General features: G+C 65.6%; 51 protein-coding genes and 3 pseudogenes (2 of these 54 running past the window's edge). 22 read left to right on the top strand and 32 right to left on the bottom strand.

Annotated features, from left to right (window positions below; translation table 11 throughout):
* Positions 1-570: the 5' portion of a diacylglycerol/lipid kinase family protein gene (locus QTH87_RS23880; RefSeq protein WP_286612634.1), read on the bottom strand. 390 nt of this gene lie to the left of the window's left edge; only the first 570 of its 960 coding nucleotides appear in the window; the start codon lies at positions 568-570; its stop codon lies beyond the left edge, outside the window.
* 631 nt (positions 571-1,201) lie between these two features.
* Here QTH87_RS23880 and QTH87_RS23875 point away from each other — a divergent pair.
* From QTH87_RS23875 to QTH87_RS23865, 3 genes are all read left to right on the top strand, one after another.
* Positions 1,202-2,680: a DUF1254 domain-containing protein gene (locus tag QTH87_RS23875; protein WP_286612631.1), complete on the top strand. Its 1,479-nt coding sequence runs from the start codon at positions 1,202-1,204 to the stop codon at positions 2,678-2,680.
* Between the two features lie 275 nt (positions 2,681-2,955).
* On the top strand, positions 2,956-3,282 hold the full coding sequence (locus QTH87_RS23870) for a hypothetical protein (RefSeq protein ID WP_286612629.1): 327 nt from the start codon (positions 2,956-2,958) through the stop codon (positions 3,280-3,282).
* A 157-nt stretch (positions 3,283-3,439) separates the two neighbouring features.
* Complete coding sequence (locus QTH87_RS23865) at positions 3,440-4,051, top strand: DUF4142 domain-containing protein (protein WP_286612628.1); 612 nt, start codon at positions 3,440-3,442, stop codon at positions 4,049-4,051.
* Positions 4,052-4,571: 520 nt separating this feature from the next.
* Here the strand turns inward: QTH87_RS23865 and QTH87_RS23860 are convergent.
* The gene (locus tag QTH87_RS23860; protein ID WP_286612627.1) at positions 4,572-4,751 is read right to left on the bottom strand and encodes a hypothetical protein; all 180 of its coding nucleotides are present in this window, start codon (positions 4,749-4,751) and stop codon (positions 4,572-4,574) included.
* A 294-nt stretch (positions 4,752-5,045) separates the two neighbouring features.
* Between QTH87_RS23860 and QTH87_RS23855 the strand changes: the two are divergent.
* Positions 5,046-5,357, top strand: a pseudogene (locus QTH87_RS23855) (hypothetical protein); the annotation flags it as partial.
* Positions 5,358-5,954: 597 nt separating this feature from the next.
* Complete coding sequence (locus tag QTH87_RS23850; RefSeq protein ID WP_286612624.1) at positions 5,955-6,392, top strand: pyridoxamine 5'-phosphate oxidase family protein; 438 nt, start codon at positions 5,955-5,957, stop codon at positions 6,390-6,392.
* Between the two features lie 445 nt (positions 6,393-6,837).
* On the opposite strand, the gene QTH87_RS23845 is transcribed toward QTH87_RS23850, so the two are convergent.
* Together QTH87_RS23845 and QTH87_RS23840 are read right to left on the bottom strand one after the other, a co-directional pair.
* The gene (locus QTH87_RS23845; protein WP_286612620.1) at positions 6,838-8,172 is read right to left on the bottom strand and encodes a M16 family metallopeptidase; all 1,335 of its coding nucleotides are present in this window, start codon (positions 8,170-8,172) and stop codon (positions 6,838-6,840) included.
* Positions 8,173-8,175: 3 nt separating this feature from the next.
* Positions 8,176-8,427: a helix-turn-helix domain-containing protein gene (locus tag QTH87_RS23840; protein ID WP_286612619.1), complete on the bottom strand. Its 252-nt coding sequence runs from the start codon at positions 8,425-8,427 to the stop codon at positions 8,176-8,178.
* 350 nt (positions 8,428-8,777) lie between these two features.
* Between QTH87_RS23840 and paoA the strand changes: the two genes are divergently transcribed.
* The 3 genes from paoA to paoC are packed head-to-tail and all read left to right on the top strand — an operon-like array spanning position 8,778 to position 12,585.
* Positions 8,778-9,425 (top strand): aldehyde dehydrogenase iron-sulfur subunit PaoA, encoded by a 648-nt coding sequence (gene paoA, locus QTH87_RS23835; protein ID WP_286612618.1) that lies wholly within the window; start codon positions 8,778-8,780, stop codon positions 9,423-9,425.
* Complete coding sequence (locus QTH87_RS23830; protein ID WP_286612617.1) at positions 9,422-10,372, top strand: FAD binding domain-containing protein; 951 nt, start codon at positions 9,422-9,424, stop codon at positions 10,370-10,372. The genes paoA and QTH87_RS23830 overlap by 4 nt, the downstream gene beginning before the upstream one ends.
* Positions 10,373-10,374: 2 nt before the next feature.
* Entirely contained in the window at positions 10,375-12,585 is a 2,211-nt protein-coding gene (gene paoC, locus QTH87_RS23825) for an aldehyde oxidoreductase molybdenum-binding subunit PaoC (RefSeq protein WP_286612616.1), read from the top strand.
* 108 nt (positions 12,586-12,693) lie between these two features.
* Here the strand turns inward: paoC and QTH87_RS23820 are convergent, their stop codons facing one another.
* The 7 genes from QTH87_RS23820 to QTH87_RS23790 form a co-directional block, all read right to left on the bottom strand.
* Positions 12,694-13,593, bottom strand: coding sequence for an NAD(P)H-hydrate dehydratase (locus QTH87_RS23820; protein ID WP_286612614.1), 900 nt, complete (start codon positions 13,591-13,593; stop codon positions 12,694-12,696).
* A 10-nt stretch (positions 13,594-13,603) separates the two neighbouring features.
* On the bottom strand, positions 13,604-14,371 hold the full coding sequence (locus QTH87_RS23815) for a histidine phosphatase family protein (protein WP_286612611.1): 768 nt from the start codon (positions 14,369-14,371) through the stop codon (positions 13,604-13,606).
* A 144-nt stretch (positions 14,372-14,515) separates the two neighbouring features.
* Positions 14,516-16,219: a ShlB/FhaC/HecB family hemolysin secretion/activation protein gene (locus QTH87_RS23810; protein ID WP_286612610.1), complete on the bottom strand. Its 1,704-nt coding sequence runs from the start codon at positions 16,217-16,219 to the stop codon at positions 14,516-14,518.
* Entirely contained in the window at positions 16,216-17,640 is a 1,425-nt protein-coding gene (locus QTH87_RS23805; RefSeq protein WP_286612608.1) for a collagen-like triple helix repeat-containing protein, read from the bottom strand. The genes QTH87_RS23810 and QTH87_RS23805 overlap by 4 nt, the downstream gene beginning before the upstream one ends.
* 363 nt (positions 17,641-18,003) lie before the next feature.
* Positions 18,004-18,591 (bottom strand): chemotaxis protein CheB, encoded by a 588-nt coding sequence (locus tag QTH87_RS23800; protein ID WP_286612607.1) that lies wholly within the window; start codon positions 18,589-18,591, stop codon positions 18,004-18,006.
* Positions 18,588-19,412 (bottom strand): Crp/Fnr family transcriptional regulator, encoded by an 825-nt coding sequence (locus QTH87_RS23795; protein ID WP_286612606.1) that lies wholly within the window; start codon positions 19,410-19,412, stop codon positions 18,588-18,590. The genes QTH87_RS23800 and QTH87_RS23795 overlap by 4 nt, the downstream gene beginning before the upstream one ends.
* Positions 19,413-19,869: 457 nt before the next feature.
* Positions 19,870-20,160, bottom strand: a complete 291-nt coding sequence (locus QTH87_RS23790; RefSeq protein ID WP_286612604.1) for a hypothetical protein — start codon at positions 20,158-20,160, stop codon at positions 19,870-19,872.
* Between the two features lie 172 nt (positions 20,161-20,332).
* On the opposite strand from QTH87_RS23790, the pseudogene QTH87_RS23785 reads away from it, so the two are divergent.
* A pseudogene (locus QTH87_RS23785) lies at positions 20,333-20,850 on the top strand (Tn3 family transposase); the annotation flags it as partial.
* Positions 20,851-21,080: 230 nt separating this feature from the next.
* Here QTH87_RS23785 and QTH87_RS23780 read toward each other — a convergent pair.
* The 4 genes from QTH87_RS23780 to QTH87_RS23760 all read right to left on the bottom strand — a co-directional run bounded on the left by QTH87_RS23780 (position 21,081) and on the right by QTH87_RS23760 (position 25,269).
* Positions 21,081-21,752 (bottom strand): flavodoxin family protein, encoded by a 672-nt coding sequence (locus QTH87_RS23780; protein ID WP_286612603.1) that lies wholly within the window; start codon positions 21,750-21,752, stop codon positions 21,081-21,083.
* A gap of 990 nt (positions 21,753-22,742) precedes the next feature.
* The gene (locus tag QTH87_RS23770; RefSeq protein WP_286612658.1) at positions 22,743-23,024 is read right to left on the bottom strand and encodes a hypothetical protein; all 282 of its coding nucleotides are present in this window, start codon (positions 23,022-23,024) and stop codon (positions 22,743-22,745) included.
* Between the two features lie 216 nt (positions 23,025-23,240).
* Positions 23,241-23,723 carry a hypothetical protein gene (locus QTH87_RS23765; protein ID WP_286612601.1) on the bottom strand — a complete coding sequence of 161 codons (483 nt, stop codon included), beginning with the start codon at positions 23,721-23,723 and terminating at the stop codon, positions 23,241-23,243.
* A 1,234-nt stretch (positions 23,724-24,957) separates the two neighbouring features.
* A complete protein-coding gene (locus QTH87_RS23760; protein ID WP_286612599.1) occupies positions 24,958-25,269 on the bottom strand; it encodes a hypothetical protein in 312 nt (103 codons plus the stop codon).
* Positions 25,270-25,834: 565 nt separating this feature from the next.
* On the opposite strand from QTH87_RS23760, the gene QTH87_RS23755 reads away from it, so the two are divergent.
* Positions 25,835-26,737: a DUF6502 family protein gene (locus QTH87_RS23755; protein WP_286612598.1), complete on the top strand. Its 903-nt coding sequence runs from the start codon at positions 25,835-25,837 to the stop codon at positions 26,735-26,737.
* Positions 26,734-28,083 carry a DUF5666 domain-containing protein gene (locus QTH87_RS23750; RefSeq protein ID WP_286612597.1) on the top strand — a complete coding sequence of 450 codons (1,350 nt, stop codon included), beginning with the start codon at positions 26,734-26,736 and terminating at the stop codon, positions 28,081-28,083. The genes QTH87_RS23755 and QTH87_RS23750 overlap by 4 nt, the downstream gene beginning before the upstream one ends.
* 190 nt (positions 28,084-28,273) lie before the next feature.
* Here the strand turns inward: QTH87_RS23750 and QTH87_RS23745 are convergent.
* Positions 28,274-28,633, bottom strand: a pseudogene (locus QTH87_RS23745) (hypothetical protein); the annotation flags it as partial.
* 531 nt (positions 28,634-29,164) lie between these two features.
* Here QTH87_RS23745 and QTH87_RS23740 point away from each other — a divergent pair.
* Positions 29,165-29,410: a hypothetical protein gene (locus tag QTH87_RS23740; RefSeq protein ID WP_286612596.1), complete on the top strand. Its 246-nt coding sequence runs from the start codon at positions 29,165-29,167 to the stop codon at positions 29,408-29,410.
* A 333-nt stretch (positions 29,411-29,743) separates the two neighbouring features.
* On the opposite strand, the gene QTH87_RS23735 is transcribed toward QTH87_RS23740, so the two are convergent.
* The 3 genes from QTH87_RS23735 to QTH87_RS23725 all read right to left on the bottom strand — a co-directional run bounded on the left by QTH87_RS23735 (position 29,744) and on the right by QTH87_RS23725 (position 32,096).
* Positions 29,744-30,091, bottom strand: a complete 348-nt coding sequence (locus tag QTH87_RS23735; protein ID WP_353506165.1) for an IclR family transcriptional regulator domain-containing protein — start codon at positions 30,089-30,091, stop codon at positions 29,744-29,746.
* Positions 30,092-30,196: 105 nt separating this feature from the next.
* A complete protein-coding gene (locus QTH87_RS23730) occupies positions 30,197-31,006 on the bottom strand; it encodes an alpha/beta fold hydrolase (protein WP_286612593.1) in 810 nt (269 codons plus the stop codon).
* A 31-nt stretch (positions 31,007-31,037) separates the two neighbouring features.
* A complete protein-coding gene (locus tag QTH87_RS23725) occupies positions 31,038-32,096 on the bottom strand; it encodes a DODA-type extradiol aromatic ring-opening family dioxygenase (RefSeq protein WP_286612591.1) in 1,059 nt (352 codons plus the stop codon).
* 120 nt (positions 32,097-32,216) lie between these two features.
* Here QTH87_RS23725 and QTH87_RS23720 point away from each other — a divergent pair, with 120 nt between their 5' ends.
* Positions 32,217-33,176: a LysR substrate-binding domain-containing protein gene (locus QTH87_RS23720; protein ID WP_286612590.1), complete on the top strand. Its 960-nt coding sequence runs from the start codon at positions 32,217-32,219 to the stop codon at positions 33,174-33,176.
* Positions 33,177-33,203: 27 nt separating this feature from the next.
* Here QTH87_RS23720 and QTH87_RS23715 read toward each other — a convergent pair whose 3' ends face one another.
* Positions 33,204-34,019, bottom strand: coding sequence for an aspartate dehydrogenase (locus tag QTH87_RS23715; RefSeq protein WP_286612587.1), 816 nt, complete (start codon positions 34,017-34,019; stop codon positions 33,204-33,206).
* Positions 34,020-34,296: 277 nt separating this feature from the next.
* Here QTH87_RS23715 and QTH87_RS23710 point away from each other — a divergent pair, with 277 nt between their 5' ends.
* From QTH87_RS23710 to QTH87_RS23690, 5 genes are read left to right on the top strand one after another with little or no spacing between them, the layout of a single operon-like run.
* Positions 34,297-35,082 carry an SDR family oxidoreductase gene (locus tag QTH87_RS23710; RefSeq protein WP_286612585.1) on the top strand — a complete coding sequence of 262 codons (786 nt, stop codon included), beginning with the start codon at positions 34,297-34,299 and terminating at the stop codon, positions 35,080-35,082.
* Positions 35,083-35,104: 22 nt separating this feature from the next.
* Positions 35,105-35,779 (top strand): RraA family protein, encoded by a 675-nt coding sequence (locus QTH87_RS23705; protein ID WP_286612584.1) that lies wholly within the window; start codon positions 35,105-35,107, stop codon positions 35,777-35,779.
* A gap of 53 nt (positions 35,780-35,832) precedes the next feature.
* A complete protein-coding gene (locus QTH87_RS23700) occupies positions 35,833-36,864 on the top strand; it encodes an ABC transporter substrate-binding protein (RefSeq protein ID WP_286612583.1) in 1,032 nt (343 codons plus the stop codon).
* Positions 36,864-37,661, top strand: coding sequence for an ABC transporter ATP-binding protein (locus tag QTH87_RS23695; RefSeq protein WP_286612581.1), 798 nt, complete (start codon positions 36,864-36,866; stop codon positions 37,659-37,661). Before QTH87_RS23700 ends, QTH87_RS23695 begins: the two co-directional genes overlap by 1 nt.
* Positions 37,658-38,491 carry an ABC transporter permease gene (locus QTH87_RS23690; RefSeq protein WP_286612579.1) on the top strand — a complete coding sequence of 278 codons (834 nt, stop codon included), beginning with the start codon at positions 37,658-37,660 and terminating at the stop codon, positions 38,489-38,491. Before QTH87_RS23695 ends, QTH87_RS23690 begins: the two co-directional genes overlap by 4 nt.
* A 177-nt stretch (positions 38,492-38,668) precedes the next feature.
* Here QTH87_RS23690 and QTH87_RS23685 read toward each other — a convergent pair whose 3' ends face one another.
* The 3 genes from QTH87_RS23685 to QTH87_RS23675 are packed head-to-tail and all read right to left on the bottom strand — an operon-like array spanning position 38,669 to position 42,109.
* Positions 38,669-40,285 carry a nitric oxide reductase activation protein NorD gene (locus QTH87_RS23685; protein WP_286612578.1) on the bottom strand — a complete coding sequence of 539 codons (1,617 nt, stop codon included), beginning with the start codon at positions 40,283-40,285 and terminating at the stop codon, positions 38,669-38,671.
* Positions 40,272-41,066, bottom strand: coding sequence for a CbbQ/NirQ/NorQ/GpvN family protein (locus tag QTH87_RS23680; RefSeq protein WP_286612576.1), 795 nt, complete (start codon positions 41,064-41,066; stop codon positions 40,272-40,274). Before QTH87_RS23680 ends, QTH87_RS23685 begins: the two co-directional genes overlap by 14 nt.
* A complete protein-coding gene (locus QTH87_RS23675) occupies positions 41,066-42,109 on the bottom strand; it encodes an aliphatic amidase (protein WP_286612575.1) in 1,044 nt (347 codons plus the stop codon). The genes QTH87_RS23680 and QTH87_RS23675 overlap by 1 nt, the downstream gene beginning before the upstream one ends.
* On the opposite strand from QTH87_RS23675, the gene QTH87_RS23670 reads away from it, so the two are divergent.
* A complete protein-coding gene (locus QTH87_RS23670; protein WP_286612574.1) occupies positions 42,101-42,769 on the top strand; it encodes a hypothetical protein in 669 nt (222 codons plus the stop codon). The genes QTH87_RS23675 and QTH87_RS23670 overlap by 9 nt on opposite strands.
* On the opposite strand, the gene QTH87_RS23665 is transcribed toward QTH87_RS23670, so the two are convergent.
* The 7 genes from QTH87_RS23665 to urtA form a co-directional block, all read right to left on the bottom strand.
* On the bottom strand, positions 42,759-43,100 hold the full coding sequence (locus QTH87_RS23665; protein WP_286612573.1) for a zinc ribbon domain-containing protein: 342 nt from the start codon (positions 43,098-43,100) through the stop codon (positions 42,759-42,761). The two genes, QTH87_RS23670 and QTH87_RS23665, sit on opposite strands and share 11 nt — an antisense overlap.
* Before the next feature lie 10 nt (positions 43,101-43,110).
* Positions 43,111-44,334, bottom strand: coding sequence for a formamidase (gene fmdA / locus QTH87_RS23660; RefSeq protein ID WP_286612572.1), 1,224 nt, complete (start codon positions 44,332-44,334; stop codon positions 43,111-43,113).
* Positions 44,335-44,386: 52 nt separating this feature from the next.
* Complete coding sequence (gene urtE, locus QTH87_RS23655) at positions 44,387-45,076, bottom strand: urea ABC transporter ATP-binding subunit UrtE (RefSeq protein WP_286612571.1); 690 nt, start codon at positions 45,074-45,076, stop codon at positions 44,387-44,389.
* 13 nt (positions 45,077-45,089) lie between these two features.
* On the bottom strand, positions 45,090-45,833 hold the full coding sequence (gene urtD / locus QTH87_RS23650) for an urea ABC transporter ATP-binding protein UrtD (RefSeq protein ID WP_286612569.1): 744 nt from the start codon (positions 45,831-45,833) through the stop codon (positions 45,090-45,092).
* Positions 45,834-45,885: 52 nt separating this feature from the next.
* Positions 45,886-47,094, bottom strand: coding sequence for an urea ABC transporter permease subunit UrtC (gene urtC / locus QTH87_RS23645; protein ID WP_286612568.1), 1,209 nt, complete (start codon positions 47,092-47,094; stop codon positions 45,886-45,888).
* A gap of 19 nt (positions 47,095-47,113) precedes the next feature.
* Positions 47,114-48,028, bottom strand: coding sequence for an urea ABC transporter permease subunit UrtB (gene urtB / locus QTH87_RS23640; protein WP_286612566.1), 915 nt, complete (start codon positions 48,026-48,028; stop codon positions 47,114-47,116).
* Between the two features lie 129 nt (positions 48,029-48,157).
* A complete protein-coding gene (gene urtA, locus QTH87_RS23635) occupies positions 48,158-49,444 on the bottom strand; it encodes an urea ABC transporter substrate-binding protein (protein WP_286612565.1) in 1,287 nt (428 codons plus the stop codon).
* Positions 49,445-49,704: 260 nt separating this feature from the next.
* Here urtA and QTH87_RS23630 point away from each other — a divergent pair, with 260 nt between their 5' ends.
* Together QTH87_RS23630 and QTH87_RS23625 are read left to right on the top strand one after the other, a co-directional pair.
* Positions 49,705-53,100, top strand: coding sequence for a hybrid sensor histidine kinase/response regulator (locus tag QTH87_RS23630; protein ID WP_286612563.1), 3,396 nt, complete (start codon positions 49,705-49,707; stop codon positions 53,098-53,100).
* A complete protein-coding gene (locus tag QTH87_RS23625) occupies positions 53,084-53,977 on the top strand; it encodes a response regulator transcription factor (protein WP_286612562.1) in 894 nt (297 codons plus the stop codon). Before QTH87_RS23630 ends, QTH87_RS23625 begins: the two co-directional genes overlap by 17 nt.
* Positions 53,978-54,161: 184 nt before the next feature.
* Here QTH87_RS23625 and QTH87_RS23620 read toward each other — a convergent pair whose 3' ends face one another.
* Positions 54,162-55,412, bottom strand: coding sequence for a DUF1835 domain-containing protein (locus QTH87_RS23620; protein ID WP_286612561.1), 1,251 nt, complete (start codon positions 55,410-55,412; stop codon positions 54,162-54,164).
* A gap of 260 nt (positions 55,413-55,672) precedes the next feature.
* Positions 55,673-55,864, bottom strand: a complete 192-nt coding sequence (locus tag QTH87_RS23615) for a hypothetical protein (RefSeq protein WP_286612560.1) — start codon at positions 55,862-55,864, stop codon at positions 55,673-55,675.
* Positions 55,865-56,073: 209 nt separating this feature from the next.
* On the opposite strand from QTH87_RS23615, the gene QTH87_RS23610 reads away from it, so the two are divergent.
* Positions 56,074-56,265, top strand: partial view of a glutathione S-transferase family protein gene (locus QTH87_RS23610; protein WP_286612559.1) — the beginning only. It continues 504 nt past the right edge of the window; the window shows 192 of its 696 coding nt (coding positions 1-192); the start codon lies at positions 56,074-56,076; its stop codon lies off the right edge, out of view.

The following is a 56,265-nucleotide window of genomic DNA, read 5'->3' as shown; positions in this document are numbered from 1 at the left end:
CATGTGCAGATGCCAGGGCCGCGCGCCACGCAGAATGGTCATGACACCTGAGAAGAAGGCCACCCAGCGATGCCTGCCGTATTGGGCCTTGAATGCTTCGCGGTCCTCCAGCAGCTTGGCATAGAGGCCGAGGCTCGCATTGACCAGGAACACGCGCTCGTTGACCATGCCCACCTGAACCGCCCGCGGGCTCTCGTTGAGCAGCACCTGCAACGCCTCGGCCGTGTCCGAGGGAATGCCATGCGTGCGACTGAAATAGTTGAAGGTGCCCTGCGGCAAGACGCCGAACGCGCACCCACTGCCAAGCGCCGCCTGCGCGACGGCGTTGATGGTGCCGTCGCCGCCCGCTGCCACCACAACGCCCCGGAGGACGCGGGCGCGCTCGACCGCCTCGCGTGCGCATGCGTGCAGCCGGCCGGGCGCGTCGACCTCGTAGACGTGAAAGTCGCGCTGCACCGCGGCGCAGCCTGCCGCGATGACCTCCCGCGCCCTCTCGGCCTCGCCGCTACCGGACCCGGCGTTCAGGACGACGAGCAAGGGCGCGCGGGGAGACAGCTCGGGTGGAGTCATAGAAAATCGAAATACTTCCCTTCTACCGCAACAAGCGCGACTGGCCTGTCGGACGCTGGTCCTCGTATCAGTGGGAGTGAATGTGTTCCTCGGGTAAAAATGAAGCGGCCCAGGGCAGCGACGGGTGATCCGGTGGCTGGACAAAGCCCCCGCGGGAAGCTCACTGCAACCCTTCGGAAGGATGCCGCTGTCTCGGACTGCGAAGGCCAGCCATGACCGAGCCGGGCCTTGAACGGGGGGGCAAGGATGGGCATGACAGGGCGCCTTGCAAAGGTGCCAGATGTGCGAGCGCCGACGATGCCGACCCCGCAAGGGCATGCAGTTTGTCGCAGGGCCGTGCCAGACTGCGGCGCCCTCGTCTTCCTATGCCAAGCGGGCTTTTTTCTGGGCAAGGCTGCCCGCAGGCGGCTGACATAGGCGCGCTTGGGCTCCTCGGACATGCCGATTCCATTGGACCTGGACCGGCAGCAAGGCTGCGTCTCCCACTCAACCGAAGCGGCAAGTAGTACCTCAAACCAAGATGCATCGGTACTGCCCTTTAGGGAAGTAGCCAATCCTTTGGGGTCGGTGTCACCATCGCGCGAGCCGCTGCAATCGTGCACGGATCAGGACTTTGGACTAAAGGGTAAATATGAAAGCGGAACTTCCCGTGCTCTTGAAGTGGGCAGCGATCTCCACTACCGCGGTGGCTTTGATTGCGGGCTGCGCCAGCAAGAACGATCCCGTGGCTCAGGCCGCAAAGGCCGACGCCGCCGAGGGCATCGCGGCGCCCAGCATCGCCGAGACCAAGGCCATCGCCGAGGAGGCTTTCATCTACGGGCTGCCGCTCGTCATGAACTATGCGGTGATGTATGAGTATGCCGTCGACAAGGGTGGACCGCAATTTAAGGCGCCGTTCAACCAGATCAAGAACGAGTCCCGCGTCTATACCTACCAGGACACGGCCATCATCACCCCCAACAGCGACACGCCGTACTCGTTTGTCTGGCTGGACTTGCGCGCGGAGCCGATGGTGATCTCGGTGCCGGCGGTGGAAAAGCGACGCTACTACTCGGTGCAGTTGATCGACGGCAACACCTACAACTATGGCTACATCGGCACTCGGGCCACGGGGACCGAGCCGGGTAGCTACATGGTGGTCGGCCCCGACTGGAAAGGCGCGACGCCCGCGGGCATCAAGAAGGTATTCACCTCGACAACGCCGTTCGCGCTCAGTGCCATCCGGACCCAGCTCTTCAATGCCGGCGACATGCCGAACGTGGAGAAGGTGCAGGCGGGCTACAAGGCGCAGCCGCTGTCCGCGTTCCTGAAGCAACCCGCTCCGCCGGCCGCGCCGGCGATCAGTTTCCTCCCCGCGACCACGAAAGGGATCAAGGAGAACTACTTCCAGTATCTCGATGCCGCGCTCCGGTTCGTCCCCGCGACGCCCGAAGACAGGGATGTCCGCGCCCGGCTCGCCCGCATCGGCATCGGCCCGGGCAAGACCTTCGAGTTCAAGGATCTTTCGCTGGAGCACAAGGCGGCCTTAGGTCTGGGCGCGAAGGAGGGTGAGGCGAAGGTGGACAAGTTCCTCGCCAGCGGCGTCAAGAACGTCAATGGCTGGAACATCGGCGCGTTGTTCGGCAATCAGGATTTCTTCAAGGGCGATTGGCTGATGCGTGCCGCTGCAGCCAAGGGCGGTCTCTACGGGAACGATGCCGTGGAAGCGGTGTATCCCTTTACCCGGGCCGATTCGAAAGGCGCAGTGCTGGACGGCAGCAAGCACAACTACACAATCACCTTTCCCGCCGGGCAGCTTCCGCCGGTGAACGCCTTCTGGTCGGTAACGATGTATGACGGCAAGAGCCAATTCCTGATCAAGAACCCGATCAACCGCTATCTGGTCAACTCGCCGATGCTGTCCGGCATGAAGAAAAACAAGGACGGGTCACTCACCCTCTACGTCCAGAAGGACTCGCCGGGCAGGGCTTTGGAATCCAACTGGTTGCCGGCGCCGAACGACACCATCTTCCTGGTGATGCGCCTGTACTACCCAAAGGCAACGGCGCCTTCGATCCTGCCCGCAGGCAAGGGAACGTGGAAACCACCGGGGATCGTCGCGTCGAAGTAGACGGAGCGGACTCGTTCTCGGGACCGTGGAATCGAGGAAAGCACACTGGCACCGGCGGCCAGCGTCACTGGCCGCTTCCACGCGCATTGCCGCAGTTCGAGGCGGAGGAACTAAAGCCAGCAACGGGCCCATGTGCGACCTGCACGGCTGGCAAGCGACCCACTGCAACCAGTGTGAAGCAGGGTCCTCAGGTTGCGCACGGCTATTGACGTAGGCGGCCAGAGGCGGACCTTGGTCGCTGTGGCAGGATTCGGCTCGCCCCCTCCACCATACACATGGCGTCACCGCTGCCTCATACCCCCGATGGTCGCTACTTCATCGTCCGAGGCCGCCTTTGGCGCCTGTCCAATCCGACGCTGCCCGCTGCGACGCGCGACGCGCTGGTCGCGGAACTCATGTCCGCGCGGCGTGACGTCGGGGCGCGGAAACGGGCTGGCAACGCCGATGGCCTGCGCAAAGCGCGCGCCAGGGTCGATTGCGCAAAGCGAGCGCTGGGGGAACGCGGCCCGGTGTGGTGGACTGATGGTGCGCCGGACCTCAATCGGATGCTGGTCAAGAACACGCCCTACGCCGCGTGGTTCGACGAACTCTCGGCGTCTTGACTGGGCCCTGCCCTTAGCGAAGGCGGCTTGCCTATAGCAGCGCCTTGGGCCGCGATTCGCCGCAGCGGGCCAGTAGTAAATCGTAGGCGCCGCGCCTGACAGGGGGACGCGCCACCGACGGACAGCGCCTCGGCCGTGGGTCGGCGATGCTCCATCCATGACGACATCTCAATCCATTGCTGCTTCCCTCCTTTTTGTCGGTTTCGCCATATTGGCGCCGCAGGCGCACGCCGTCGAAGAGACCGAACAGGTGAAGCCTTCGCGCAGCATGAAGGGGCCCGAGGCCCGCAACAACAATCCCGAAGGCGAGGGCTTGGCCAAGTCGGCACCGTCGCGGCTCGGCAAGGCCGATCGAGCCTTCATGACCAAGGCCGGCGGGAACGGCCTCTTCGAGATCGCGGCGGCAAGGCTGGCGAACGAGCGGGCCTCCGACCCGGCCATCAAGTCGCTCGCGGCCAGCCTCGCAAAGGACCACCGCGCTGCGCTGAATTCGCTCGAAAAGGTGGCGGTGGCCCACAACTACCCGCTCCCGGACCAGGTGCCAGAGGACAAGCGCGCGGTTCTGGCACAACTCGCAGCCGCCAAGGGGCCGGCATTCGACCGGGCCTTCCGCGACGAGATCGGCGTCAAGGCGCACGAGGCCGATATCAAGATGTTTGAGCGCGCAAAGCGCGCCACACGCACCGCAGACCTCAAGGCCTGGATCGAGCAGACGCTGCCCAGGCTTGAGGAGCATCTGAAACACGCGTTGGACATCAAGGTAGGCTGAGCTGCAAAGCCCCCCAAGCACGCCAGTCCTGTACCCACCGAGGCGAACTGGAGCCTGCAGTTCATCTTTTTCATCGAGCATCGCCATTCGATTGCGCACAGGGGGACCGAGGAACGCGATCGACGCGATACAGGTCTGAGAAGCGGTGGTGACTGGCGATGGGACTGGCGATGGTTGCGCCTCTCGGCGCTACGGAGTCCGGCTGGACCTGCAGCGAGCCTCGTCCTGGTATGCGCAGGCCGCTTTGCGGGGCGAGGCCCGCTCCGTCGAGCTCGCTCTCGCGGTCAGACGGCGCATGGCGGACAGCTCAACGCCGTCCGCCTGTCGATCGGAGTAAGGGGAGAAACGATGCTGCCCATGCGATCGGAAGCGCAATTCGGAATCAACGCAGCGCATATGCTCGGCAGACTGCCGCTGGTGGCAGGCGGCTCATGGTCCGCACAATCGCCTCGCGTCGAAGCAGCGAAGTGCGTGAAGCAACTGTCGCGAGGCCACAAGAAGGAAAGTTGTCGGGTGACCCTCAGTACCCGTCAATCGCCTTGAGCCGCTCGAGGGCGGCGGACATCGCTGTCTCAAGCACTCGCTTCTGTTCGAGGGTGGGCGAGCCCTGGCCTGCCGGCGGAAAGTGCGCTCGCTTGAAGGCTTCTGTCGCCTCATCCCATTCGCGCCAAGCTGTGTAGCGTTCATCGGGCTCCGCCATCTCCATCTCCTCGCATTGGAGCGCATATTGTGAACCAAAGAACTACATTCGCGAGCCGCCACTGTGCGACGCGCTTGAACTTCGGCATCCTGGGGGACTCCGGCACCTCCGCCGAGCCCGCCCCGCCTTAGCCTGCGCCGCCACCGCCCAGCTGTAGCCTGGATGCGCGGCAGACTCCATGGGCGCAAGGCCGCCTTCGTTTGCACGGACCAGAAAAGCGAGGTCAGGCGCCCGAACCAACGATTCTCATCCATCGCGTACTCGCGTCCGCGCTCGAGATACGGACGGTAACTTCCGACGAGCGGGTTGCGCGCCGCCGATGTCGACAAGCTCCTGGTGCAGCTGAACAAGCTGGTAGAGGCAGGCAATACCGTCTTGGTTGTCGAACATGACCTCCGGGTGATGGCTCAAAGCGACTGGATCATCGACCTGGGTCCGGGAGCCGGCAGCGCGGGCGGGCAGATCGTGGCCGAGGGACCGCCGCAGGCGATTCGCGCGGTGTCGGAGAGCCGCATAGGTCGCTACCTTCTGCCTTCAATCACTCTGACTCGACGACCGGGACGGCTATTCCTTTCAGGTGGCCGTCAGTGCAGGCTTTTTTCTTGAACGCCAGCTTCGACGCGCCGGGCAATCACCGGTGCCAATGTCACAGGTACGCTTTTCGGATTCTCCGCAACTGAGGGGTCCATGATCCATCGCTGCCGAGGACGCTGCTCTGACTACCGGAATCCGTGCGACATCTGCCGTGCTTGGAAGCACAATGCTCGCGCGTCGTCGCCCAGGCGATGGGCGTGCCGACGCTCGACGACACGGCCTCCGCGCCACGGTGACGAACGTGTATCGAAGAGACCTGATGCGCATGACGAGCACTCCGGCCCCGGCTGGCTGAAGTTGCTGGGCGTGCGCACGTTGCGTGGGCCACATGGAACTGCAGCTTGCTCGTGAACGCAGGCAAGCGCCAGGGGTCGACAGCCTCGGGGCAATGCGTGCATCAGCCCCGATGCAGACACCTTGGTCGAGCAGGGAAATGTCGCTCGGCTGTTGCGACCACATGAAGCTGCGATGACGGTACGCGGAGCGGCTGCGCGCGCGGTCTGGCCGAACGAAAGCCTCGTGCTCGCACCCGCATGCGGCGACGGCTGACGCGCCCCGCGTCGCACCCAGGCGTCAATGGTTTCCTAAACGTATTAGGAAGGAACAGCCATGACCACTCCTCGGACACTTCAGGACCTCGCCAAGGATATGGCGAGCATCGACTTTTCGATGCTCATGACGCACACGGACGGCGGTCAGATTGCGGGACGGCCGATGAGCAACAACGGCGATGTCGACTATGACGGCGACAGCTACTTTTTCGCCTGGGACGATGCGCGGACCGTGGCGGATATTGAACGCGACGCCCAGGTGACACTGGCCATGCAGGGCAAGCCTGGAATCTTCGGCAAGCCCCCCCTCATGCTGGCGATCGAAGGCCAAGCGGAGATCGTGCGCGACAGGGGCGCGTTCGCCGCCCATTGGCAGGAGGAGTTGGACCGCTGGTTCAAGCAGGGTCCCGAGACACCTGGCTTGGTGATGATCAAGGTGCACGCCACGCGCATTCACTACTGGGACGGTGAAGACGAAGGCGAGCTCACACTTTAGCCTGCGCGCGTGCTCCCAGCAGCGCCAAACGGCGACGTCCGGACGCCCGAGCCCCCCACGCGGCCGCGACGGGTCTGAGTCCGCATCTCTGCCTCACATGCGATCGTCGCCATGCGGATACGAGGGACGATTGACATGCAATGCCATCTTCCGCCAGCTACTTTCGAAGGCAACCTTGTTTCCGGCACGGTGTCCACCGTCGTGAACGTCTGCCAGCGTGAAGCCTGCTCCACGCGGTAGATGTCGCACACCACGCCGGGCGCGAGTTCGGCGGAGATCCGGCGCAAAACGTGCGTCTTGAAGCTCCTGCCCTCGATGTGAATATGCAGATGCAGTGCGAGATGGCGACGCAGGCTCCTGTTCGCCGAAGCGACGTGTACGACTTGCCTGAACCTTTGGCCTTGCACTCGGCGCCGCGCTCCGCTGCGGACTCCCCCGGTCGGGTTCAGGCCTCGGGATGGCCGCCACGGACCAGTCGCGCGGCCAATCGACGAGCGGTGCGCACGCTGGCACCCTTGCCGGTGATCGCCAGCGCCGGGGGGTTGACCAGCATCCGTTCGAAGACCGCCTGCACCTCGTCAGCTTGAATGGTGTCGATCATCGCGATGGCCTCGGACATCGGCGTCACACACGCGCTCGCGAAGAGCTCTTCGACAGCCTGTTCCATCGTCGCGTAAGTCCGTTCCGCGGCACGCACGCGCGACACCGTCAGTTGGTTCTTGGCCCGCTCGAGGTGCACCGGAGCGATGGATTTCGCCTGGGCACGCAGCACCTCGGCGGTTGCAGCGACCAGCGCGTCAAGCTTGTCCGGTGTCGTGACCGCGTGCACCACGAAGTTGGCCCAGATGTCCCCGATATCCAGCGTGGCATGGGCCGTGTAGGCAAGGCCAAGCTGCTCGCGCACCGTGTCGACCAGGGGCGCCGACATCCCGCCGCCGAAGAGGTTCGCCGCCAGTGTGGCTGCCAGGCGCCAGCGCTGCTGTGGCATCTCATCTTGCTTCTCGGGTGCCACCGGGTAGGCGATGTTCAGGAACACCTGGGACACCTGCGTGAAGCGCCGAGCCATGGGTTGACCGACGTACTTTGCAGTTGCCGTCGGCAGGGTCACGGACCGATCGGGCGACCCGGGCATGGCCTTGAAGAGTTGCCCGGCGAGCGCCAGCCAGGCGTCGACGTCGAAGTTGCCAGCCGCAACGACAACAGTCTTCTCCGCGACATAGTGGGACTGCACATGACGAACCAAGTCCTCTCGGGTGAAGCCTTGGATGTTGCCGACAGTGCCGATCACCGGCATGCCCATCGGATCGTCGCCCCAGATCGCGCGGTCGAGCAACTCGCTGGAGGCATCCTCCGGATCCTCCTCGTACTCGATGGCCTCCTGGCGGATCACTTCCAGCTCGCGCTGGAGCTCATTCTCGGGGAAGGTGCTGTTCAGGAAGATGTCGGCTGTCATGCGCAGCAATGGCTCCGCATGCCGGCCCAGGCCTGTCATGAAGTAGCCAGTGCTGTCCTTGCCGGTGAACGCGTTCACATCCGCACCCAGCCGCTCGGCATCCAGGTTGATGGCCTGAACCGAACGGGTGGTGGTTCCCTTGAACGCCATGTGCTCCAGCACGTGGCCGATGCCGTTGCTGACCGGCGTCTCGTCGCGCGAGCCGACGTGCACGAACACACCGACGCTGGCGCTCTGCACATGGGGCATGGGGACCGCAAGTAGCCGCACGCCGTTGGCAAGGGTCTGGAGCAAGGTATTGGCCCTTTGGGGCGGCAGCCGGACCATCACTCAGCGGCCTGGCTGCAGCTTGACGCCGATGCCATAGAGCGCGAGCAGGCCCATCACGTGCCCGATGGCGACGCCGGGCTCGCCGGCCTCGATGCGGCCGATGGTCTGCACATGCACGCCCAGGCGCGCCGCGGCGGCCGCCTGACCTTCACCGGCCGCGCTCCGGGCCAGTTTCGCTGCTGTTCCCAGTTCCCTGATGGCATGCAAGGCGTTTTCGCCGATGTCTGCAGAGATGCGCTTTCCTTGGGTCATGCATGCATTGTCGCTCTGGGGCGGCGCGGCCCGTCACCCACAAGCGCCCATCGCGGGCGCAACACGTGGCCGGGCTGCCCGAGTCCCTTGCCTCTGATCCAGGGGATTTTCAGGTCGGGACTTCCAGGCAAGTCGCGCTGGACAGGGGCCACACCCGATGCCTGGGCGCGTGCCAACGCACGGCACCGAGGTCGCCCCAGCGTCCTTGGCCACATTCCACTCCTTCACAGCGCGTTCCGTGCCCAGGCCACAACGGGTGACCGTCCGACATGGCGGCCGGTCACCCGGCGCGCAGACTGCTCAAAACGGGCGAACGTCAACGACCCGAACCACGATGAACAGGAGCCGACATGGCCAGTCCCGTCTTTCCCTTGATCACGCGACGCGAGGCGCTCCTTGCGGGCGCCGCGACCGCCGCGGCGGTATCGTCTGCACCGGCGGCAACGTCGGCGACCGCGCCAGCCGCTTCCGCCGCAGCGGTATCGCCTGAGATGAAGGTCTCCTTCAGCGTCAACGGCACCGGTCACACGCTGTCGCTCGATACGCGTACGACCCTGCTGGACGCACTGCGAGAGCACCTGCACCTCACCGGTACCAAGAAGGGCTGCGACCACGGGCAGTGCGGTGCCTGCACGGTGATCGTGGACGGCAGGCGGATCAACTCCTGCCTCACGCTCGCCGTCATGCACGAGGGCGCGAAGGTCACCACGATCGAGGGACTGGGTACCCCGCACCGCCTGCACCCGATGCAGGCGGCTTTCGTCAAGCATGACGGCTACCAGTGCGGCTACTGCACACCGGGCCAGATCTGCTCTGCAGTCGCGGTTCTCGACGAGATCCAACGCGGTGTTCCCAGCCATGTGACTGTCGACCTCAATTCGCGTCCCCTCCTGTCCGCCGAAGAGCTGCGCGAGCGCATGAGCGGCAACATCTGCCGCTGCGGAGCCTATTCCAACATCGTCGACGCCGTCACCGAGGTGGCAGGGAGCAGGGCATGAAGCCGTTTACCTACGAGCGGGCGCAGTCGGCAGCGCAGGCAGCGGACGCTGTCGCGCGAAATCCCAGTGCGAAGTTCATCGCCGGGGGCACCAACCTGCTGGACTTGATGAAGCTGCAGATCGAGGTGCCGACGCACCTGGTCGATGTCAATGGGCTGGGCCTGGACAAGATCGAACCATCGCCAGAGGGCGGCTTGCGCATCGGCGCGCTGGTGCGCAACACCGACCTGGCCGCGGACGAGCGCGTGAGGCGAGACTACGGGGTGCTGTCCCGAGCGCTGCTGGCGGGCGCCTCCGGCCAGTTGCGCAACAAGGCGACCACGGCCGGCAACCTGCTGCAGCGCACCCGCTGTCCGTACTTCTACGACACGGACCAGCCGTGCAACAAGCGCAAGCCCGGCAGCGGTTGCAGTGCCATGGGCGGTGTGAGCCGCCAGCTCGCGGTGGTCGGCGCGAGCACGGCCTGCATCGCGACCAATCCCAGCGACATGGCCGTGGCGATGCGCGTGCTGGACGCCCGCGTCGAAACGATCCGTCCCGATGGCCGCACGCGCGTGATTCCCATTGCCGAGTTTCACCGCCTCCCGGGCGACACCCCGCACATCGACACCATGCTGGAGCGGGACGAACTGATCACCGGCGTCACGCTGCCGCCTCCGGTCGGCGGCACGCAGATCTACCGGAAGATTCGGGACCGGGCTTCCTACGCTTTCGCACTTGTATCGGTGGCGGTGATCGTGCAGCGCGACGGCTCAGGCCGCGTGGCGCTTGGCGGTGTGGCACCGAAGCCGTGGCGGCTAGAGGCCGCAGAGGCGGCGATGCCGCAAGGCGCCAAGGCAGTGACCGCTCAGCTGCTGGCCGGCGCCCAGCCCACTCACGAGAACGCCTTCAAGCTGCCATTGGCCGAGCGCTCGCTTGCCGCCGCCTTGATTCAAGCGAGGAGCTGAGCATGAAATTCGACACGCCTGCCACCAACAATCCCATTGACCAACTCAAGGTCATCGGCAAGCCGACCGACCGGATCGATGGACCCGTCAAGACTACCGGCACCGCTCGCTACGCCTACGAACGCAACGCCGAGGCACCCAACGCCGCCTATGGCTATGTGGTGGGTTCAGGCATTGCCAAAGGACGCATCGCTTCCATGGATCTCGCTGCAGCCCGCGCCGCACCGGGCGTTCTGGCCATCGTCACCGCGCGCAATGCCGGCAAGCTCGGCAAGGGAGACTACAACACGGCGAAGCTCTTGGGCGGGCCGGAAATCGACCACTACCATCAGGCACTGGCGCTTGTTGTGGCGACGACCTTCGAGCAGGCGCGCGCTGCGGCGCAGTTGATTCGCATCGACTACACGCGTTCGCCGGGGCGTTTCGATCTGAAAGAAGAAATGGGGGCGGCGCAGCTCCCAAAGCCGAACCCCTCCTCCGGTGAACCTGAAACCAAAGTCGGCGACTTCGCGGGCGCCTTTGCCTCGGCCCCCGTCCAGCTCGATGCGACGTACACCACGCCCGACGAGTCGCACGCCATGATGGAGCCGCATGCATCGGTTGCGGTCTGGAAGGGCGACAAGCTGACCATCTGGACCTCAAACCAGATGATTGCCTGGGGCGTCGGCGATGTCGCCAAGACGCTGGGCATTCCGAAGGTCAAGGTCCGCCTGGTGTCGGCCTTCATCGGCGGCGGCTTCGGCGGCAAGCTTTTCGTGCGCGCGGATGCGGTGCTTGCGGCCTTGGGCGCGCGGGCGGCGGGGCGCCCCGTGAAGGTGGCGCTGCAGCGTCCGTTGATGATCAACAACGCGACGCACAGGCCAGCGACCATCCAGCGCGTTCGCATTGGAGCCAACAAGGACGGGAAGATCACCGCCATGGCCCACGAGGGCTGGTCCGGCGACCTGCCCGACGGTCAGCCGGAGACGGCCGTCAATCAAACCCGGCTGCTGTATGCCGGCGCGAACCGCCTGACGACCACGCGGCTCGCCGTACTGGATCTGCCCGAGGGCAATGCGATGCGCGCACCTGGCGAAGCGCCGGGAATGATGGCCCTGGAAATCGCGATGGATGAGATGGCCGAAAAGCTGGGCGTCGACCCGGTCGAGTTTCGGGTCCTCAACGACACGCAGGTCGATCCCGAGAAGCCGGAGCGGCCGTACTCGCAGCGCAAGTTGATCGAGTGCCTGCGCACCGGGGCCGAGCGCTTCGAGTGGAGCAAGCGCAATGCGCGACCAGGGCAGCAGCGCGACGGACAGTGGCTGGTGGGCACCGGCGTCGCCGCAGCGTTCCGCAACAACCTGCAGATGAAGTCGGCCGCGCGCGTTCGTCTCGACAACCGCGGCGTAGTCACCGTGGAAACCGACATGACGGACATTGGCACCGGGTCGTACACGATCATCGCGCAGACCGCTGCCGAGACGCTCGGCGTACCGCTGAAAGATGTGCGAGTCCAGCTTGGTGACTCCGCGTTTCCTGTGTCGGCCGGCTCGGGCGGCCAGTGGGGCGGCAACAACTCGACCGCGGGCGTCTACGCGGCGTGTATGAAGTTGCGCGAGGCGGTTGCGAAGGCGCTGGCCATGCCGCCGGGCGAAGCGGAGTTTTCGGACAGCATGGTGCGTGCCGGCGGGCGCGTGGTAGCGCTCGGCAAGGCAGCCGGTACAAATGGCCTGGTGGCCGAGGACGGCATCGAATACGGTGACCTCGACAAGAAGTACCAGCAATCGACCTTCGGGGCGCATTTCGTGGAGGTCGGGGTCGACACTGCAACCGGCGAAGTGCGCGTGCGGCGCATGCTCGCCGTCTGCGCCGCCGGGCGCATTCTGAACCCGAAGGCTGCCCGCAGCCAGGTGATCGGCGCCATGACGATGGGCGTCGGCGGTGCACTGATGGAGGAACTGGCAGTCGACAAGCGGCACGGCTTCTTTGTCAATCATGACCTGGCGGGCTACGAGGTGCCCGTGCACGCTGACATCCCCCATCAGGACGTGATCTTCCTGGACGAGACGGATCCGACTTCTTCTCCTATGAAAGCAAAGGGCGTGGGCGAACTCGGCATGTGCGGCGTTGCCGCGGCGGTGGCCAATGCCGTCTACAACGCGACCGGCGTTCGTGTGCGAAGCTATCCGATCACCCTGGAAAAGCTGCTCGATGGGCTCCCGCCTGTGGTGTGAGGCGAGTAGTACGCGCGACGGGGCAACGCGCTACGCCAGCGCGGCGCGGTGTAGCCATGCACAGATCCGAAAGTCGGGTGAGACCCTCCGTCCGGACCTCGCCGACAGCTATGGCCTTCGCTGCCTGTGATGGGCTGCATGGATCAGCTTGGGGAATTCCGCCGACAACTCGCCTGCCAGGAAGCCCAGTGGGCCATAGCGTCGCGCCAGCACCTCCCCTGCCCGTGAATGAATGACAACGCCCCACGCGGCTGCCACTGGAGGCGTCAGGCCCCGTGCGGCCAGCCCGCCGATCAGGCCGGCCAGCGTGTCGCCCGAGCCCGACGTCGCCAGACCCGGAGTTGCGCCCTCGTGACGCCAGGTCGTGCCATCGGCTTGCGCGATGAAAGTGCAGGCGCCCTTGAGCACGACGCAGGCATTCCACAGAGTCGCCGCCGCGACCGCCGAGGTCAACGGGTCATCGCAGACCGCCTCCTTGGTCGTGCTGGACAGCTTCGCCATCTCTCCCGCATGTGGCGTCATGATCACACGCGGATCCAGGGCGCCTTGCTCGACGACGCCCATCGCAAAGGCGTCGAGCACGACAGTACTGTGCGGGAAGTGCGACAGCAGCTTGCGAACGAAGGCGAGGCTGGCGGGTGCATCCAACATGCCGGGTCCGAGCACCACCGCGTCGACACCGCCCGCCAGAGGCGCCAGCTTGTCGGCACCCTGGGCCAGGAATGAGCCGCCGGTCGACTGCGGCAGGCCGATGACGCGCGATTCCGGAATCGTCAGCGCCAGGCCTTGCGCGACGCTCGCAGGCACCGCGACAGTCAGTTTTCCGGCGCCCGCACGCAGCGCGGCGATAGCGGCCAGCGCGACCGCACCGGGCGTTTCGACGCTGCCGCCGATCACCAGCACGTGGCCCCGTGCCTCCTTGTCCGCGTCGACGCCGTGATTCGGAAAAGGCCAGCGCGCGAGCAGGGCTGGCGTCAAGGCCTTCGCAGACGGGGCGTGCACCTTCATGTCGCCAGGGTCAGGGTTTGGCAGCTGCCGGCTGGTCCGGCTCGCGCGTCACGGGCGTAGAGGCTTCCTGCAGCGGCGCAAGGAAGTTGACCAGGTCCAGCTGAAGCACATCGGCCTCGCCGCCGCTGCGGGTCGCGCGGTAGGAGGTCACCGCACAATTGGGCACGTCACCCTGCCGATCGATGTCGAGGATCTGGTGCTCGTCCATGTGCTCGAGCAGATAGCGCATGCAGTTGACGATCACCTGGTGCGCCACCACGAGGACCCGGCGGCCGCCGTATTCGCGCGTGATCATCTCCAGCAGGCTGCGCAGCCTCAGGATCACGTCACACCAACTCTCGCCGCCCGGCGGCCGAAAGTAGAACTTCCCCACATGCAGGCGTTGCTCGTTGAGCTCCGGGTGCCTTTGCTGGATGCCGAACTTGGTCAGCCGGTCGAGAATGCCGAATTCTTTTTCGCGCAGTCGCTCGTCCACCCGCAGGCTTGCCGGGTCGGCGCCAGGGCCGCAGCGCTCGGTCACGAGCCGCGCGGTCTCGAGGGCGCGCAGGTAGGGGGAGCAGACCACCACCTCCGGCTGCTCATGCTTCGGCAGCCGTGCAAACCATTCACCGAGTGCCGTCGACTGCGCCTTGCCAAGCGTCGACAACGGAACATCGATGTCGCGCCACGCGAGGTCGATGACCGCGAGGCCGCCGGATTCGGCAGCGTCCCGCGCCACGTTCCCGGCGCTTTGTCCGTGTCGCACGATCCACAGCGTCTCGGGCCAATTGGCATGCATGGCAGGGCGGCCTTTGGTTTGAATTGAACACAAGCAATGTAGAGCGACTCCAGACGGCGCTCCGTAGGCGAACACCGCTTCGCGCAGCGTCGGAGGCGAACGGCGCAGGTACGCAGAGGTATTAGCCGCTTGCCTCCTCCGGATTCAGCGTGCGGCGAGCTGATAGCTCAGCAGCAATCCCACGCGCAGCTTGCGCTGCGGATTGGTCGATGACGGATCACCGGTCGGCTTGGCAACCGCCAGATCCAGGCTGTAGTGCCGGCTGTCGGACAGCCGCACGCCCAGTGCCACCGAGCGCAAATGCGCGGGCATCGGACTGAAGAGCTGGCTGCTCACCTCGGCGGCTTCCACCAGCAGGAAGGGCTCCACCTGCTTGAGCCATGTCCCCTCGATGCGGAGCATCCGGTTCACTTCCACGCTCGCGCCCCAGCCCGAGTCGCCCGCTGCGTCGCCCGGCGCATAGGCCCGGCCGAAGTGCGCACCCCCGAAGGACACCCGCTCGGAGGTCGCAAGCGAATCGCCGCTGTACTGCCCGCCGACGGCGAAGGCGGTGCCCCAGTCGTTGGCGTAGCGGTCGCGCTGGTTCGCGTCGATCGCGATGCGTGTGAAGTCCGGCTTCGACCCACCGACCCCCGACAGGCCGGCGATGTTGCTGGTGATCTGGTCGCGCGCACCGGCGCCGTCGATGCCTTGGGCCAGCAACACGCTCAGTCCTCGCGTGCGGTCGGGGCGCGCATCCGCGTAGACGCCCTGCGCATAGATGGCGCGCACCCGCGAGTCGTTCGTCAACTCGCCGCCGGTGGCGCGCTCGCTGTAGCGGTCGACGTTGTCCACCGCATAGAACCCACCCTTGAGCACGAGGCTGGTCCGGGCATCGAGGATAAGTGGGTAGCCCGCGGAGGCGTCCAGGCGCTTGTTGGTGTTGAAACGCTCAAGTGGCGCACCGCGGGCCAGTTGCTCGTCGGGATAACCGCGGTAGTCCGAGTAGCTCGTGCTGAGCTGCCAGCCATCACCGCCGATCAGCTGGGTGTAGCCGAGCGACAGAAGACGCTCGTCCTGGGGGTCGCGCAGCAGCGTCGAGGCGCTCAGTTGGCCGCCCGACACGAAGGGATCGTTGACTACGCCGTTGAGCACGGCGCGCGAGGTCGGCTGCCGCACGTCGGCGCCGAGCGAGAGATTGAAGGGTTGGCGACGAACCTTGAGCACCAGTTCGGTGGCGCCGTCGGTGCGTGCCGGCAAGGCTGCCGTGGCATCGAGCTCGATCCCTGGCACGCGCGCCAGCAACTGGCTGACGCGCTCGAAGGTCGCCTGCCGCAAGGGGCGTTCAGACTGCAGGCGTTGGGCGATCTCGCGCAGCTTGGGCTCGGCCGGCCCGGCATCGCCTTCGATGCGGACGCTCGCGACGTAGCCCTCGACCGCGATCACGCGCACCACGCCGTCGGCGAAGTCTTGCTCGGGGACGAATACAAAGGACAGCGGATGACCGCTGGCCTGGTAAAGGGTCGTGGCTTCCCGCGTCAGCGCCACCAAGACGCCGATGGTCACGGGTTGGTTCACGAGGGGAGAGAACAGCTTCGCCAACTGGGCGAAGGGCAGTGCATTCACTCCCTGGATATCGAAGCGCGTGGGCACGATGCTGCGCTCGAGCACGTCGGCGGCAGGCCCAGCGGGCTCCTGCAGCGCGAGGGAAGGCGTCGCCGCCGAACCCGGAGGCCGCGCAGGACGCGCGGCCGGGATCTGGTCCAGGGGGTTGCCCCCCGCGGACTGGGCCCATGCCGGCGAAGCGACCCCGGCCATCGCTGCGGCCATGCCGCAACCGAGCCATTTCAGCGACGACGCCGACATCATCTGCGCACCAGACCCAGGCCGCCGATCAGGCCGCCCGCGACGCCGCCCACAGCAGCCGTGGTGCCGCTCACCGCAGCCGTGGTGCCGCTCACCAACCCGGCGACGCTGCCGCCGGCGTTGCTGGCCACAGTGGTGACGCCCCCGACGACGGACGTGGCCGTCGTGTTGACCGCGGCCACCACCGGCACGGCGACGGCAGTGACGGCACCGGTCACCGGTGCAACGGCGCTGGGGCCGCTGGCGGTGCCGGGCGGGACACTGGTGGTCTTGACGCCCGCCACCACGCCGGCGCCGGCGCCATTGCTGATGCCTGCCGGTGTCGCCGAGAGGCCGCCGACCGCACCCACGCCCAGGCCGGCCGTCAAGCCGCCCAGCGCGCTCCCCGCAGCCGGCGTTGTGCTGCCCGTGCTGACCAGCGGGCCCACGCTGGCAACGGTCGTGCCAAGCGCGCCCGTCACCCCGGCCACCTGGCCACCCGGGACCTTGGCACCGAGTTGCGCGATGGCACCACCCACTTGCGTCGTCAAACCGGCGACGGGCTTTCCGAGCCCGGTCGCGTCGCCCAACTTCTGGGTCGTTGCCACGAGGCCGCGGTCAATCGGCACGATCGCGTCGCTCACGCCGCTCGTGACCTTGCGCACGCCGGCGCTGTCGATCACTTGGCCCAGCCCGGCGCCAAGACCGGCCACGGTGTCCCCAGTCTTGTCGACGACGCCGCCCACGAGGCCCGTCACCTGTCCCACCGGCGTGCCGGCGCCGACCGAAGCGACACCCGCCCCTACGCTCGACACGGCGCCGCCCACGTGCTGAACGGCGGGATTCACGCTGGTCAGCGTGGTGCCTAACGGGTCCGGCGTCCGGCCCAGTTGGCCGAGTCCTGTGCCAACGCCTTGGCCGAGGTCGGACACGACCGAGCCCGTTTGCGACACGGCGCCGCCCGCGCCGGCAACAAGTCCGCTCGCCGGAGAGTTGGCGCCTGCGACGCCGACCCCGTTGCCGATCGAGGTGACCAGTTGCCCCGTTTCGTCGATCACGTTCCCGGCCGACTGGACCAGGGCGTTGCTGGCGCCGAGTGCAGGCCCCACGTTGCCGGGGCCGGCTCCACCGCCTCCGCCTCCCCCTCCGCCTCCGGTGCCTGGACCGGCACCGCCCCCAGGGCCGCCGCCGACCACCGTGCCGTCGCCGCCACCCGCGCCCGCGCCCGCGCCCGCGCCCGCGCCGGAGCCGGAGCCGGAACCGGAGCCGCCGTCAGCCGTCGCGCCTGCGCCGCTGGCCAGCCCGCCAGGCGTTGCTTCGCTTGCACCGCCAAAGCCGTAGCCCACGCGACCATTCGAGGAACAGCCACCCAACATGGACAGCGCCGCCACCGCCACTGCGCTGCACGCGAGCGGGCTCCATCGTGATTTCGCCAATGCTTTCATATTGCACTCCATTTCGAAGGTTCAAACACCGATCGCGGTCCGGTCCCGGGCCGCGCAGACCCGGCACACACGTCGATCACGCGTTCGCCAGGCCCGCGTCTGTTTTACGGTTCGCATGCATGGGAATCGCCGGTGCGCAAAGCGCTTTCGCGACCCACGTGGCGCGCGCGTGTGAACCAATTCACACGGCACCTGACTGAATCAGGCAGGTAGTACGGAGGTGTTAGCGGGAGCGGGGAAATCGTCGCGATCAGAAGGCACCCGTCGACATGCACCGCTAGAAGCAGGGAAGCGGCAAGGACTTCGGTTGGGCGGCGCTGGCGCGCCCGTGTCCGTGCCGGCGCGAAAGGTGCCGCGTGCGATTCAGTCGAGCGGCGCGGCCATCAGTCGCTTGACGAGCGCGGGGATCTCCCCGGCCTTGACGCAATAGTGCGGACTGTCGTTCTCGATCACGTGGCGCGGCAGCTGCGGCTCGGCCGCCTCCTTCGGGTCCTGAACGATGCCGATGCCCCCGGCCGCCTCGATCTCTTCGAGGCCCTTCGCCCCGCCGCGGGCCTCGCCGCTCAGCACGACACCGATCAAGCGGCGGCCATAGACGGCAGCGGCCGAGATGAACAAGCGGTCAATGGACGAAAGGTTATCTTCGAAGGCCCCGACGCCAGCCAGTTGCAGGACGCCTCCCCCGCGCACCAATAGGTGCTTGCCGGGTGGCGAAAGATAGATCGTGCCGCGTTTGACGACTTCGCCGTGCTTGCCGTAGACCACCGACACCGGGGCATAGCCCTTGAGGATCTGCAGCACCATCGGGGCGGGCTGCTTGGGCGTCACCAGCGCGACGATGACCGTGGCAGGCAGCTCGGCGGGCCAGCAGGAAGCCATCTTGGCGATGGCCGTGACACCGCCAAGTGCAGCGCCCACGACGACGATGTCACGAACATTGTCCTTGGTCATCGGGTCCCCTCGAACAGCGAGGCCTGGCGGGCAACACTGTCGGCGTCTGCCTCGGGCCAGGGGCTGGCGGCGATGAGGCCGCCCTCGGAGACAGGCCGCCTCCGCGCGTACTCGGCACTGACGACGGCATAACACTCGCAAGCCCGATGCTCGAGGGCCAAGCGGTCGACCACGGTGATCCTGCCGCGGGCATAGTGCACGACGCCGTCACGCTGCAGTCTTGCCGCGCTCTCGTTGATGCCCGCGCGACGCACGCCCAAGAGATTGGCGATTTGCTCTTGCGTCATACGAAAGGCGTTGCCCTGCACCCGGTCGAGACTAAGCAGCAGCCACCTGGCGAGACGTTGGTCCAACGAGTGATGTCGATTGCAGACTGAGGTCTGGCAGATCTGTGCGATCAGCGCTGCCGTGTAGCGCAGCAGCAGGTAGAACACCTCGCCCTTGCTTTCGAATTCATCGCGTAGAGCGAGGCAGTCGAGTCGCAGGCCCTCACCCGCAATCTGCACGGCGGCACGGCCGGAACTGAGGCCGCCACCGAAGAAACCAGGGACCCCGACCATCCCTTCGTTCCCCACTACTGCAACTTCCGAGCAGGTGCCGTTCTCCAGGACGTGTAGCAGCGACACGACGGCGGTGGTCGGGAAGAAGACGTGGGTGATGGGTCTCTGCGGCGGCTGAAGCACCAAGCCCAGCGGCATGGGAACCCGCTCGAGTTTCGACAGCAGAGCGGTATGGGCGTGGGGGGACAACGCCTCAAGCAGGAGATTTTGGCCCGTCATGGATTCGTCGGGCCTGTGGGCGAGTGCGATGTGACCTGCCATCACTCAGTATCCCGCTGTAGCAGCCCAGACTGTGTGCGGTAGCACGCTTAGTAGCGCGTGCATCCTCAATTCGGCATCCCGGCCTACAGTCCATCACATCAAAAGTTCTTGGTCGACCTTTTGGATTTCAACGCCGATTTAGTGCAATTCCGCGCACTGTCCGCCCTCCATTGACCTTCGTCCTACCGGATTCGTCGTCCGATGCAATGTCCAATGGAGGCTATCAAAGTGATTGGAAAGATGAAGTTTCTCGTTCTTCCCGAACTGTGTGGACGTTGGTCCTGGGAGCTGCGAAGGGCGGATGGCAGTGTGGTCGCGTGCAGCACGATGAGCTTTGGAAGTCTGCAGCTTGCGCACGCGAGCATTCAGGAGTTTCGCGCTGGCCTGCCAGGAGCGCGCTACGTTGAGGTCCTCGATAAGCCAGATGCCGAAAGGCGCTGAACCTGCGGCGGCGCTCTCACACGCCTTCGTACAAGCCGCCCAACGGGTCGTAGGCCAACGAACGAGGAGCGCTGCTCTTGAGTTCGCGCAGGCTGTCAAACAGCGCCTGCCGGGTCGTGAAGTCGCCCGTGCCTTTGGCCATGGGCCCGCAATGCAGTGCCTGCAACACCCACTGCCAGCGCCCGGTCGATGGATTCTGGGTAATGACCAATTGCATGGCCGCGTTACCTTTCACCGAGCCCGTGCAGTATTCGGATTCTTCGTCGATTCGATTTGACGTCATGGAGCTTCGCAGGATCAATTCCAAGACACACCATAGTGAAATCGCGATTGCTACTCTGTCCGGTGGCGTTCATTGCGCACGAGTTCGCTCTCTGCTTGCAATCACTGTGCGGAACCGCACGGTCTTGGCCCTCCTCCCCTCTTGCGGACTGAGGTCGAGCCGCCACGTTGAATTTTCTTAGAGGACGAAGCGCGGGGACCAGCCCATCGTGCTCAATGAAGGTCAGGCGGTGTTGCCATCGAGGGTGTCGAGGCAAACAATCGCAGTGAGGACCTCATGCGCCTGTCGCTGGTGGCGGTAGATACCGGTATACGAATCCGGCGATGGCCATCGCCAGGCTGCTGGGCTCTGACCTACGTCCGCGGCTGCGTGATTTGGCAGAGCGCAAACTGCACCTGCCGCGCGTCTTCAGAATCCCGGAAGGCCTCGAAGCAGTCACCGTGAGGAGCGTCTCGCTCAGCGCCATCGAGCGCGGCTGGGACGAGCTCCTGCGCCTGGCAGCGTCCATTCGATCCGGGCGCGTGTCAGCCACGCTGGCCCTGCAGCGCTTCGGATCGGCTGCGCAAGGTGATCCCCTGCATCGAGCAGCCGAGCATCTGCGAAGGCTGCTGCGCACCGTCTTCCTGTGCGACTACATCGCAATCGAGGACTTCCGGCGCGAGATCCACACGCTACTGAACCGGGGCGGTGCATCAACTCCAGCGAGCGGTGTACAGGCATGAAGGGAACGCCCAGTTGGCATACGTGCAGAATGCCGCCTCTCAGGAGGCGCACATGCGCAGCAGGTGTACGCCGAGGCCATCAAACCCGATCTGACGCGACGCTTGGAAAGTGGGGCGTCGCTGCCGTTGGCGACTTCGCTCGCGGCTGCCGTGTCCCCGGCACGGTCGCATGCCGGCCAAGCGAGCAGGACGGCGTGCCAAATGGTCTAAGGCCCCCCTGCACTACCAGCTTTTCGAGGGTCCTAACCTATCCGCGAGTCGATCCGCGAACGCCCGGGACTGGTCGACATAGCTGGGCTGCAGCGTCGCCGGCGGAATCCTGATGCCGAGGTAGCGCTCCTTCGTGACGCCGGTCGACAGGTAGCTGAACAACGCCAGCATGGAGTCCACCGGACCGCCGCCCGCGGTGAAATGACTGCCGTCCAGGTAGTCGCCGCCTTGTTTCACGATGAGCTTCTTGAGAATGCGCAGGTCGTCGCGCCAATAGCGATGGGCCACGGCGACTGCGGCGCAGCGTTTGCCACCGATGAGCGTGCGGCCCGCGTCGGACTCCAGGAACGAACGGATCGGCATGCAGGGATGCAGCCACCAGGTGGGCGAGGCGATGCAGACCAGGTCATAAGGCCCGGCGCCGACCGCGTCCGGAATTCGAATCTGTCCCGTGACGCCGCGAAATTGTGGCAGCACCATCCCGAAGATGTCGCGATAGGCATGCCGCAGCGGAAACTGCGCGAACCGTGGAGCGTAGCGGGGATCCGTGAATTCGATCCGGGCGAGTTGAACCTTGCAGCCGCGCTCGCGCAGACGGCCCGCCATGGACTCAGCCACGCTCAACGTCTGCTGACTGTACGTGTAGTAGACGATCAGAACCGAGGGCGGCGACGATTCGACCATCTCAAGCTGCCTTCGGCTGGCACCGCAGGGCGGGAAGATCGAACGGCTGTCGGCGGAAGATGCGCGTCATTGCTTCGCTTTCGAGTGGATGCCGTGACTATGCGTGCAGTCACGCAGTTGTGTCCATGCCTCCTGCGGTCGAAGGCCGTTTTTGCCCTTTGAGGCAATTGGATTGCCCTTCGGCCCTATTCCTGATTGCGACGTGTTAAGTGGAAGATGCGTCGAAGCTGTCATGCCCGCTTGCTTGTCGAATTGGCGCCGACCGCATACAAGGATTCGATGACGCTCGACCCCGCGATCCTCTCGCGAATCCAGTTCAGCTTCGTGATCACCTTTCACATCATCTCCCGACCTTCACCGACGGCCTGGCGACATGGCTGGCGACCGTCGACGGCGCCCGTCTGGTCACGGGGTCATCGCGGGCTCGATCCTGATCTACGTCGTGCCGGACGCCTTCGACCTCTCGAGTCCAGCAGCAGACATTCACGGCTGCTTTTCGCCCCATCGAGCCACCTCGATGTCTGCGGGCGCCAGGCCATCTGCATAGCGTGCCCACATGGCCGCGCATGCTGCCTCGAAATGGCGGGCGAAGCGCTGGGCGTCGAAACCCCACTAGTCGCGCGCCGATCGGCGAGTTCGAGGCGCAGCGCCGCGAGACGATCCGGAAAACGCGCGAGTTCCAGTGCGCGTGCCTCGTAGGCAGCATGGCCTGGAATACCGCGCAGATGCAGGCGGTGCCGGACCGGTGGGCCAACCGACGCCAGATCGCGTGCCGCCGGAGTTGACGGGGCGCATCGCGCCGACAAGGCTGGAGGGCATCAACCTGCGGGGCGTGTTTCGCTTCCCCGTCGAGCGCTATGCGGCGCAGCTGCTGCCGTCACGGCGCCTCGTTCGGGCTGCGCTCCGACATCGTCGCCACTTACATCGCCCGCCTGGCACCGAGGAGCAGGAGCAGGAGTGGCGCCTGGGCATCCGCGCACCCAGCAGCTCTCAGAAAGCCTCGCCTTTCAACAAACCGGACTTGCCATTGAATGTCAGTTCGCGCCGGTCCTTGAAATCGAGGACCTGGGTCTTGCGGCCGGCCGCATGCTTGACAAGATAGTTCACGACGTCCAATTCGTCCGCCCACGTTGCCGCGACCAGCTTGGGTGGCTCGGAGTCGAGATCGATGGCCACGTAGCGCTCCGCATCGTGACGCCCAAAGCCGACCGGGATTTGGAATCCGGCCGAATTGCAATATTCTTCAATCTTCGCTTGGTATCGCTCGAACATGTCGCGCTCCTTGCAACCGCGGATAGTGGGTGATGGTCATTTTTGGCGTTCGGGAAGACGGTGGGCTGTAAGACCGCGACCGATGCCCCCGAAGGACCGTGGCCGAATCGGTAACGCCGCGGGAAGTGCGCAATTTCGTCAAGGCTGACATCGAGATGGCAGCGCTGTTGGTCGAGTGACGGTTGCTAGAGTCAACACGGTGGCTTGGATCTGGCGTCATGCCAAGCAACCGCATCGAAAGGCGCCCCCATCGCGGACCTGCAGTGGTTGGTCGCTGCGCCCGAAATCAACACCGACGATCAAGGTACAGCGTCGCTGCTGCGCATGTGTCGGCACAAGTGCGCGAAGCGAGCGGATCCACTGCAAAGGAAAAACGGATCGGCCTCGCCGCCGGACCATGAACGCCTGGACCACCGCCGCCACCTCCAGGGCCACCCCCGGGCCCACCAGCGCCAGCGCCGCCGCCAGGCCCACCACCGCCGGACCCACCGCCGCCTGCGCCACCACCACCAGCGCCGCCGCCGCCGCCGCCGCCCGATCCGGCACCAGCCCCACCGCCGGGCCCGCCCCCACCTCCAGACCCGCCCCCGCCACCGCCACCGCCACCGCCACCAGGCCCGCCGGCGCCTGCTCCGCTGCCCCCGCCACCGCCGCCTCCAGGACCTCCGCCAGCCCCGGTGCCACCAGCGCCAGCAGCACTGCCGCCGCCAGCGCCCCCTGCCCCTCCGGCCGATCCGCCCGCCCCAGGGCCCCCGGCACTGGCACCTGCCTGCCCGCCGCCGACAGCGCCCGACGCGCTGGTCGCGCCGCCTGCTGCGGCTGCGCTGGAGGCGCCGGTGCCTGACGCCACGGCGACCGCTGCGCTGGTTCCAGAACCGGAGCTGCCGCCCGCGTCGATGCTTGACTGGTTGGCTGAGGCCCCTGCCGGATTGCCCTTCGAGGCAATGGCCGCGCCAACGCCGCTGATCGCTGGACTCGCGTGAGTGACGGGCAGCGACTGCGCGTTGGAACTTGGCGGGCTTCCAAGGCAGAGGCGTTCTCCGAACGGGTTGTATCGATCGCAAGCAAGGCTGCCCGGTGCTGCAGTTGCGACTCGAGGCAGGCTCGTTTCCATGCGCGAGCGCGTCGTCGACGAGGGTCCTGCGGATTGGAAGTTTTCCCTGTCCGACCGGCGGGCAGGGAGCGTCACGGGCGCACGCGCGATCACCGCGACTTCGGACGCTCGCGCAGGCATCGCCGGGAATGTCCTCGACTGCAGGGGGCGGGTTCGGATCTGCGGTTGTGCTTGCACGATGGCGTCGGCACGATCTTCGGCGTCGGCTATCGCTGGAGCGTCGACGACAGGCGGTGTCGGCAAATCATTCGACCCCCGTTCGACCGTCTTGATTGGACGAAGATCATCCCGCGCAGGCGCCAGTGCGGGCTCCGCCGGAGCGCTGGTCTCCTTCGGTGGCATCGTCGCATGCATCTGCGCCTCTGCGGATTCGGGTGAGTCCGGTGTCCAGGCCGTCTGGCGCAAGGATGCGGGTGACGCAGGTGTCGTCAACTGTCGCAGCCGGGCATTCCCAAGACCCGAATGCCAGGTCACGAACGCGGCGGCCATCAGGGGCAAGCCCACAGCCAGGAGCACCAGCGAGATGTCGAGGCGAAAAGGCAGGCGAAACGTGGCGGTCGCCTCACCGAACGTGCGGGCCGTTGCCGCGGTCTTCCCGATGCCGAGCGCCGCGACCGGCGGGGCGCTCGCTCGGGTGGATGTGGGTGTCGGCCTGGGCGGCGACGTGGTCGGTGGCCTTGCTGCAGCAGCGTAACGAACGCCCGAGAACCTCCCCGTGCAGCCATGGCAATAGCGGGCGCCGTCCCGATTGGGCGTGGAGCAGGTATCGCAGTATTTGGTCATGGGGGCCTTACAGATGCTTTGAAGGGGAATGCATCTCTACGCCCGGTAGAAGGCAGTGATGAAGACCAGTGAATGAATCACCACCAGGAAGGCGGCGAAATCCAGAGCCGACGCCCTGAGGGGCGCGGCGAGCTCGTCCCATTGCGACGCTTGCACCGCGCCCAGTCCACGGGCCAGGTAGAAGCCATTGAGCTTGTGCGAGCAGCACTTGCAGAAGCGCGCCGAACCCATGTTGAGCGTGCTGCATGCCTCGCACACCTCGGGCGCGCCGGTGCCCAGGCGCAACCGGATCAGATCGATTGCGCTCCCGAAGACCCTTGTGCGCGCGGCCGCCATGTCGGTGGGCACGAATTCGGCGTTGGTCGAACGTCTCCCCGCCGCAGCCGTATCGTCGGCCGGAGCGATGACGACTCGGTGGTGCAGGCAGCATTGGCCTTCGCGCGCTCGAAGGCTCGCCGTGGCCGCTCCACCGCCGCTGCGATGCGCGCGAAGAGCCGCAGGTCCCGCTCCGAGCGTCCGTCGCCACGCCCTTCGAGCTGGCAACAAAAGTCGGCCAAGATGCGCAATTGAATCTCCTCTCGCAGCCGCGCTGCCGCGCCCCCGGCGCGGTGCGCCTATCGGGTCGAACGACTGGACGCGCCTCGTAGCCTCGAGGGTGCCTCGCAATTTGGCGGTTCTTCGTCGAACCTCGCCGACCACGGCGCCCCGAACTCCCGGATTTGCAGGCATTGAGCCCCCCAAGCACAGAATGGGAAAAAGTCACATTCAGTGCGACGGTTGTCCTATAGTGGAGACAACAGGCTTGTCAGACATAAGCTGAGGTGCCTGTCCAATTGGTAACGATCAGTTAACCTGCCATGGCCCACCGCCCGCGCCTCTTCGGCAGCCGCGGTGGTGCGGAGAGCAGATCGGATTGACGAACACAGCACACAAAAAGCCGGCACTGCGCAAGCGCGAGGGACTGGCCCAGCTCAGGAACGGCCAGCTGGCCTGGGTGCTCGCCGCATGCGCGCGCGTGCTCAGGCCCCTGGTGCGGCTCTGCCTCGCGTTCGGGGTCAAGCACGCCCAGCTCGAGACCTTGCTGCGCGACATCATGGTGGACGAGGCGCGTCGCGCCTGGGTCGAGAAAGGTGTGGAGCCGAACATCAGCCAGTTGTCGGTGACGACCGGCCTGAACCGCAAGGCGGTCACGCTCAAGGTCAGAGCGGTGGCCGAGGAACACCTGCCGCATTCGGAGATGTCGGCCGAATCGAAGACGATCACGCTCTGGCTCCAGGCCTATGCGGACAACCCCGCACTGAAGTCGTTGCCGATCGTGCCGGAGCGGGAAGAGCCATCATTCGAGGCGCTGGCCCGTTTCGCCAGCCGGGGCAACGTGCATCACCGCACGATCCTCGAGGAGCTGGTGCGTCTGAAGATGGTGAAGGAGTCCGGGGACCGCGCCGAACTCGCCACGTCCAGCTTCGTTCCCGCCAACGACCAGCAGAAGATGCTCGCGTTCCTGGGCGACAACACGCGCGACCATCTGCTGGCAGCCGTCTCCAACACGCTTGGCGCGAAGCATCCCTTCCTCGAACGATCGGTGTTTGCCGGCGGCATCACCACCGCCGACTGCGTGCGCATCCAGCAGTTCGTCCGCGAGCGCTGGAACGAGCTGCACCATGCCATCACGCATGAGATGACGAGTGCCTACGATGCCGCGGACAAGGATGCGACCGGTCGCATCCGCGTGGGCATCTACACCTACTACGAAGATGCCGCCGGTGAGGCGGAGTCGCCGGCGTCGGAAGTCAAGGCTCCAGGGAAGATCCAATGAACAAACACGTCCTCGGCACCGGCCTCATCGCGCTCACGGTCGCACTCCTCCTGTCTTGCGGAGGCGGCGGTGGCGGAGGTGCCGTGTTCGCGCCCGGCGCTACCGGCGCCGGCGGCAATGGCGCGGGCCCTGCGCCCACAGCGGCCGCGGCGACGAACGCCGCCGGCGATTCAGGAGGCGGGCTCGGCGGCATCGCGGCGGATGACGCGAGCGCCTCGACGACCACTGCCGCATCGGGCGGCGACGACGGCTCGGGTGGCGTCGGGTCCGGCGGGACGGGGGTAAGCACCGCGGATGCCACGAGCGTCGGCGCCGTGGACGGCGCGGGCAGCATCATCGTGAATGGCTTGCGCTACGACACCAGCCGCACGACGAGCAATGTCCAGGACGCTCCTGCGGGCCTGCAGCTGGGCATGACGGCCAGGGTCACGGGCCCTGTGAGCGCCGATTTCACGAGCGGCATCGCGCTTCGCGTGGACTCGGCGGCGGACCTCCGCGGTCCCTTGGTGTCGGTCGATCTGCAGCAAGGCAGCTTCGTGGTGCTGGGCACCACCGTGACGACCGATGCCGCCACGGTGTGGGCCGATGCGTTCGGCCTGGCCGCCCTTCCGCCGGGCGACACAGTTCAGGTCTGGGGCCTGCCCGGCGCGAGCGGAACCCTGCGCGCCACCCGGGTGGAGCGGCATGCCCAGGGTGCGCTGATTGTCACGGGCACAGTGCAAGGCCTCGATGTGGCCGCACAGGGCTTCGCGCTGGGAGGCCTCGTCGTCGACTTCGCGAATCTGGTGCGCGCCGGCGCTGTTGACGTTCAGACGCTCGCCAATGGAACGCTCGTCCGGGTGCGCGCGGACAACGTCTCGCAGGGGCGCCTGGTTGCCACTTCGGTCGAGCTCTGGTATCCGGTCCCGCGAACGGAAGGCACCACCGTGCAGGTCGCGGGTCTGGTGACGGAATTCGCCGGGCTGGCTTCCCTGCGCGTGCTCGGCCTGGAGGTCGATGCCTCGGCGGCACGGATCACCGGCGGGCCCGCAGACTCAATCGGGAACGGCGTCAAGGTGGAGGTGGGCGGCCGCATGACCAATGGCATCCTCAAGGCCTCCAAGCTCAAGCTGCGCCATGTGCCGGGAACCGGCGGCCCGGCGTCCTTCGACCTCATCGGAACGGTCGGCGCCTTCCGCTCTGCGGCCGACTTCCGCGTGAAGGGCCAGCCGATCGATGCCTCGGGCGCCGGTGTCACCTACCGCAACGGCACCGCGGCCAATCTCGGCAACGGCGTCAAGGTGCATGTGCACGGCAGCGCCGTCTTGAACGGCGTGCTGACGGCAGACCTCGTCGAGTTTCAGTAGCGGTCGCGGCTCGGGGCGGATTCCCGGGCCTGGCCCGATCTGCCATCGCATGAAGGCGGAAGACCTGGCGCGCACTGGCACCTAACCGGTTCGTCCCAGTCGCTCAAGTCATCAGACGCCCGGCCTGCCGTTCAACGCCTTGGCGCATCAAGCAGCCACCAGGTCCTGATCCGCTTCGATCAGCACTCGCCTTTTTTTTGTGCCCGGGAGGGCAGTGATGACGCGGTTCGCGGTGGCGATGGCGGTCTCGTTCGTGGCGCTCGCGAGCGTCCCATTCGTGCCGACTCCAATAGCGCCGACCGTCGTAGTACCGGTCACCGTGCCAGCCTGGCGTGATCACCACCTGCGGCGGCGGCGCCATGTACACCGGTGGTGGCACCACATGGACCGGTGCCGGCGTCCCGACGTTGATGTCGATCGTGACGGCGCGAGCGACACTGCTCAAGCCAACGAGTGCCAAGGCGGCGGTTGCGATGAAGGAATGCTTTTTCAAGGATGCCCTTTCGTGAGGTAGGCGAGGCGCTTCGGTATGCGCTCGTTGGCGACGCATCCGTCGGTCGAGCGACGTCGACCGTGGTGCGTGTGCCGGGAAGGCCGGCGAATCCATGGGTGAACAGAGAAAGAGTGAATGGCAGCGTCGCCTCAGCGCGAGAGCCTCAGCATCACGAAAAGGGCAATGGCACACCAAAGCCAGTCACCACCTCAGGACGGGCCCGATGTCTGGAATTTGCGACCGTCTGACAGCACTGGCGGTGCTGTCTGACAAGGCGGGCGAACCAACTAGGGGACAAATCGGGTTGGCATGTGATTTTTTCCCATTTGTTCAGATTTCGTTCAGGTTCGCAATGATCAGTCAGGTACTCGCTTCGTTCGTCGCACTCGGGGGCTTCGTCGTACCGGACGTTGCTGCGATGCTCGCCGTCCTGTGCGGCCTTGTCGGCAGCATATGGGCCGTGCGCGAGCCATCCCCTCCTGCATCGCGCGAGATGTCGCACGCATTGGAGCGTACGAGGACCGTGATCAGTGAGCTTGAAGCGCCGACTCGTGCCTGGCGCGACCGCTCCGCTTGGGAGGTCGACGCATGACCGGGCGCGCCGCGACGGCGATGGATCTCATGCTGGCAACCCTGCAGCGCGAGGCCGTGCACGACAGAATCGTTCGCGCGTTTGCTGCGCAGGCGCTGAGCAACGGGTCTGGCCCGATCGAGGACGATTTGCGCATCTTTGCAAGTCTGGTGGTCACTGAACAGCGACTGGCACGGTCGCTGGGCCGTCCGGCGAGCGTCATTGCGTGCGCCGCGCACGTCAGCGACGCGAGCTCCCAGTGACACGGGTCTGCTCGTCGCGCCCCGGTGCGAACCGGGACAATGGCAGTTTGCAATACCGCGCCGCGCGCTCTTTTGCTGACAGGCCGGCGCGTTGGCAGCAGGATGGCCTGCGCGTTCTCGTACATACCGATGACGCCGAGCAGCCGCTCGCATTCACGCTCCAGGGCGTCGACCCAGCCGTGGGCATGCTGCGCTTCGTCGTAGGCCTGCCTACGCAGGGTGGTCATGCCCCAGATGCCGGGAAGCTTTCTTCGTGATTCCGCTTGGTCGTCCAGAAGCTAAGCCAGGACGGCAGGCGGTCCTCAAGATCTCTCGCTCAACGAAGCGAATCGGTCAACGCTTCAGGCGGTCGGCGCACGCACGAAGCCGCGGCAGCACACGGCGCTCGATATGGGACACGCTCCAGGGCTCGCCGATCGAGCTGACGTTGAGTCCCATGGTCGACTCACCGCCGGCCGACGGCGATGGGATCGCTACGCCAAAAAGCCCGGCGACAAGCTCGCTGTTGGTGAAGCGCCAGCCTCGCTTGCGGACCAGCGCAAGTTCGGCGTGCAGAGCCTTGCGTTCGGTGACCGTATGCGGCGAGAGCTTGGCAATCGAGCCTGAAGGCAGGTGTTCGTCGATTCGATCCTGTGGCAACTGCGCAAGCCATGCAAGGTGACATGGACCATGGTGCGGCAGCCGCCCTCAACGATGAACGCTTGCCATGCTGCGCGTTCAGGTCGAGGGGCCCACCTTGATGCCGATGGCAGTGGTTGGCGCCCCTATGCGGCGACTACTGGTCAGTCAAGGGCTCGGCGCCGCCGTAGCGCGGTCCTCGATGCCGGTCACGCCCTCGAGCCAATACGCTACCACGCTGTTGAATGTGTCCGCCGCTTCGAAGTAAGCCGAGTGGCCGACCTTGGGCAGATCCATGAAACGCGACCCCGCCACCTGTTCGTGGACCCTGCGCACGATGGCCGGCGGAAAGAGTGCGTCTTCTTGACCGACCAGGAAAAGTATCGGTGCCGGAATCGCCGCCAACTCTGACGGCGCATGCTCCTGCTGCGTGCCGGCGAGCGTTCGCACGTTGACCCGATTGAAGCTGGCCAGGGCGGTATAGAGCATCGCCTGCCCCGGGTTGCGGGCCCTGAACGTGGCGCCCAGCACGCGCTCCTGCTGGGAAAGGTCAACGGTGCGCCGAGCGACGTCCGTCATGTCCTCGCGCAACTCGTCGGTCAAGCGGATTCCGAAAAGCGTGTCGGCCAGCACCAGGGCGTCGACCTTGCCGGGATGCGCGCATGCGTAGTCGATGGCCGTGCCTCCCCCCATCGACTGGCCGATCAGAACGCAACGCTCGACGCCCTCCGCGGCCAGCACCTGCTCCAGATCGGCCAGGAACGCATCGCGCCCCGAGCCGTCTGCATCGAACGAATTGCCGAAACCTCGGGCATCGGGAACGATCACGCGGAACCGGTCGCGCCAGGCCGAGATCTGGTTGAACCAGCTGGCGTGATTGCCGCCCACGCCATGCAGCAACACTACCGTGCATGCGGCTGACTCGGGACCATGGACTTCGTAGTACAGACGGCTTTCGCCGCGTTGGACGACTGGCATAGATGTTCCTTGAAGTACTTGGTCGTGCGCTCTATTTCCAGCTTGCGAAGGCCATGGCGCATCCTGTGCCGGCTGGACTTCGATAGCACGGGACGTAGTCGATCAGGTCCATCTTCAAGCCCTCGACCGCGCCAGCCAGCGCCGACCAGCAGCGGAACTCCGAGTTGCCGGACTGCAGCTTTTCGAGCGGCAGGTCGGCGTGGCCCTGCGGGTCTGAGCGCCCCATGAGTTGGAGGAATTCTCGGTCGAACTTCTCGTCCACCACGAAGTGACTCAGGCCGCCGGTCGCCACCACGGCCACGCGAAGGTCGTCGGGCCATTCCTGGATCGCCTCGCGAATCGCCTGACCCAGTCGATATGCGCGTAGCGGCGTGATCTGGTTCGGCGGGTAGTAGGTGTTGATGCTCACCGGAATGATCGGAAACACCTTGTCGCCCATCAACTTGTAGTAGACATAGCCGAACGAATGGCTCATTCCCTGCCCTGGCTTGTAGAACTTCGAATGCGCGACATCGAAGTCGCGCTGCATCAGGTCCGCGATGAGCCGGCGCGCATTCGTGGCGTCGACGGGAAACTCTCTCTCTTCCTGCGGATACCAGGAGTCTGCCTTGAGGTTGGGGTCGTACTTCCACTTCATCATGCCTTGAGGCTTGTAGGGAATGGTCTCGCCCCAATACACCGACAGCGCCGGCATGTTGTCTTCCTGGAACACCTCCTTGTGGTCGTCACCGATCACCAGTACGACGTCCGGCTCGGCCGCGCGCAGCCGCTCCCGCACCTCGACCACCGAGGCCTGGTTCTGCCGATGCCGCGCTGCCAACACGTCGGAGGCGATCTGGGCCTGCATGTTGGCCGGTGTCTTGGCGAGCAGTTCTTCGTAGCTGATCCTGCTGCCGTCGAGATCGTGCAACGCGTGAACCTTCACATCGTCCCAACCTGCGCGCGCGAGCCAGGCGTCGGGCTCCATGAGCAACGTCGGGCTGTGCGACGAACCGATTCCAATCACTATCCTTGCCATCCTGCACCTTTCAAAATGATCCATTCGGCGCCGAGAAATCGATGCCGCACGCAGGCTCGAATCGTCGAGCATGAGAAGGATCGTACGGCCCGGCGCACTTCGCCGACAAACGATAAGATCGACGCCGATGCATTCCAAAAACTCACGCATGGAGATGTCGTGACCTCTCGTTCAAGTCCACCGGCAGTGGCATTGCGGGCCTTCGAGGCTGCGGCCCGCAATGGCTCCTTCACCGTCGCAGCGACCGAACTCTTCCTGACCCAGGGCGCGATCAGCCGACAGATCCGGATCCTCGAGGAGTTCATCGGAAAGAAGCTGTTCGAGCGCTTCACGCGGCGAGTCGAACTCACGGCGGTTGGCAAGGAGTACTACCTCGACATTCAGCGCGCGCTGCTCGACATCGAGCGCGCGACAGCAAAGGCCATGGGTAGCACCAGTCGCGCGATCCTCACTGTCAGCGTGATGCCGACGCTCGGCGCGTCGTGGCTGATGCCCAAGCTTGCGCGTTTCGTGGAGCAGTACCCCGATATCGACATCCGCTTCCTGACGTCGATCGAGCCAGTCAACTTCCAGGCCGGCGATCTCGACGCCGCGGTGCGCGTCGGCTGCTTGCCGGGCGCCGACTACGGGCAGAGGCGCCCGCGCATCGAGCTCGAGATGGTGACCAGCTGGAAGGGCGTACACGCGGAGTACTTGCTGCCGGACATCCTGGTGCCCGTGATGTCCCGCAAGCTGCTGATGCAGGGTGCCCCGATCTCGACGGCCGCCGACCTGCTTCACTACCCGTTGATCCATACAGCGAGCCGCAAGTACGCCTGGGGCGACTGGTTGGCCGCGCACGGCGTGACGCTGCGAGAAGGCGGACGACAGCTCGACTTCGGCCATTTCTTCATGGGACTCAAGGCCGCGGCGGACAGCAAGGGGATCGCGATCGCGCCTTCAGTGGTGGTGCAAGAGAGCGTTCTGGCGCAGGGCGATCTGGTCTGCCCTCTGCCCGCCGACGTGCGCAGCGCTGGCAACTACTACCTGCTGACACGCAACGCCATGGGGCCGACCTCACCGCTGGCCCGCTTCCGCGACTGGCTCATGCATGAGGCCCGGGCCGCCGAGAGCTACGTGCAGGCAGACGACGAACTGCCGTCGCTCGCCTGAGACTTGACCCGCGACCCGCCGCGCGGATCAGGTGCCGACGGCCAGCGGCGCGGACATCTTGCGCAACAGCGCAATGGCGCTGCGCGCCGTGATCCGACCCGTCTTGGGGTTCTCGCTCGGAATGTTCGCGATCGTCATCGAGAGCGACGCGCTGTCCGAATCGACCGTGATGGTGTGGGTGTTTCGAGTGACACCGGGGTCGGCCCAGATCTCCATCGTCGTTCGATCAGGACCGATGCCCGCGAGCGACAGCCCCACCGCCACGTTGACGTTGGCCGGGAAGCCCGCGATGGCTTCGCGCGCTGAACCGGCAAAGATGCGCACCGGCTGTGTGATGCCTTCGAGCTCGATGCCGTGCTCGGCCAGGTAGGGTGCGCCCAGCAGTCCCTTGACCGGCTTGCGCGTCACCATGGTCACGGAATGCACATCCCCCTCGGAAGCCGCAATGAGCGCATCGAGCCCCAGCAGCGCACCGGTAGGCACCAGGATGCGGCCGCCCGTGCGCGCAGCAAGGTCGACGAGCTCGGGATGGTCGAGCAGCGCACCCGAGCTCAGCACGATGAGTTGCTTGCCGGCCTCGAGCACCGGGCGCGCGATGTCTTCGAAGATCGCGGCGGGCGCGCACTCGATGACCACGTCGCAATGCCTCTCGAGTTCATCGAGCGCCACCACAGGCACCTTGATGCCCTGGGTCGCCAGCCAATCCCGGGCGGACTCGACGCTGCGTGTCGACACGGCCGCGAGCACGGTGTGGGGAATGCCTCCATGCAGCGCGCAAGCGAGCGCCTTGCCGATGGTTCCGAGGCCGGCGATACCAATTCTTCGTTGCTTGTCAGACGTCATGGCCATGAATGTGTTCAGCAGTAAGTGATTGAGACGGCTGCGATCGTAGGGAGGCGATGCGACGCAGACAAACGATCTTTGATCCCTTCATGCATGACATTCGTGCACTGCAGCACCAAATGTGATCGGGATTGCTATTCGAATGAACGACCGAGGTGGTGCATGACTTCAGGTAATCCATCGCGGCCTCATAAATAGTTTGTTCGCATCCGAACCCCAGACCTACATTGGCCCCGCTGCAAGTACCGCAGCCCCTGTGTGAAGAAGGAGATCCGGAATGGAATTGGGTTTGACAGGCAAGGTGGCGCTCGTCGTCGGCGCCGCCGGCGGCCTCGGTTCGGCCATTGCATTGGCGCTTGCCAACGAAGGCGCCGCGATCGCGGCATGCGATGTCGACGAAGTCTCTCTTGCCGAGCTCGCCGAGCGGCTCGCCGCGCAACAGGCGCGCTTCATCACGGTCCGCATGGACCTGCGCGACACCGATCGGTTGCCCGCCCACGTGGCGCACATCGAAAAGGAACTGGGTGCCGTCGACGTGCTGGTCAACAACTCCGGGGGACCGCCGCCGAGCCTTGCCAATGGCGTCCCTGCTTCAGTCTGGCGAGACCACTTCGATGGCATGGTGCTCTCATTGATCTCGCTGACCGACCTCGTCGTGCCCGCGATGAAGACGCGTCACTGGGGTCGCATCATCACGAGCACGTCGTCGGGCGTCGTGGCGCCGATCCCGAATCTCGGGTTGTCGAATGCGCTTCGCCTTGCACTGGTTGGATGGTCCAAGACCATAGCCCGAGAGCTCGGTCCATCAGGCATCACGGCAAACGTGATCCTGCCCGGCCGGGTCGCTACTTCCCGCATCGACCAGCTCGACCGCGCCAAGGCGCAACGCGAGGGACGCCCGGTCGAGGACGTCGTGCGCGAGAGCACGGCCTCGATTCCCGCCGGGCGCTACGGCACGCCCGAGGAATACGGGCAGGTGGTCGCCTTTCTGGCGAGCCAACAGGCCTCTTACATCAATGGTTCGGTCATTCGCGTCGACGGCGGACTGATCCCCAGCATCTGACATTCAACTTGAGAAAGAACGCATGAACCCGCAACAGAAAGAAGACATCCGTCAACGCTACTTGCGCGTCGACACCTCCAACGTGGCCGACGTGCTCGATGAGCGTGGATTGCTCGACCAGGGGCTGGCGCCGGAATTCGCGCCGTATCCGGCGCTGGCCGGCCGACTCGCCGGCTGGGCCTACACCATTCGCGGTCAGATGACGCAGTATCCGCTGGGCGGAGACGCCGACAAGATGGCGGCGTGCCAGGGCCTCGCGCCAGGCGAAGTCAGCGTCTGGAGCGGCGACGGCGAGGGCATCTGCTACTTCGGCGAGCTGATCGCGATCGGCATGAAGGAACGCGGATGTGTCGGTGCGCTGGTCGATGGCGGCGTACGCGACGTCCGCTGGATCGCCGAGCAAGACTACCCGGTCTATGCGCGCTACCGCACGCCGGTGCAGTCGATCGGCCGATGGAAGGTCAATGGCTGCCAGGTGCCGGTCTCGCTGCGCGGGGCGACGAGCAAGTTCGTGACCGTGAATCCGGGCGACTTCATCCTGGCCGACGAAGACGGTGCCATCGTGATTCCTGCTGCCCACGTGGAGCCCGTGCTGCTGGCGGCGGAGGGCCTGACCGAGAAGGAGAGGTTGATCCGTGTCGAGCTCAAGGCCGGGCTCAGCCTGGCCCGAGCCCTCGAAAAGTTCGGCCACGTCTGAGCGCACCCGCTCCCACATCCACCCAACGAAACCCCCAAAGAGAAAGAGCACCCATGGTCAACACGCTACCCTTGCGCGCAGGTCCTGCCCCGTCGCGCCATCGCATCTCGCGTCGCACGGTTCTGGCCGCGGGACTTTCGGTCGCCGCGACCGGCGCGCCCTTCGTTGCCAGGGGTGCCGAGCGGCTGGTGGCCCGCATGGATCTTTCTCCGTGGGGCGTGCAGGCCGCCATGCAGCTGGCCAAGCAGAAAGGCTGGTTCAACGAGGCCGGCCTCGACATCGAGATCCAGGACGGCACCGGCACCATCTCGACCCTTCAGCTGCTCGGTAGCGGCCAGGTGGATGTCGGCCAGGTTCAGCTCGGGCCGATGATGGTGGCGAAGGAAACGCTCGGCAACCTGATGTCGTTCGCGGGTTTCGTGCGGACCGGTGACCTCGCCGTGATGACCGACAAGAAGCTCAATATCACGAAGCCCTCCGATCTGATCGGCAAGAAGCTGATCTGCTTCACGACCAGCCCGTGGGCCCCGTTCATCAAGCCATACTTCGCCGCCAACGGCATCTCGCCCGAGCAGGTCAACATCGTGATGGTGGCCCCCGCGGCCGTGGTCGCAACCTTCTCGGCCGGCGAAGGCGACGGCTTTCTTTCGGTCATGCCCGACAGCGAGCCGCGCGTGCGCAAGACCAGACCCGTCAACTCTCTCCTGCTCCAGGACGCCGGCATCGCCTTCCCGAGCTACGGGCTGGTGGCCACCAAGGAAACACTGGCCAAGCGGCGCGAGGAACTGCGCGCACTGGCGCAGATCCAGAAGCGAGCCTGGACCTACATCTATGCAGGCCACGCCGACGAAGCCGTGCAGGCGATCATCGCCCAGCGTCCGAACGCCAAGCTCGACGCCGAGGTGCTGAAGAACCAGATCGACATCTACAGGCCCTTCTTCGAAAGCCCGACCCAGCCGAAGCTCGAGTTTGGCCTTCAGAGCGATGCGGACTGGAGCAATGCGATCCGCTCGCTGCAGAAGATCGGGCTCGTCAAGGCCGACCGGCAGCCGTCCGACTACTACACCAACGACCTGATCAAGTGATGGACACCACCGAGACGCCCTCCTTCGTCCATGCCGACCGGTTGAACAAGGTCTACTCGCCGGGAGGTGAGCCGGTCTTTGCATTGAAGGACGTGAACCTGAGCGTCCGCGAAGGCGAGTTCATCAGCGTTCTCGGCCCGAGCGGCTGCGGCAAGAGTACGCTGCTGAAGTGCATCGCCGGGCTGGAGTCGATCTCCAGCGGCAGCTTGACAATGAACGGCCAGGCCATTCTGGCGCCGCCGACCGGCATGGGCGTCGTGTTCCAGCGCGACCTGCTGCTGGACTGGCGCACGGTGCTCGACAACGTGCTGATCTCCGCCGAGTTCCTCCGGCTCGCGCGGGCTGACTATGAAGAGCGTGCGATCGCGGTGCTCGGCCTGTTCGGTCTGAAGGATTTCATGCACCGCTATCCGTGGGAACTGTCTGGCGGCATGCGGCAGCGCGCCTCGATCTGCAGGGCGCTCCTGACCGATCCACAACTGCTGCTCATGGACGAGCCCTTCGGCGCGCTCGATGCGATGACTCGCGACGAGCTCAACTACGAATTGCAGCGGACCTGGCTCAGCACGCGCAAGACCGTGATCTTCATCACCCATTCGATCACCGAGGCGATCTACCTGGCCGACCGCGTCATCGTGATGGCACGCAACCCGGGCTGTATCGCCGAGGAGATCGTGATCGATCTCGATCGCCCGCGCGAACTGTCGATCCGGGAGACACCCGCGTTCGGGGCGTATGCGGCCCACATCCGTGACATCTTCAGCAAGCTCGGCACATTTCACAGGGGCGACAAATGATTCAGGACTACTGGCGCCGCAGCGCTCGATCGCGCGAATCTCTGCTGCTCATTGCGGGTTTGCTGATCGTGTGGGAGGCCGTCGTGCGCCTGCTGGGCGTACGTGAATTCGTCTTTCCCCCGCCCAGCCTGATTTTTGCCGACATGGCGGCGGCGCCGGCCTACTTTCTCAGGGAGTCGCTGTTCACGATGGTCGTCACGCTTTCAGGCTTTGCGCTCGCCCTGGTGCTCGGCGTGGTGTTCGCGGTATTGATCGTCTATTCGCCGATCCTCGACCGTACCCTCTATACGCTGCTGGTAGCACTGAACGCAGTGCCGAAGGTCGCATTGGCTCCGCTGTTCGTCATCTGGCTCGGCACGGAGTCGAAGCCGAAGATCGCGATCGCCATGCTGATCGCCATCTTTCCGATCCTGGTCGACACGGTGCACGGCTTGCGCGCCATCGATCCCGAGATGATCAACATGGCCAAAGCCGGCCATGCGAGCGCCGCCAAAACGCTCTGGAAGGTCAGGTTCCCGAATGCGCTGCCAAGCATCTTCGCTGGAATGAAGGTCGGCATCTCGCTGGCGCTGGTCGGCGCCATCGTCGGCGAGTTCGTCGCGGGCGACAGCGGATTGGGCCACGTAATCCTGGTCGCGCAGTCGTCCTTCGATACGCCCCGGCTCTTTGCCGCGCTCGTGCTGCTCGGTGTGCTGGGCACCCTCCTCTTCAAGATGGTGGACTGGATCGAAACGCTGGTGATCCCTTGGCATGTGTCCCACCGTGGCAAGCGCGGCGCCGCCAAGCCACTCAAGCTGCCTCGGCAAGGAGCTTCGGCCGCGGTGCCCTAGCGTCCGAATCCTCGCCGGCGGCCGGATGATCGGCCGCTGGCCTACTTTGCAGATCCGACTCGAGTAGGCAACGGTTTGCCGCCGAGCCATCGCTTCGACCGGCTGAGTTCGTCGCGCTCGACTGAACGCTTTCACGCTCGCGCACTTCGACTCCGTAGGCACCCTCCAGATGACTGCTCAGCGCAGCAGTCGCCCCGCGAGGCGCGGGAGCGCATCGATACCGCTCGCCGCCGCGCTCCCCTCGACGCCGAAAATGCGCCGCACAGCTGGCGCCACGCTGGATGCCGACACGAGGCAGAGCGAGCGCACCCCGATCAGGCGCGCGGTCTGCACCGCATGCCGGGCGTCGTCGGCCAGATAGCCGGGTTCGTGGATGTCGATGTCGTGCGGCTCGCCATCGCCCAGTACGACCGTGAAACGGCGCGTCGCCGGCTCTTCGACGAGCGTGCGCGCCGCGTGCCGCAGCGCGGCACCCAAGCGGGTCGAGAGGCCCGGCTTCAAGCCTGCGAGACGACGCCGTGCTGAATCGTCCCATGGCTGGCCGAAATCGAGCACGCGGCTGTGCTGAACGTCATGGCGCCCGTCGGAGCAGAAGGCCTGGATCGCGACGCGCCAACCCGCCGCGCTCATGGCGGCTGTCAGCGCGGCGGCGATGTGCTGCTGAAGCTCGAGCCCGCTCTGCGCATCGCCGCCGGTGTGGGGCTCGCCGCTCGATGTCGAAACGTCGATCAGCAGCATGACAGCCGTGCGAGCAGGCGCGCGCAGTCGCCGCCAGTGCACTCGGGCGTCGTCGGCCATTCCACCCTTGCTCACCCAAAGCAGGGTCTGCACGGCGGCATCGAGGTCGATCTCGTCTCCTTCGCGTTCGCGCGGACGCATCGCACGAGCCTGCAACGCGCTGGCGCGCAGTTCGCGCACGAGTCGGGCATCGACTGCCTGTCGAGGGTGTTCCGTCGTCGCAGCTTCGACCGCGAGTGTCTCCGTCACAGTGCTCCAGTCGCGTCGCTCGCGCGCAATGCGGCGATCCCACTCGGAGTAGCGCCACTGCAGCGACTCCGGCGGCAGCTCGGCGGCGCTTCGATCGCCCACGCAAGCCCCGCCACTCGCTGCCTGTGCCGCGCCTGCATCCTCCCCGTCGCTGTGCCACAGCCATCGGTTGTCGTCGCGGTAGCTGGGTCCTGGCCGGTAGAGCCGGGCGTTGAAGCCGATCCGCATCTGGCCGATGTCGTTGCCAAGCGCAGAGGCCAGCTTGCGCAACGCACGCGGTGCCACCTGCGCCAGGACTTCACCGCCTGCATCCAGGTAGAAACGGGCCCTGCCCTTGCACACCCACGGATGCGGATCGTCGTAGGCCGGATCGATCAGCGCCCTCGCGAGCCGAAGCATCAGGGTCTCGAAATCGGAACCGTCGGCGGGCGTGACCGTGTGCCATGGGCTCCACAGCCGGCGCAGGCCCGGCAGCTCCCGGCAGGCCAGGGCCTCGACCCGCGCGTCTTCCAGCAGGCCCAGCAGCGCCTGTGTGATCGGCGCCATGCCCGCGCGCACGAAGACGCTGCGCGAAAACACGAGATGCGCGGCCGCATGGGCCGCCGCAGCACGCAACCATTGACCGGCAGGGACCGTATCGAGCCCGGAAGGCGCGGCCGGCAGGTGCAGGCCGCGCCGCGAAAGGAAAGGCGTGGCGTCCGCTTCGGCGCTATCGGCCGGCGGCGCCGCCGCATGCAGCAGCGCCGGCGTCACGTTCCATAGCAGGCGCAGATAGGGGCCGAGTGGCGCCAGGTCAGAAGGAAGCATCGACAGCGGCCAGCAGCGCGTCGCGCAGCGGCGCGTCGTCGGTGAGGGGCGCGACCAGCCCCATGCGGCAGGCAGCGGCCGGGGTCAAGCCTGCGCGCACCAGTTGTGCGGTGCGCACGAGCATGCGGGTCGATGCGCCCTCCTCGAGTCCGTGGCCGACCAACCGGCGCGATCGCGCACCGAGCGCCACCAATGCCGAGGCCAGTTCGACCTCGATGCCGGCCTCGCGCATGAGGATCTCGGCTTCCGCCTCGCAGGAGGGATAGTCGAACTCGAAGCCGCAAAAACGCTGCCGTGTCGAGGCCCTGAGGCCGCGGCTGCCACCGGGGTTGTACGAGACGACCAGCGAGAAATCGGCGTGTGCGCGCACCAGTTCGCCATGACGCTCGAGCGGTAGCGCACGACGCGTGTCTGTGAGCGGATGAATCACCACCGCCGTGTCGGCACGTGCCTCGACGATCTCGTCGAGGTAGCAGATGGCGCCGTGGCGCGCCGCCAGCGTGAGCGGCCCGTCCTGCCAACGCATCCCGGCTGCATCGAGCAACCAGCGGCCGACCAGGTCGCCCGCGGTCGTGTCTTCGTTGCAGGCCACGGTGACCAGCGGCTTGCCGAGGCGCCAGGCCATGTGCTCGACGAAACGGGTCTTGCCGCAACCGCTCGGTCCCTTGAGCAGCACCGGCAGCCGCTGCGACCAGGCGGCCTCGAAGCGCTCGCACTCGTCGCCCGCGGGGTGGTAGTAGGGCTCTGCCCCTGGCCGCCAGGCCGCGAGCGCGTCGTTCATCACTTGTGCAGGTTTGCCGTGTCTTCGTTGGGAATGCCCTCGATCGGCGCCTCGGCCGTGCCGACCGTGCTGCGCGTGAAGGATTCGACCATCTCGCGGGTGCCCTGCGGGTCGGCTATCCACTTGGCATAGAAGTCGTAGGGACAGTCGGCCACGCCCTTGTCGCCCTCGCGCGAGTTGATCATGCCGGTATAGCCACGGTGCACCAGCTTGAAGAGGTGGTTCTCCGACTGGCCGTTCTTGCGGAAGTCCCGGATCAGCGACTTGCTGAGCGCCGCATACTGAATGCCCATTTCCTCCTCGCCGCATTCCCCCAGCGTGCGGCCGTCGAAGCCGATCAGCGCCGAGTGGCCGAAATACGAATAGACGCCGTCGAAGCCCGCCGCGTTGGCCACCGCCACATAGGTGTTGTTGGCGAAGGCCATCGCCTTGCTGATCAGGATCTGCTGCTCCTTGGCCGGGTACATGTAGCCCTGGCAGCGGATGATGAGTTCGGCTCCCTTCATCGCGCAGTCGCGCCAGATCTCGGGAAAATTGCCGTCGTCGCAGATGATCAGGCTGATCTTCAGGCCCTTGGGGCCATCGCTGACATAGGTGCAGTTGCCCGGGTACCAGCCCTCGATGGGCACCCACGGCATGATCTTGCGGTACTTCTGGACGATCTCGCCCTGGTCGTTCATGAGGATCAGCGTGTTGTACGGCGCCTTCTCCGGATGCTCCTCGTGCCGCTCGCCCGTCAGCGAGAACACGCCCCACACCTTGGCCTTGCGGCAGGCCTCGGCGAAGATCTCGGTCTCGGCCCCCGGTACAGAGGCAGCGTTCTCGTACATCTCGGCGCTGTCGTACATGATGCCGTGGGTGCTGTATTCGGGGAACACCACCAGATCCATGCCGGGCAAGCCGGCTTTCATGCCGACCACCATCTTGGCGATCGCCCTGCAGTTGTCGAGCACCTCGGCCCGCGTGTGCAGGCGCGGCATCTTGTAGTTCACCACCGCCACGCCGACGGTGTCCTTGCTGCTCGAGATATCGCCGTGAATCATCTGGGCCTGCCTTGTCTTCGGGTTGAACAGGTCATTGTGCGAAGCGTCCCGACACTGGCGAATACGTTGATTGACGTAGCGCATGCGAAGCGCAAAATCCCGGCCCAGGAGACAAGCGGCATGCGCATCAGGACGATGGCATCGACTGTGGGATTCGCGCTGGGAATCGCGCTTGCGATCGCGCCGGGGCGCGCGCCTGCGGCGGGACCGCCGTCCGCGCGCGCCAAGCCGGTCCCGGCCAACCTGCCACCGGGTCGCTCACCGCTCGGCAGCTACCCGGCCGAGATCCGCTACCTTTCGAACGATGCACCTTTCGTGGTCTTCGACGTCTCTCCGCGCAGCCTGGCCGGCACGCCGCGCGAGACCGACGTGGTCACGCTGAGCTTCGTTGCCACCGACGAGTTGCGTCAGGTCAATGTCTTCGCCTACGCCCGCGCCGGACCATCGGGCGCGACGCAGATGGCTGCTGGCGTGCCCTGCGGGCCGCGCGAGGCGGGATATGGGCAGTGCCAGATTCAGATACGTGCGCTGCTCGAGCGGCTCGATCCGGGCGACGGCGATCTCGGCCTGCGGATCGAGGCCGACGGCGCCGGCAGCCAGCACAGCACCGTGCTGATCACGCTGCCAATGAAAGCCGCCGTGCGCCGGCTCAGTGACTGATCATCCACGGCCGCTTGGACGGAAAGGCCTTGGCGCCGCTCGGGGCCGTCACGGTCGCGCCGCGCCGGGCGCCGCTGCAGCAGCCACAGCCCGAGGGGTGCTTGAGCCGCGCGTAGTCTCCCGAGCGCTTGGGTTCATGCGCCGCGCGCTCATTGACCGCCATCGCGCGGCGCGTGCCGTCGGCCATCAGCGCAAGCCGTGGCGCTGCCGACATGACGCGCGGCGAGGCCGCGCCGCAGTCGGGGCAGTCGACCGGTTCGTCGCGCCGGCTCACGCTGCGCAAGGCGTCGAAGCCGCCGCAACCGGCGCACTGGTAGTCGTAGGTCGGCATGCGCTGCTCCTCAGAGGTCGTGCGAGAGCGGCATGTCGACCTTGCCGTCGATGAACTTCGTCGGTCCGCTCGCATTCGGGTTGATGTCGAAGTCGAAGATGCCGGTCGGCAGCCACAGCGTGGCGCAGGCGTTTGGCACGTCCACCACGCCACTGATGTGCCCCTGCACGGGCGCGGTGCCCAGGATCGAGTAGGCCTGGGCGCCCGAGTAGCCGAACTTCTTCAGGTACTCGATGGCATTGAGACAGGCCTGGCGGTAGGCGACGTTGACGTCGAGGTAGTACTGCTTGCCGGCCTCGTCGACCGAGATGCCCTCGAAGATGATGTAATCGTTGTAGTGCGGCGTGATCGGGCTGGGCTTGAAGATCGGATTCTTGATGCCGTACTTGGCCATGCCGCCCTTGATGAGCGTCACTTTCATGTGCACCCAGCCTGCCATCTCGATGGCGCCGCAGAAGGTGATCTCCCCGTCGCCCTGGCTGAAGTGGAGGTCGCCCACCGACAGTCCCGCGCCATCGACGTAGACCGGGAAGTACACCTTCGAGCCGCGCGACAGGTCCTTGATGTCGCAGTTGCCGCCGTGTTCGCGTGGCGGGACGGTTCGCGCGCCTTCCGCCGCGGCCTTGGCCTTGGCCTCGCCCGTCAGCTTGCCCATGTGGGCCGTGCCTGGTGACGGTGGATTGGCCAGGCCGGCGGTGGGCGCGCTGTCGATCAGCTGCTGTTCGCGCGCGTTCCACAGGTCGAGCATCGGCTTGTCGGGCAGGCAGCCGATCAGGCCGGGATGGATCAGGCCCGCGAAGTTCACGCCGGGGATGTGGCGCGAGCTCGTGAACATGCCCTTGAAGTCCCAGATCGACTTCTGTGCCTCGGGGAAATGCTCGGTCAGGAAGCCGCCGCCGTTCTTCTTCGAGAAGAAGCCGTTGAAGCCCCAGAGGCTGTCCTGCTTGGCGCCGATGTCGAGCAGGTCCACAACCAGAAGGTCGCCCGGCTCGGCGCCCTTGACGCCGACCGGACCCGACAGGTAGTGCACCGTCGTCAGGTCGATGTCGCGCACGTCGTCGGCACTGTCGTTGTTCTTGATGAAGCCGCCGGTCCAGTCGAAGGTCTCGAGGATGAAGTCGTCGCCCGGGTTGACCCAGCACGCCATCGGAATGTCCGGATGCCAGCGGTTGTGGATCAACTCGTTCTCGGTGGGCGACTTCGTCAGGTCGACCTTGATCAGCGTGTCTGTCATTTGCAGTGGCTCCAGGGGTTGTGGTTGAACGAAATAGGGTCGGACGGCCGGATCACACCGACAGGTAGGCCTTGATGTGGTTGACGTCCGTCTTGTCGCGCGCGGTCTCGTGCACCAGGCGGCCGCCCTCGATCACGAACAGCCGATCGGCGACGTCGAGCGCGAAGCTCAGCACCTGCTCCGAGACAACGATCGTGAGGCCGCGCATCTTGCGGATCTCGTTGAGCGCGCGGGCGATGTCCTTGATGATCGAAGGCTGGATGCCCTCGGTGGGCTCGTCGAGCAACAGCACCTTGGGGTCGGTCACGAGCGCCCGCGCGATCGCGAGCTGCTGCTGCTGCCCGCCCGAGAGGTTGCCGCCCTTGCGCCGCTTCATCTCCCACAGCACCGGAAACAGCGCGTAGATTTCCTCCGGGATGCGGCGCGTGACGGAGTTCTCGAGCCCGGTCAGGATGTTCTCCTCGACCGTGAGCGTCGGGAAGATCATGCGGCCCTGCGGCACGTAGGCAATGCCCTTGGCCACGCGCCGGAAGCTCTCGTCGCGCGTGACGTCCTGACCCGCGACCTCGACACGGCCGCTCTTGATCGGAAGAATGCCCATCAGGCTCTTGAACAGCGTGGTCTTTCCCATGCCGTTGCGGCCCATGATGGCGACGGTCTCGTTGGCGCGCCCCTCGAACGAGATGCCATGCAGCGCCTCGCTCTGGCCGTAGGCGACGTGCAGGTCGGTGACGTTCAGCATCCGGATTCCTTGTTCAATGGCCGAGGTAGACGTCGATCACCTTGGGGTCGTTCTGCACCGTATCCATCGAGCCCTCGGCGAGGATCTTTCCCTGGTGCATGACAGTGACCTTGTGCGCGATCTGCTTGACGAAATCCATGTCGTGCTCGATCACGATCACCGAGCGGTTCACGCAAATTCGCTTGAGAAGCTCGGCCGTCAGTTCGCGCTCGCGAGCACTCATGCCTGCAATCGGTTCGTCGAGCATCAGCAGCTCGGGCTCTTGCATCAGCAGCATGCCGATCTCGAGCCATTGCTTCTGTCCGTGCGAGAGAAGACCTGCCTCGGTGTCGAGCTTGTCCGACAGCCAGATGTCTTCGGCCACGACCTGGACGCGCGCCTTCACCTCGTCGGTGCACCTGAAGGCCAGCGCACCGAAAACCGAGCGCCCCGCGGGATACGACACCTCGAGGTTCTGGAACACGCTGAGGTTCTCGTAGATCGAAGGCGTCTGGAACTTGCGCCCGATGCCCAGCCGCACACGCTTGTGCTCGGCCATCCTCGTGAGTTCTGTGTTCTTGAACTTGATGCTGCCGCTGCTGGCCTTGGTCTTGCCGCAGATCAGGTCGAGCAGCGTGGTCTTGCCGGCACCGTTGGGGCCGATGATCACGCGCAGTTCGTTGCGGTCGATGTAGAGGGTCAGATCCTCGATTGCCTTGAAGCCGTCGAAGGAAACTGTCAGGTCTTCCACCGCGAGGGCGAAGTCGGTGTTGCTCATGGGCGTTCGCTTTCGAGTCGGTCGCTGAGTTGCTGGCCAGTCGGCTGGAAGATCAGGCGCGCTGGCTGCCGACGCCGTCGGGAAGTGGCGCGTCGTAGGCCGCGGCGGGCTCCGGCAGCGGCGGCGCCTCGGGATAGGCCGCGTGCGCGGCCGCCAGGCGTTCCGCATTGGCCTTGCGGTCGGCCTGGCGCCGCAGCCACCAGGGTCTGACCTTGTCCTCCCACACGCCGGCCAGGCCCATCGGAAAAGCCATGGTCACGCCAATGAAGAGGCCGGCCATGAGGAACAGCCACAGGTCGGGGAAGCTCTCCGAGAACAGCGTCTTGCCGGCGTTCACCAGCAGCGTGCCGTAGACCGCGCCCACCAGGCTCATGCGTCCGCCGACCGCGGCATAGATCACCATTTCGATCGACGGCACGATGCCCACGAAGCTCGGCGACATGAAGCCTACCTGCAGCGAGAACAGCGCGCCGCCGATGCCCGAGAGGCCGGCTGCGAGGCAGAAGGTGAAGACCTTGAAATTCGAGACGTCGTAGCCCGAGAAGCGCACGCGGTCCTCCTTGTCGCGCATCGCGAGAAGCAGCGTGCCGAGCTTGCTGGTCTGGATCCATCGGCACAGCACGATGCTCGCGATCAGCAGCGCCACGCAGACGTAGTAGAGGATGTATTTCGCGCCGTCGGTGCGCGTGTCCCAGCCCAGCATGGTCTTCAGGTCGGTCATGCCGTTGACGCCGCCGGTGTAGCCCTGCTGGCCAATGATCAGCACCGTGACGATCAGGGCCACGGCCTGCGTGATGATCGCGAAATAGACGCCGCCGACGCGCCGCTTGAACATCGCGTAGCTGATGATCCAGGCCAGCAGCATCGGCACCGCAACCACCAGGATCAGCGTCAGCGTGAGGCTCTTGAACGGCAGCCACATGAGCGGCAGCTGCGTGATCTGGTTCCAGTCCATGAAGTCGGGAATGCCGGGCGTCGACTGGATCTTGGTGGTCTCGGGATCGGAGGCCTCGAGCTTCAGGAACATCGCCATGGCGTAGCCGCCGAGGCCGAAGAAGACGCCCTGCCCAAGGCTCAGCACGCCCCCGTAGCCCCAGACCATCACGAGGCCCACGGCGACGAAGGCATAGGTGAGGTACTTTCCGACCAGGTTGAGGCGGAAGATGTCGAGCGTGAGCGGCAATACCACGGCCAGCAGCAGCACCAGCAGCAGCAGGCTTGCGAGCTGGTAGCGATTGACGAGCGACTTGATCGTGTTCATGAGGAAGGCTTTCTGGGAATCAGCGGCGGACCTTGGAAGCGAACAGGCCCTGCGGGCGCAGCATCAGGATCAGGACGATGATGGACAGCGTCAGCACCTTGGCCATGGAACCGGTCATGAAGAACTCGGCAATCGACTGCGTCTGCGCGATGCCGAAGGCCGAGACCACGGTGCCAAGCAGACTGGCGGCGCCGCCAAAGGTAACGACCAGGAAGGCGTCGACGATGTAGAGCGAGCCCGAGGTCGGACCGGTCGAGCCGATGGTCGTGAATGCGGCACCGGCCACGCCCGCAATGCCGCAGCCGATCGCGAAAGTCAGGCGGTCGGTGCGCTGGGTGTCGATCCCGGTGGCGTTGGCCATCACGCGATTGGCGACGGTGGCGCGAACGCGCAGGCCCCAGCGGCTGCGATGCAACGCGAGCAGCACGCCGAGCGTGACCACGGCGGTCAGCGCCAGGACGAAGAGCCCATTGATCGGGATGTCGAGTCCTTCCGAAGGCGACCAGGATCCCATCAGCCATTCGGGCAGCGTCGGACTCACTTCCTTGGGACCGATGAAGGTGCGGAACATCTGCTGCATGCCGAGGCTGAGGCCGAAGGTGGCCAGCAGCGTATCGAGCGGACGCCGGTAGAGATGGCGGATCAGTACCCATTCCACGATCCAGCCCGCAGCGAAGGCCAGGAAGAACGCGAGCACGATCGCGATCAGGAAGTAGTAGGGCATGAACGAGGGCGCCAGATGCTCGGTGAGTTGCGCCGACATGTAGATCGTGTAGGCGCCGATGGTCATGAATTCGCCATGCGCCATGTTGATCACGCCCATCTGGCCGAAGATGATCGCCAGCCCGAGGCCCATCAGCAGCAGCACCGCGAACAGGCTCAGGCCCGCGAAGCCCTGCATCAGGACGATGTTCATCATTTCCGAGAAATTCACGGCAACGCTCCGAAAGCAAGCAAGGGGCTGAGCCCTTTCGGGGATACCGCGGAACCGGCTTCGCCGGGCCGCAGGTATCGCCCCTCGAGGGGAAGTCCGGCTACGCGAAGTGCGCCGGAGCCGGGGGGGCTATTGATATCCCTTGGGGAACGGATCCGGCTTGATGAGGTCCGGCGACTCCGCCACGACCTTGAAGGTGCCGTCCGGCTGCCCCTGCCCGATGCGCGCCTTGCTCCACAGGTGATGGTTCTCGTCGAGCTTCACGTAGCCTTCGGGCGCGTTCTTGAGTTCGATGCCCGGCGATGCCGCGACCACCTTGTCGATGTCGAAGCTGCCGGCCTTCTCGACCGCCGCCTTCCAGAGCCATGGGCCCAGGTAGCCGGCCTGCGTGACATCGCCGATCACCGCGTCCTTGCCGTACTTGGCCTTGAAGGCGGCGACGAACTTCTTGTTGTTCTCGTTGGGCAGGCTCTGGAAATACTTCATCGACGAATAGAAGCCAGCAAAGTTCTCTCCGCCCACGCCGGTCATCTCGTCCTCGGTCACGGCCAGCGTCAGCAGGAACTGCTTGTCGCCCGTGATGCCTGCGGCCTTGAGCTGCTTGTAGAAGGCCACGTTGGAGCCACCCACCACCGCCGCGAAGATGCAGTCGGGCTTGGCGACCTTGATCTTGTTGATCAGCGAGTTGAAGTTGGTGTGGCCCAGGGGATAGTATTCCTCGCCCTTGACCGAACCCTTCTGGAAGTTCTCGATGTGCTTGCGGGCGATCTTCATCGAGGTCCGTGGCCAGATGTAGTCGGAGCCCACCAGGAAGAAGGTCTTGGCCTTCTTCTCCTTTGCACCCCAGTCCAGGCCCCAGATGATCTGCTGCGTGGCTTCCTGGCCGGTGTAGAACACGTTCTTGCTCTGCTCCAGGCCTTCGTAGAAGGTCGGGTAGTAGAGCAGGCCGTTTTCCTTCTCGAACACCGGCAGCACCGCCTTGCGCGAAGCCGAGGTCCAGCAGCCGAAGACGGTCGCGACCTTGTCGTTGACCAGCAGCTTCTTGGCCTTCTCCGCAAAGGTCGGCCAATCGGACGCGCCATCCTCCTTGATGACCTTGATCTTGCGGCCCAGGATCCCGCCCATGGCGTTGATCTCGTCGATCGCGAGCTGCTCGGCCTGGATCGAGCCGGTTTCCGAGATCGCCATCGTGCCGGTGCTGGAATGCAGCTGTCCGACCGTGACCTCGGTGTCGGTGACGGCGAGCTTGGTCGTATTGACCTTGGCGGTCGGGAACTGCTGCGCGAAGGCCAGGCCGCTCAGGCCCATGACCGGCAAGGCAGCGGCTCCTTGCAGCAGCCGGCGGCGGCCCAGCGCGATGCGCTCGATTCGCTCGGACGTGGGGTCGATCGACGGGTCTTGTTGGTCGCTAGACATGAAGGAATCTCCAGGCAGGGTTGAAGGGGGCGGCAGGCACCACGACGACGCATGCACCACCGCTGTGCGGCGTGCGCTACGACAGGCACCATGGACTGCACTCTATGAACGGAGCGCGTACAGCCGAATACGTCAATCAACGTAGCCGCGCCTGCGCACCGCCCGGCGACACTGGCCGACCCGTCTGCGCCAGCGGTTGATGGAACAAGGAGCGCTTCTTGCAGAGTCACCGGCAAACCCCATTCCTGAAAGAACGGACCATGCCGCCCGCCCGCTCGCCCGTGACCGGCCAGAAGATCTTCCGCATCCGCCGCGACTACAACGCCTGGGTCGCCAACGAGACGCTGGAGGACTACGCGCTGCGCTATACGCCGCGCAGCTTTCGCAAGTGGAGCGAGTTCCGGGTCGGCAATGCAGCCTTCGGTGCGACGTCCTTCCTCGCGCTCGAGGCCATCGGAGGCGCGATCGCGCTGAGCTACGGCTTCGAGAATGCGCTCTGGGCGATCCTGGTGGTCGGCATCATCACCTTCCTAACCGGCCTGCCGATCTGCTACTACGCGGCGCGCTACGGCGTCGACATGGATCTGCTCACCCGCGGCGCGGGATTCGGGTATCTGGGTTCGACCCTCACTTCGCTGATCTACGCCAGCTTCACGTTCATCTTCTTCGCGCTCGAGGCGGCGATCCTCGCCCTGGCGCTGCAGATGTTCTTCGACTGGCCTCTGTGGGTCTGCTACCTGGTGTCCTCGGTAGTGATCATTCCGCTCGTCATGCGCGGCATCACGATGATTTCGGCGCTGCAGCTGTGGTCCCAGCCGATCTGGCTGCTGCTCTTCGTCTGCCCCTTCATCGCGGTGCTGATCAAGAATCCGCAGGCCTTCTCGGACTTCACCGGGTTGGTGGGCCGCATCTCCGGGAGCAACGGCTTCGATCCGCTGATGTTCGGTGCTGCGGCCACGGTGGCGTTCTCGCTCGTGGTGCAGATCGGCGAGCAGGTCGATTACCTGCGCTTCCTGCCGGAGAAGACCAAGGCGAGCCGCGTGCGCTGGTGGACCGCGGTGCTGGTCGCCGGGCCCGGATGGATCGTGCCGGGCATGCTCAAGATGCTGGGCGGTGCCTTCCTGGCCTTCCTCGCCCTGCAGCATGAGATCAAGCCCGAGCACGCGGTCGAGCCCACGCGGATGTACCTCGCGGGCTTCGCCTACGTGTTCGACAATCCGGCCTGGGTGCTGGGCGTGACGACGTTGTTCGTCGTCGTTTCTCAGATGAAGATCAACCTCACGAACGCCTATGCGGGCTCGCTGGCCTGGTCGAACTTCTTCGCCCGGCTCACGCACAGTCATCCGGGTCGCGTCGTGTGGCTCGTCTTCAACGTGCTGATCGCGATCCTCCTGATGACCCTGGGCGTCTTCGCCGCACTCGAGAAGGTGCTGGGCCTCTACAGCAACATCGCGATCGCCTGGGTCGGGGCGCTGGTGGCAGATCTCGTCATCAACAAACCCCTGGGCTGGAGCCCGCGCGCGATCGAGTTCAAGCGCGCGCACCTCTACGACATCAATCCGGTCGGCCTGGTGTCGATGCTGGTCGCCGCCACGCTCGCGATGGTGGCCTATGCCGGCGTCCTGGGGCGCTGGGCCGAATCGTTCTCGCCCTTCATTGCGCTGCTGACGGCATTGCTGGTGTCGCCACTGATTGCCTGGCGCACGCGCGGGCGCTACTACCTCGCGCGCACGGACGTGCAACGCTGGACTCCGGGCCAGCTGGTGCGCTGCTCGGTCTGCGACAACAGCTTCGAATCGGAGGACATGGCGCATTGCCCCGCCTACAGCGCGCCGATCTGCTCGTTGTGCTGCACGCTCGAGTCGCGCTGTCACGACGCATGCAAGAAGGACTCCCGCGCCTCCGAGCAGATCGCCGTGTGGCTCAAGGCGCTGTTGCCGCCGCCACTGGCACTGCGGCTCAACTTCCGCGTCGCCCACTACCTGCTGGTTGCGACCTCGCTGATCGCGATGCTGGCTACCGTGATGGGCATCGTCTACGCGCAGGAGGGTTTGCTCAATGCCACTGCAGCCGGCATCTTCCTGCAAGCGCCCTTTCTCAAGGTGTTCGCGATGCTGTCAATGGTCGCAGCCGTGGCTGCGTGGTGGATCGTGCTCGGCAGCGAAAGCCGCAAGATGGCGCAGGAGGAGTCGAACCGCCACAACCACCTGCTGACGCTCGAGATCGAGGCCCACAAGCGCACCGACGCTGCGCTGCAGAGCGCCAAGGAGGCGGCCGAGGCCGCCAACCAGGCCAAGACGCGCTACGTTGCGGGCATGACGCACGAGCTGCGCACGCCTCTCAACAGCATCCTCGGCTACTCCCAGATCCTGCTCAAGAACGACGGCACGTCAGCGCCGCCGCCACGCGCGGCATTGCAGACCATCCACAAGAGCGGCGAGCACATGCTGGGCCTGATCGACGGCCTGCTGGACCTCGCACGCATCGAGGCAGGCCGGCTGCAGCTCGAGCCGATGCCGCTCGCGCTGCCCGGCTTTCTCGACGAGGTGGTGCGCATGGTGCGGCCTCAAGCTGAGGCCAAGGGCCTGGCCTTCGTCTACAGCGAAGCCGGCCGGCTTCCGGCCTGGGTGCAGGCCGATGCCAAGCGGCTGCGGCAGATCCTGATCAATCTGCTGAGCAACGCGGTGCGCTTCACCGATGCCGGCACCGTCACGCTGCATGTGGATGCGCGCCACCAGGTGCTGCGCTTCGACGTCATAGACACTGGAATCGGCGTTGCCGCGCAGGACCATCAGCGAATCTTCCTGCCCTTCGAGCGCGGTGCGGCGGGGCGCCGCCACGGTGGCGAGCCAGGTACCGGCCTGGGCCTCACGATCACCGGGCTGCTGACCTCGCTGATGGGCGGCGAGTTGCGCATGTCGGCCACTTCGGCCAAGGGCAGCACCTTCAGCGTGCGCGTCTACCTGCGAGAGATCGCGGACCCCGGCCCTCAAGCGGAGCCGCAGCGCGCGATCTCGGGCTACTTCGGCCCGCGCCGCACGCTGCTCGTGGTCGACGACCAGCCGGTGCAGCGCCAGATGCTGGCCGGCATGCTGATGCCGCTGGGCTTCGACGTGCGGGAGGCCGCGAGCGGCACCGAATGCCTGGACAGCCTGCGCGCGCACGTGCCGTCGGCCATCCTGCTCGACCTCAGCATGGACGACATGGACGGCTGGGAAACGGCCGACCGCGTGCGCGCGGCCGGGTTCACTCTGCCGATCATCATCGTCTCGGCCAATGTGTTCGAGAACCAGGCCGCGCGGCTGCGCGCCAGCGACTGCCAGGCTTTCGTGGGCAAGCCGGTGATCGAATCGGAGCTGATCGCGACGCTCGAGCGCAACCTCGGCCTGGAATGGCTGCAGCATGCACCGGCACCGGCCGCGGCCGCTCTGGCCCCGCCCGAACTGACCAGCCTGCCTGAAGAGGCTCGGCTCGAACTGATGCGGCTTGTGCAGGTTGGTCATGTGCGCGGCCTGCAGCAGGCGCTCGATCGGCTGGCGCACGACCTCCCGGAGCTGGCTTCTACCTGCACGCACCTGCGCGCGATGGTGGCCCGCTTCGACCTCGACAGTTTCAAGCGAACCCTCGCAGAGGAGGCCGATGCGCCCCAACCCTGAGACCGAACGCCCCGTAGTTCTGGTGGTGGACGATGCGCCCAGCAGCCTGGGCATGCTGTGTGACACCTTGGAAGCCAGCGGCTACACCGTGCTGGTGGCGCCCGACGGCGAGTCCGCGCTGCAGCGGCTGGAACTGGTGGTGCCCGATGCGATCCTGCTGGACGGCATCATGCCAGGCTTGTCGGGGTTCGAGACCTGCCGTCGCATCAAGGCCGATCCGGCGCTGGCCCATATCCCGGTGTTGTTCATGACCGGGATGTCCGATTCGCAGGACGTGGTGGAAGGCTTTGCGAGCGGGGGCGTCGACTACGTGGTGAAGCCGATACGCGCCCAGGAAGTGCTCGCGCGCCTGCACACGCACACGCGCAACGCACGCATCACGCGGATGGCGCGTGACGCGGTCGACGTTGCGGGCATGGGCGTGGTGTTCGTCGATGCGCAAGGCCGATTGGCCTGGCGCTCGCCGCAGGCGGCGCTCTGGTTGCAAGCCCTCGGCGCCCCCAAGATACCTGGCCACCTGCCTGGGACTCTCGAAGCTGCACTCGAACCCGACGCCCACTTGCGGCTTTGCACCGAGGGCGGCCTTCGGTTGTCGGTGCGCAATCTGGGGACCGCGACGCTCGGCGAGACCATGCTGCTGCTTGCCGTGCAGCGCGACGAGCCCGGCCCCTCGGCCCGCCTGACGGAGGCGGCGTTGACGCCCCGCGAGACCGAAGTGCTGTCGTGGCTCGCCAAGGGCAAGACCAATCGCGACATCGGCGACATTCTCGGCACCAGCCCGCGCACCGTGAACAAACACCTCGAACACATCTTCGAGAAGTTGGGAGTCGAAACCCGTGCGGCTGCCGCGGCACTGGCGAGCGGCTTCCTGGCCTAGAGGGTGTGGTCTAGGACAAGGCAGTGGACACCGATGCAGTCCGCAAGCAGCGCCCGTATATGGAGAAGCTGAGCGATGCCTCTGACTTCGGCCCTGGGCCAGGAGCCGACCTTGGATAGCGCCGCCTGGACTGACGATTTGTCACCGCACGCTGCCGCAAAAACCACAAGCGCGATCGCGCTTGCTAGAGGCGCCACCTGGGAACGAGCAGGTCATCGAGGGCCCAATGGGGACGCCCAGGCTCGATCTTCGTGCCGCCGACCCAACGCACCGCGCTTGCGTGATCCAGCCAGTAAGCCTTGCCGGCCAGAACCTGTTTGCCGAGTGGTGTGAGTTCGAGCGGTCGGCGGGGCCAGGGATGCTGGACATCGAACTGTCGCATCAACGGGGCTGGACCGTCGATCAAGGTGCGCGCCAATGCGTAGAACATCGAATCTCCTAGAAATGGAAGCGGTTCGCGAACGCTCGTCAACTCATTGAAGACCTGCCCAAGCGTCGGACGGTCGAGCTCCTGGGTGATCCGCAGCATGAGCCGCTCAGTCAACGACAGGCCGTCGCACAGCGAGGGAAGCTCCTGCAACTGACGACGCAGGGCAGGTGCCAAGAACGGCAGCGAAGGGGTTTCGTCGAGGCTGAGTTCAGCCCAGGCTTGCGGCGAGGGGTCTCGATACGCCTTCCACGCTGTGCGTGCAAGCGCGAAGGCCGCTGCGTCCAGACGCCTTCGCTGCGGCCACAGCCAAGCGAGCACTTCGGGCGCCAGCTGGCCGATTCCTATGAAGCGCTCTACCCCCGGGACATGGCTGATCTCGATCAGTTCCACCGATTCCGGCAACGTATCCATCCGCGCCAGAAGCGCCATGAGGAAGAGCTGATCGTAGGCGTCCGCATCGCACCAAAGGACGGCACGTCGAGCCCGCCTCATCCGGGCAAGATCCTGGTACTCACCCTCCATGCGGCGCCGGGCATCTTCCATCGGCATTTCAAAGGAACTGCTCACGAATTCGCTGCGCAACCTGATGAATTCGAGGTCGGGAAGGTCCGGTACCGGGCCCATGCACAGAGGGTCCGCGAACATGTGGAACTCACCTTGGAAGCCCGCGAGCCGCAAGCTGTGAGCAATGTCGTTTCCGCAGCGCCAGTGCTGGACCCCGGGCTCATCGTCCGCCGCGAATCGGGGATGCAAGGCAGCGAACTCGACCGCATCGACATGAGCCTTCAGCCTGGGCCAGCTTGCGAATCCAAGCTCACGCGCGATGAGCCACTGCGCATCTGCCAGTCGAGGCGATCCCGAGTAAGAACTCAGTCGTTCGAGGGCGGATTCCTGCGCGGATGCGCCCCCATTTTTAAGCCTAACCAACAGCTCTTTGGCACGTTTGCGCTGTTGCTCGAGGTTGATGTGGCCGTTGGAGGCCGAGGCGCGTTGGTCGTTGGACATACGATCTCCAAAGTCGGCCTGTCCGCTGGTTGGCCGGGAGTCGCATGTGAATGCGCTGTGATCTGAAACCTGGGCGCAGCCCTTTCCGCGGACGGGAGGCGTGGAGAGACGCCACTGTGAATTCTATACATGCCGATGCGGCGCGCGAACTTCGAGGCCACTCTCGGCACGACGCAGGCCGTGAGTCTGCTTTCGGAGAAGGCGTACTGCCGCTTCGGGCCCATCCGCGCCTGTCGCGCCCTACCGATGGTCGTCTGCAATCAGTTCAGAAAGCGGACACTCGCGGATTCCGCCTGGCGCATGCTTTGCGATAACCCGCCCCTATCGTGGGCCTGCTGCAGCAGGCGGTCTCGCATGGGCTTCGCCGAAGATGCCTGACGCTCCATATCCGGGTCGGCCATCTCCCAGGCCTTGTCGAAGAGATCGTCTTCGATGGCGACGGTGGTTCTCATGGAAGATTCAGCATCGATTCCGATGCATGGCCCTACGCCTCGAGTCCGGAAATACAGGTCGAAATCGAGGCCACTTTTCGGGAAAATCGGCGATCTGGTCCGTCGCGCAGGGAGTGTGGTCGTGCGGCGGACCATCGCAAGGGCGAGCCGACGGCTCTTCCCAAGGTGCGGGCGCATTCCCGGTCCGATGTTCAACTGGAGACAGTCAGATGATCACCCTCACAGCCATGAAATGGGCGCCGCCATTTGCGGCCGGTCAAGTTCGCGACCACCGCGTGCGCTGGATCCTCAACGAGGTTGACTGGTCCTACCGGGTCCGACTCGTCGACGCGCCGACGATGAAGTCGGCGGGCTATCGGCACAGCCTGCAGCCATTCGGGCAGTTGCCCGTGCTGGAGGAG

Source organism: Variovorax jilinensis, assembly GCF_030316885.1.
In the GTDB taxonomy this organism is placed as follows: Bacteria; Pseudomonadota; Gammaproteobacteria; order Burkholderiales; family Burkholderiaceae_C; genus Variovorax; species Variovorax jilinensis.
The sequence above is the reverse complement of the archived record's forward strand: the minus strand, read 5'-3'. Positions and strand labels throughout refer to the sequence as shown.

Coding starts and splice junctions, on each gene's coding strand:
- paoA (WP_286612618.1), top strand. CDS start 8,778: ATGGCCAGTCCCGTCTTTCCCTTGATCACGCGACGCGAGGCGCTCCTT.
- QTH87_RS23840 (WP_286612619.1), bottom strand. CDS start 8,427: ATGACCCAAGGAAAGCGCATCTCTGCAGACATCGGCGAAAACGCCTTG.
- QTH87_RS23690 (WP_286612579.1), top strand. CDS start 37,658: ATGATTCAGGACTACTGGCGCCGCAGCGCTCGATCGCGCGAATCTCTG.
- urtC (WP_286612568.1), bottom strand. CDS start 47,094: ATGAACACGATCAAGTCGCTCGTCAATCGCTACCAGCTCGCAAGCCTG.
- QTH87_RS23850 (WP_286612624.1), top strand. CDS start 5,955: ATGACCACTCCTCGGACACTTCAGGACCTCGCCAAGGATATGGCGAGC.
- QTH87_RS23780 (WP_286612603.1), bottom strand. CDS start 21,752: ATGGTCGAATCGTCGCCGCCCTCGGTTCTGATCGTCTACTACACGTAC.
- QTH87_RS23810 (WP_286612610.1), bottom strand. CDS start 16,219: ATGATGTCGGCGTCGTCGCTGAAATGGCTCGGTTGCGGCATGGCCGCA.
- QTH87_RS23700 (WP_286612583.1), top strand. CDS start 35,833: ATGGTCAACACGCTACCCTTGCGCGCAGGTCCTGCCCCGTCGCGCCAT.
- QTH87_RS23845 (WP_286612620.1), bottom strand. CDS start 8,172: ATGGTCCGGCTGCCGCCCCAAAGGGCCAATACCTTGCTCCAGACCCTT.
- QTH87_RS23695 (WP_286612581.1), top strand. CDS start 36,864: ATGGACACCACCGAGACGCCCTCCTTCGTCCATGCCGACCGGTTGAAC.
- QTH87_RS23800 (WP_286612607.1), bottom strand. CDS start 18,591: ATGACCAAGGACAATGTTCGTGACATCGTCGTCGTGGGCGCTGCACTT.
- QTH87_RS23830 (WP_286612617.1), top strand. CDS start 9,422: ATGAAGCCGTTTACCTACGAGCGGGCGCAGTCGGCAGCGCAGGCAGCG.
- QTH87_RS23860 (WP_286612627.1), bottom strand. CDS start 4,751: ATGGCGGAGCCCGATGAACGCTACACAGCTTGGCGCGAATGGGATGAG.
- QTH87_RS23675 (WP_286612575.1), bottom strand. CDS start 42,109: ATGATTCACGGCGATATCTCGAGCAGCAAGGACACCGTCGGCGTGGCG.
- QTH87_RS23875 (WP_286612631.1), top strand. CDS start 1,202: ATGAAAGCGGAACTTCCCGTGCTCTTGAAGTGGGCAGCGATCTCCACT.
- fmdA (WP_286612572.1), bottom strand. CDS start 44,334: ATGACAGACACGCTGATCAAGGTCGACCTGACGAAGTCGCCCACCGAG.
- QTH87_RS23870 (WP_286612629.1), top strand. CDS start 2,956: ATGGCGTCACCGCTGCCTCATACCCCCGATGGTCGCTACTTCATCGTC.
- QTH87_RS23750 (WP_286612597.1), top strand. CDS start 26,734: ATGAACAAACACGTCCTCGGCACCGGCCTCATCGCGCTCACGGTCGCA.
- QTH87_RS23740 (WP_286612596.1), top strand. CDS start 29,165: ATGACCGGGCGCGCCGCGACGGCGATGGATCTCATGCTGGCAACCCTG.
- urtA (WP_286612565.1), bottom strand. CDS start 49,444: ATGTCTAGCGACCAACAAGACCCGTCGATCGACCCCACGTCCGAGCGA.
- QTH87_RS23685 (WP_286612578.1), bottom strand. CDS start 40,285: ATGCTTCCTTCTGACCTGGCGCCACTCGGCCCCTATCTGCGCCTGCTA.
- QTH87_RS23615 (WP_286612560.1), bottom strand. CDS start 55,864: ATGAGAACCACCGTCGCCATCGAAGACGATCTCTTCGACAAGGCCTGG.
- QTH87_RS23665 (WP_286612573.1), bottom strand. CDS start 43,100: ATGCCGACCTACGACTACCAGTGCGCCGGTTGCGGCGGCTTCGACGCC.
- urtD (WP_286612569.1), bottom strand. CDS start 45,833: ATGAGCAACACCGACTTCGCCCTCGCGGTGGAAGACCTGACAGTTTCC.
- paoC (WP_286612616.1), top strand. CDS start 10,375: ATGAAATTCGACACGCCTGCCACCAACAATCCCATTGACCAACTCAAG.
- QTH87_RS23725 (WP_286612591.1), bottom strand. CDS start 32,096: ATGCTCGACGATTCGAGCCTGCGTGCGGCATCGATTTCTCGGCGCCGA.
- QTH87_RS23620 (WP_286612561.1), bottom strand. CDS start 55,412: ATGTCCAACGACCAACGCGCCTCGGCCTCCAACGGCCACATCAACCTC.
- QTH87_RS23730 (WP_286612593.1), bottom strand. CDS start 31,006: ATGCCAGTCGTCCAACGCGGCGAAAGCCGTCTGTACTACGAAGTCCAT.
- QTH87_RS23680 (WP_286612576.1), bottom strand. CDS start 41,066: ATGAACGACGCGCTCGCGGCCTGGCGGCCAGGGGCAGAGCCCTACTAC.
- QTH87_RS23710 (WP_286612585.1), top strand. CDS start 34,297: ATGGAATTGGGTTTGACAGGCAAGGTGGCGCTCGTCGTCGGCGCCGCC.
- QTH87_RS23715 (WP_286612587.1), bottom strand. CDS start 34,019: ATGACGTCTGACAAGCAACGAAGAATTGGTATCGCCGGCCTCGGAACC.
- urtE (WP_286612571.1), bottom strand. CDS start 45,076: ATGCTGAACGTCACCGACCTGCACGTCGCCTACGGCCAGAGCGAGGCG.
- QTH87_RS23625 (WP_286612562.1), top strand. CDS start 53,084: ATGCGCCCCAACCCTGAGACCGAACGCCCCGTAGTTCTGGTGGTGGAC.
- QTH87_RS23795 (WP_286612606.1), bottom strand. CDS start 19,412: ATGGCAGGTCACATCGCACTCGCCCACAGGCCCGACGAATCCATGACG.
- QTH87_RS23820 (WP_286612614.1), bottom strand. CDS start 13,593: ATGAAGGTGCACGCCCCGTCTGCGAAGGCCTTGACGCCAGCCCTGCTC.
- QTH87_RS23630 (WP_286612563.1), top strand. CDS start 49,705: ATGCCGCCCGCCCGCTCGCCCGTGACCGGCCAGAAGATCTTCCGCATC.
- QTH87_RS23705 (WP_286612584.1), top strand. CDS start 35,105: ATGAACCCGCAACAGAAAGAAGACATCCGTCAACGCTACTTGCGCGTC.
- QTH87_RS23815 (WP_286612611.1), bottom strand. CDS start 14,371: ATGCATGCCAATTGGCCCGAGACGCTGTGGATCGTGCGACACGGACAA.
- QTH87_RS23805 (WP_286612608.1), bottom strand. CDS start 17,640: ATGAAAGCATTGGCGAAATCACGATGGAGCCCGCTCGCGTGCAGCGCA.
- QTH87_RS23865 (WP_286612628.1), top strand. CDS start 3,440: ATGACGACATCTCAATCCATTGCTGCTTCCCTCCTTTTTGTCGGTTTC.
- QTH87_RS23770 (WP_286612658.1), bottom strand. CDS start 23,024: ATGTTCGAGCGATACCAAGCGAAGATTGAAGAATATTGCAATTCGGCC.